This is a genomic window from Bradyrhizobium sp. AUGA SZCCT0158 (genome assembly GCF_018130065.1).
Classification (GTDB): Bacteria; Pseudomonadota; Alphaproteobacteria; order Rhizobiales; family Xanthobacteraceae; genus Bradyrhizobium.
The window spans coordinates 1-55,323 of the sequence record NZ_JAFCME010000017.1; the positions used below are offsets into that span (position 1 = coordinate 1).

Below are 55,323 nucleotides of genomic sequence, written 5' to 3' on the forward strand. Positions count from 1 at the left end.
TGTTTGCCCATCCCGTCCTACTCAGAAGGGCGTCGGCCGTCGTCACGGACGTTGGGCGGGTTGCGGTGGACGCTGGTTTGCGCTGAGACGACGGCGCGGATTAAGCGTACGGCAAAACCGTGTGGTCCTGGCACCCGTTGCAGGTGTCAAGCTGTCGGGTAGGCGTGAGCTGAACCGGCAGCGACGGAGTCAACCCAGAACTCGTCTCCGGGGAGATCACGGCATAAGCCGTAAAGCCATTGCGCAGGGAAGGCCGGGTGTTCACCGCTGCCCTGTATGCTCGTGTGCAGCCTTTTTAGTGCAAACCGCACGCGGGACCGCGGGTGCAGCGCGCACCCGGTCTTCCCTGCGCCCTCTATTTGCAGAGGGCGGGAAGTTTCTGGCAAAGCTCGGGCGCAATCGTCGCGAGAAGGCGGCCACATATTCAACTGTCATCGCCCGGCTTGACCGGGCGACCCAGTATTCCAGAGAAGCCGATGATAGAACCGACCGAGAAGCCGCGGCGTACTGGGTCCCCCGCTTTCGCGGAGGACGACGGTCACGGCATGGGGCGCATGACGAGTTCACGTCCCGCAGAACGTCTGCAACACGCGCTGCTCCGGCAATGGCGGATTGGCGTAGTCAGCAAACTCCGGCTGATCCTCGAACGGCTTTGTCAGCACGCTCAGCAATTCCTCGAACGGCGCGTAGTCGTCATTATTCATCGCGGCCTGGATCACGGCTTCGACGCGATGGTTGCGCGGGATGAAGGCCGGGTTGACCTTGCGCATCGCGGCGTGTCGCTCGGCTGCCGATTGCGGTTCGTCAGCAATCCGCTGCCGCCAGCGCGCCGCCCACTCATCGAACGCCGCGGGGTCGAGGAACTGGGCCCTGACGCTGTCGTCGTTCGCGTCGAGCGCGACATCGGCGAGGCGGCGGAAGGTGAGGGTGAAGTCGGCCTGGTTCTTGGCCATGGCGTCGAGCAGGTCCTGCACCAGCGCCTCGTCGCCGTCACGCTGACTGAACAAACCGATCTTGGCACGCAGCCCGGCCTGGTAGGCGGTGGTGAATTGTTCGGCGAATTCGCCGAGGATGAATTGCGCCTGTTCGATCGCCTTGTCCTTGTCGTCGGAAAAAAGCGGCAGCAGGCATTCGGCCAGCCGGGTCAAATTCCACAGCGCGATCTGCGGCTGGTTGGCGTAGGCGTAGCGCCCCATCTCGTCGATCGAGGAGAACACCTGCGCGGGGTCGTAATGGTCCATGAACGCGCACGGGCCGTAGTCGATAGTCTCGCCCGAGATCGAGGAATTGTCGGTGTTCATGACGCCATGGATGAATCCGACCAGCAGCCAGCGCGCGACCAGATCAGCCTGCCGGGCGACCACGCCTTCGAGCAGCGCGTGATAGGGGCGCTCGGCCTTGGTGGCTTCCGGATAGTGTCTGGCAATCGCGTGGTCGGCGAGCTGGCGCACGCCGTCGGTGTCGCCGCGCGCGGCGAAGAACTGGAAGGTGCCGACGCGGATATGGCTCGCGGCCACGCGGGTCAGCACCGCGCCGGGCAGCATGGTCTCGCGCTGGACGCGTTCGCCGGTGATCACGGCTGCGAGCGACCGCGTCGTGGGAATGCCGAGTGCGAACATCGCCTCGCTGACGATGTATTCCCGCAGCACCGGGCCCAGCGCCGCGCGGCCGTCGCCGCGGCGGGAAAACGGCGTCGGGCCGCTTCCCTTGAGCTGGATGTCACGCCTGGTGCCGTCGGCGTCGATGACTTCGCCGAGCAAAATGGCCCTTCCGTCGCCGAGCTGCGGCACGAAATGCCCGAACTGGTGGCCGGCATAGGCCATCGCGATCGGGTCGGCGCCGTCGGGGACGCGTTTTCCGGCCAGGATCTCGGCACCCTCAGGGCTAGAGAGCACCTCCGGATCGAGGCCGAGATGGACGGCGAGCGCCCGGTTCAGCTTGATCAGCCGGGGGGCCGCCACGGGGGTCGGGGCTACCCGGGCGAAAAAGTTCGCCGGCAGCGCCGCATAGGTGTTCTGGAACGGGAAATGGACGGTCATGACCACAAAGATAGGCGCGCCCGGGGGATAGGCAAAGGGGTGGGGGCCCGTGGGTTCAAAACGCCGCTTTTTGGGCCAAAACAGGGGCCGCCACTGGTTGCCGCGCCTGACCTCGTCGGCTAAACCCTGCCGCAGCTCGGGCAGGCCTTGTTCCGCGATTCTTTGGCCCTCGATTCGACCTCCATTATCAGTTTTTGGGATTTCCATGCATCGCTACCGGTCACATACATGCGGCGCGCTCCGCGACAGCCACATCGGCGAAACCGTTCGCCTCTCGGGCTGGTGCCACGTCATCCGCGACCATGGCGGCGTGCTGTTCATCGACCTGCGCGACCATTACGGCATCACCCAATGCGTGGCCGACAAGGACTCGCCGGCGTTTGCGGAAGTCGAGAAGTTCCGCTCCGAGTGGGTGGTGCGGATCGACGGCAAGGTGCGCCATCGTCCCGAAGGCACCGTCAATGCCGAACTGCCGACCGGCAAGATCGAGATCTATGTCAGCGCGGTCGAAGTGCTGGGGCCTGCCGGCGAGCTGCCGCTGCCGGTGGCGGGTGAGCAGGAATATCCTGAAGACATAAGGCTTAAGTACCGTTTCCTCGACCTCCGTCGCGAGAAACTGCACCAGAACATCATGACCCGCGGCGCGATCGTCGATTCCATGCGCAAGCGGATGAAGGAGCAGGGCTTCTTCGAGTTCCAGACCCCGATCCTGACGGCGTCCTCGCCGGAAGGGGCGCGCGACTTCCTGGTGCCGTCGCGGATTCATCCGGGCAAATTCTACGCGCTGCCGCAGGCGCCGCAGCAGTACAAGCAGCTGCTGATGATGTCCGGCTTCGACCGCTACTTCCAGATCGCGCCGTGTTTCCGCGACGAGGATCCGCGCGCCGACCGCCTGCCGGGCGAGTTCTACCAGCTCGACGTCGAGATGAGCTTTGTCGAGCAGGAAGACGTGTTCGCGGCGATGGAGCCGGTCGTCACCGGCGTGTTCGAGGAATTCGCAAAAGGCAAGCCGGTGACAAAAGGCTGGCGGAAGATTCCGTTCGCCGAAGCCTTGAAGAAATATGGCAGCGACAAGCCGGACCTGCGCAATTCGATCGAGATGCAGGACGTGTCAGAACATTTCCGCGGCTCCGGCTTCAAGGTGTTCGCGCGGATGCTGGAAGACCCGAAGAACCAGGTCTGGGCGATCCCCGGACCCGGCGGTGGCTCACGCGCGTTCTGCGACCGGATGAACTCCTGGGCGCAAGGCGAGGGCCAGCCCGGTCTCGGCTACATCATGTGGCGCGAGGGCGGCGAGGGTGCAGGTCCGCTCGCCAACAACATCGGACCGGAACGTACGGCGGCGATCCGGGGCCAGCTCGGGCTCAAGGAAGGCGATGCCGCGTTCTTCGTCGCCGGTGACCCCGACAAGTTCTGGAAGTTCTCTGGCCTCGCGCGCACGAAGGTCGGCGAGGAGTTGAACCTGATCGACAAGGACCGGTTCGAGCTCGCCTGGATCGTCGACTTCCCGATGTATGAGTATGACGAGACTGAGAAAAAGGTCGACTTCTCGCACAACCCGTTCTCGATGCCGCAGGGCGGCCTCGATGCGCTCAATGGGCAGGACCCGCTGACCATCAAGGCGTTCCAGTACGACATCGTCTGCAACGGCTACGAGATCGCTTCCGGCGGCATCCGCAACCACAAGCCCGAAGCGATGGTGAAGGCGTTCGAGATCGCGGGCTATGGCGAGAAGGACGTGGTCGAGCGGTTCGGCGGCATGTACCGCGCGTTCCAGTACGGCGCCCCGCCGCATGGCGGCATGGCGGCCGGCGTCGATCGCATTGTGATGCTGCTCTGCGGCACCACGAACCTGCGCGAAATCTCGCTGTTCCCGATGAACCAGCAGGCCGTCGACCTGCTGATGGGTGCGCCGTCTGACGTCGCGATCAAGCAGCTGCGCGAACTGCACATCCGGCTCAACCTGCCGGACAAGAGCTAGTGCAGGGTTAGAGTCCCGTCGAGGCCTCGATCCGGAATTGCGACAGCGCCAGCAACGGGTCGGTGTTCATGAACTGGTTGAGCTGCTGGAGCGGCAGCTTGCCGCGCGGCGTGAGTTTGACATTCAACGTCTGCCGCGGCGTCTCGATAAAGCGGGCGACGGCGTCCAGCGCCGCGAGCACGTCGGGATAGGCCGCGGCCGGTTCGCGTGCCGACCGGATCATGTCGACGATGGCGCTCCGCGCCGCCTCGCGGCTCACGTCCTGAAGGCGAGCATATTGGGCAACCGCGATGTCGATCGCGCCGGTGTCGCGCAGCACGAGCTCGATCGGGCCGGCCTCGATCTGCTCGGCCATCGCCGCCGCCTGCACCGGGTTGAGCGTGAACACGCCGCGAGGCACGTTGGTGAGCGACAGTTGCGCATTTGCCTTGAGGAGCCCGCCCAGTTCGAGCGACACCGGCTCAAGCGCGAACGTCTTCGTCGCCTCCGTCCAAACAGCGCCGACGTCATTATCGATGACTGCCTTGTCGAGGCCAGCCGCGATCAGCGCCATCAGTATAGGATCGGAGGCGTCGAGAGGCGTCGTCATCCTGGTGGTCATGCGGACCTTGGTCGGGATCGGGCCGACAAACTGCCCCCAGTCCAGGCTGAACTGTTCGATGCTGACCTGCTTGCCGGTGTTCTTGAAGGGGGCCACCAGTCCCCTGAGTTCAGCGCCCCCGATCAGCGGAATCATGTCCAGCGCCTTGTCGGGCGGCGGCGGCGAACCGGCGAATTGCGCCGACAGCCGCAGCAGATTGGCGACGTCGAGGGATTTGAGGGCAAAGCGGCCAAGCTTGACCGGCCCTTCGGGAGCGCGGCCATCGACGCCTTCGATCGCGAATTCGTTGACCTTGCCATTGTCCAGATCGAGCCGCATCGCCGACAGCTTGACGGGGCCTTGCGGGGTCTCCACGGAGAATCCGCGCATCTCGGCATTGCCGATCCGCATGCCCTCGTACAGCTTGGCCACCTTCTCGATCATCGCGCGCGCCTGCGCCGGCGTCGGCGGCGCGGCGCCGGGCGCAGGTATCATCGCCAGCAGATCCGGCACTTGCATGCGCGAGGGCCGCAAGCCCAGATCATCAATCGTGATGCCATCGATCCGCATGTTCAGGCCTTGCCCGGAGCTGACAACATAGGGCCCCGTCGTGATTTGGCGGTAGGCGCGGTAATATTGGTCGTCGCTGGCCTTCTGCGGATCGAACATCGCGGCCACCGCGCGGCTGTCGATGTCGTAGCCCGCGATATTGGCGAGGTTGCCGGTGAGCTTGTCCGGCTTGCCCCCCGCGCCTTGAGCGTTGACCGTGAACACCGCACCGTCGATCTTGGCGCTGGCGACCTTGCCGTCCTTGATGTCCTGCATCGCAAGGCCCGTATACGCGACCTCGCCACCGCCCGGCGTCGCAACGCCGGAGTTGATGGTTCCGGTCAGGCTAGGGGCCGTGATCGACGTCGCCGCAACGCCTGCGAACTGCTCGAGTACGGACCGGTAGATGTCGGCAAGGGCCGACGAGGCCGGCGGCCGCTGCAGGCTGGCGGGACCGGAATATTCCTTCACTGTGATCCGCGGCAGCTTGTAGGAGAGGTTCGATGGCGGCTGTGGGCCGATTGCAGCGCCGATATCGAGGTCGGCGATTTCGATGGTCTCGGCCGAGAACCGCGCCGCGTCCGGCTGGCTGACGCCGGATGCTGTGAGGTTGCCGATCTTGACGCTGACCGGCGGTTGCGCCGCCGACTGAGCCGCGATTTCGGCGATCGTGACCGTGCGGTTCAGGAGGTCGAACGACACCTTGCCGCGGCTCGCCTTGCCGCCCGCCGCGCGAACCTGCTCAAGTGCGGCGTCGACCTCGCTGGCTATTCGATGCTGGGTATAGAACTGAAAGCCGAAGAAACCGCCCACCGCGATCACGATTGCGGCAACCAGGCCGCTCAGAACCTTTACCATTCGGGCAGCTCCGGTTGCCGGTTGGGCGGAGGGCAATTTGCCGTTGTCGGTCGAATGACCGGGGATGGGGAGGGGCCATGCTACCGGGTTCGATCGTTTGCGTCGATCCGCCGGGCTCCGCGCCCTGTTGATGGGGGCGCCGTCAGCTGTTGCATCCAAGCGGTTGCGCGTGCTTCACATCCGGCTCAATCTGCCGGCAAACTGACCTCGTCCGGACGTGGCGAAGAAATAAAAGATCGGGACCGGGAACGCGGGAGTATGCATGTCGTCTTATTCTGAAGATCTCCATTCCGCAGCACTGGCGTACCATCGGCTGCCGCGGCCCGGTAAACTGGAAATTCAGGCCACCAAGCCGCTCGCCAACCAGCGCGACCTGGCACTGGCCTATTCGCCGGGCGTTGCAGCCGCCTGTACCGAAATCGCCAACAATCCAGCTGAAGCGGCGACCCTGACCGCCCGCGCCAACCTCGTAGCCGTGGTCTCCAACGGGACGGCCGTGCTCGGCCTCGGCAATATCGGCCCGCTGGCGTCCAAGCCGGTCATGGAGGGCAAGGCGGTCCTGTTCAAGAAATTCGCCGGGATCGACGTCTTCGACATCGAGATCGCCGCCGATACGATCGAGCGCGTGGTCGAGACGGTGGCGGCGCTGGAGCCGACCTTCGGCGGCATCAATCTGGAGGACATCAGGGGGCCGGAGTGTTTCGAGATCGAGGCGCAGCTCAAGGCGCGCATGAAGATCCCGGTGTTTCACGACGACCAGCACGGTACCGCCATCATCGTCGCCGCCGCGATCACCAACGCGCTGCTGCTGAACGGCAAGAAGCTTGCCGACGTCAAGATCGTCTGCTCCGGTGCAGGTGCCGCCGCGATCGCCTGTCTCAATCTCCTGGTGTCGCTCGGCGCGCAACACAAGAACATCTGGGTCTGCGATATCGACGGCGTCGTGCATGAGGGCCGCAACACGCTGATGGATCGCTGGAAGGCGGTCTATGCGCAGAAGACCAGCGCGAGGGTGCTCGCCGACGTGATCGGCGGTGCCGATATCTTCTTAGGGCTATCCGCACCCAACGTGCTGAAGCCGGAAATGGTCAAGGCGATGGCGGATCAGCCGCTGGTGATGGCGCTGGCCAATCCGAATCCGGAAATCATGCCGGACGAAGCGCGAAAAGCGCGCCCCGATGCGATGATCTGCACTGGACGAAGCGACTTCCCGAACCAGGTCAACAACGTCCTGTGTTTCCCGTTCATCTTCCGCGGCGCGCTCGACGTCGGCGCCACCGGGATCAACGAGGAAATGAAGCACGCCGCGGTCGACGCAATCGCCCAGCTGGCGCGCGATCCGCCGTCGGACGCGGTGGCGCAGGGCTTCGACAGCGGCGAAACCCAGGGCTTTGGACCCGGCTCGCTGATTCCGAGCCCGTTCGATCCCCGCCTGATCCTGCGCATCGCGCCGGCTGTCGCCAAGGCAGCGATGGATTCCGGCGTGGCGACACGGCCGATCAAGAATTTCGACGAATACACTGCGCTGCTGGAGCGCTTTGCATTCCGTTCCGGCCTCGTCATGAAGCCGGTATTCGCCAAGGCGAAATCCCAGCCGGTGCGCGTGATCTATGCCGAGGGCGAAGACGCGCGCGTGCTTCGCGCCACCCAGGTCGTGCTCGAAGAGAAACTGGCGCGGCCGATCCTGGTCGGGCGGCCCTCGGTGGTCGAAGCCCGGATCAAGCGGTTCGGGCTGTCGATCAAGGCCGGGCAGGATTTCGACCTCGTCAATCCCGAGGACGATCCGCGCTACCGCTCCTACGTCCAGACCTATATCGACGTCGCCGGAAGGCGCGGTGTCACGCCCGAGGCCGCGCGAACCGTGGTTCGCACCAACGCCACCGTGATCGCAGCGCTTGCGGTGGTTCGCGGCGAGGCCGACGCGATGATCTGCGGCGTCGAGGGCCGCTACATGAGCCATCTGCGTCACGTCCGGGAAATTGTCGGCTTCCTGCCGGGCGTCAGCGATTTTGCGGCGCTGGCGATGATGATCACCAGCAAGGGCTCCTATTTCATCGCCGACACGCAGGTCAGGCCCAATCCGAGCGCCGAGGAATTGGCCGAGATGGCATCGCTGGCGGCGATCCACGTCCAGCGCTTCAACATGAAGCCCCGCGTTGCCTTCGTGTCACATTCCGACTTCGGCAGCTATGATACCGATAGCTCGCGCAAGATGCGTCTCGCCACCGCGCTATTGAAGGAAAAGCATCCGGAGATCGAGGCCGACGGCGAAATGCAGGGCGATACCGCGCTATCGGCGGCCGCGCGCAAGCTCGTGCTGCCGCATTCGAAGCTGGAAGGCGATGCCAATATCCTGATCATGCCGAACCTCGATACCGCCAACGTCGCTTACCAGATGATCAAGACGCTGGCGGATGCGCTGCCGGTAGGCCCGATCCTGATCGGCCCGGCGCGTCCGGCGCATATCCTTACCCCGGGGGTGACCGCGCGCGGCATTCTCAACATGACGGCGGTTGCCGCCGTCGAGGCCCAGGAGCGTGCCGGCCGTGCGCAACCGACCCTGTTCGGCTAGCTGATGTCGACGGGTTCTAACGCGGATGGTTTCGATTTGATCGTTTGAAAAGCAGGGGCGAAACGCTCATAATCGCTTGCGCGACCGCTTGTGACATTGCATTTGCCATCCAGTGAGGCCGACCCATGCCAGCGTTCTTTACTTTCGGGCGAGTTTTGTTTGCCGTGCTCTTCATCTACACCGGAGCAACCAAGCTCTTCGGCATCCAGCAGACGGCGGATTTTATCGCGTCCAAGGTGACCATTCCCACGCTGCTCGCGCCCTATACTTCGCAGCTCGAAACCTTGACGGGCATGTCGACGCCGCAATTGCTGGCAATTTCGATTGGCGGGTTCGAGATCATCGCCGGGCTGATGATCGCGGTTAATTTCGGCGCGCGGTTCTTTGCGATCCTTCTGATCTTCTTCGTGCTGACAGCCACCTTCTATTTCCACGATTTCTGGAATCAGGCCTCGCCCGAGAACGCCAAGACGTTGATCGAGGCGTTGAAGAATCTCTCGATCATCGGCGCTCTGTTCATGATCGCGGGCTACGGCCGCGGGCCGCGATCGTCGGAACCTGCCTACGACGTCTAGAGCGGACGTGCTCAGGTCCGCCGCCACGGCGTGACGGTGACGTCAGCCGCCGGGTCGAGCTTTTGCGGTTGTCCGGCGCGTAATCCGTGCGACGCCAACACCTGTTGCGGCGAGCGCGCGGGCACCCCGGGGAAGCAGGGCTCGCCGTCCGGCAGCCGCACGTGCGGGGCCTGTGACAGCCAGAACTCGTCGTAGCGGTCCATGAACATGCCGAACACATAAGGGCCGCCGATCACGGCGACTGTGCCGGCGCGAACCCCGACTTGCGTGCAGGCGGCCTCAAAGGAGGCGCCGGCCGGATTCCATAGCGTGGCGTTGGGATTGGAGGGATCGGGCGCAATCGCGCGAACCTTTCGCGTCAGGATCAGGCGCTTGCGCCGCGGCGAGTTCGGCTGGTCTTCGAAGGAATTGCGGCCGTGCAGGATAAGGTCGGCGCGGTCGAGCGCGGCTGTGAAGAACTGCTTGTCGCCTTCGAATTTCAAGTCATCAGGCATGACATTGCTGGCGTTCGCCAGCATGCCGTCCGCCGAAACGATAACGTAGCCTTCGATGCGCAGCGCCGGCATGGACTTGTCGCCGAGTCGAAGCCGATTATTCCGAGATCGTCTGCACGACGCTGGAAACCGGGCGCGAGCTTACGGTCGGCAGCTTGGCTTCCTTCAGCAGTTCTTCGTCGGATTGCGGGAGGGTCTGCACCGGCGTCTTGGCGCGCATCGCAACCACCTTGTAGCCGCCGGCCTTCAGCTTCTTCAAGAGTTCGGGCAGCGCCTCGGCGGTGTGCTTCTGGAAGTCGTGCATCAGGATGATGCCCTTGCCCAGCTTTTCGACCTTGCGCATCACGGTATCGACGATGGTCTGCGACTTGCTCGCCTTGAAGTCGAAGGAGTCGAGGTCACAGGAGAAGATCGCAATGTTGCGGGTGCCGAGATAGGTGACGATCTCAGGCGGATGCTGCAGCGCCGGGAAGCGGAAGAACGGTGCCGGCGAGGTGCCGCCGAGCGCCCACTTGACCGCGCTGAAGCCTTTTTCGATCTCGTCCTTGCGCTGCTGCTCGGTCAGCTTCTTGTTGACCAGGGCTGCGTGTGACCAGGTATGTGAACCGATCGCATGGCCGGCTGCATAGACCTGTTTGAGAATTTCCGGATAATAGGTGGCATGCTTGCCGATCGGGAAGAAGATGCCCGTGGTGCATTCTTCGGCGAGCGTCTTCAACACCGACGGCGTGTTGACCGGCCACGGGCCGTCGTCGAATGTCAGCACGACTTCCTTGTCGCGCAGGAAGTCCAGATCCTTGAAATGTTCGAAGCCGAAGCCGGGACCGCCCGTTGTGTCGATCTCCACAGTGCGGCCGACGCCGAGTGCGTTCGGGTTGGTGCAAGGAGGCCGGGTCGGAGCGGCCGCGGCCTTCGGGGCAGGTGCTGGCTGGGGTGCTGCGGCAGCAGGTGCTGGAGCTGCCGCCGGGGCCGCAGCGCCGCCCTTGGCTGGCGGCGTCTGCGACCAGGCCGCGCTCGAGGTCAACAACGAAACCGCGCCTGCAAAGATCAACCCTGCCGCAATACGCATCTTGTTTTCCTTAAATGATCCCGCGTCCGGTACCGGCTTTGCCGTCGTCCGGCCGCTTTCCCGCCCCAACGCACAATAGCCTAGTTGCAGCGGCCTCGCCAAGGCAACGGCTGCCACACAGGCAGCCGATTTGTCGTCGAACCGGTTAATTCAGGGGATTATTTCCCGCTGCTTCGACGCGTAGCCCGCAGCGACCCGCTAGCCGCTTCGTTCGGAAACACCTGGTGCGAGCGCCCGCGCAATCACGGTCTTCACCCGCGTATCCGAGGGGTCGACGGATTCCGGGAAGACTTCGGCGATATAGCCGTCGCGGCCAATCAGGTATTTGTGGAAGTTCCAGCGCGGAACATCCTTCGGCCGTGCTTCTGCTGCCCATTTGTAGAACGGATGCGCATTCGGCCCTTTCACGATGGCCTTGGCCGATATCGGGAAGGTCACGCCGTAATGGTGCTGCGCGGTTGCTGCAATTTCGGTCGCGCCGCCTGGTTCCTGGCCGCCGAAATCGTTGGAGGGAACGCCGACGATCATCAGGCCGCGGTCGCTGAACTGCGTCCACAATTCCTGCAGCCCCTTATATTGCGGCGTGAAGCCACAAAGCGAGGCGGTGTTGACGATCAGGAGGGGACGGCCGGCATATTCCGAAAGCCTGATATCGCCGCCGGCCAATCCGCCAAACGAAAACGCGTAGGCGGTGATCCGGCTCATGCCGGCCTGGGCGTTCGCGATCCGGGTTGAGCCCATACCCGCAATGGCGGCCAACGTTGCCGTCATCATGGTTCTGCGGTCGATCATGGCCGGCCTCGCGCGAGATTGATTGGCGCAAAGCATAGCTGAACCGGCGAACCGGCGCCGCTCAACAAGCTGTTATGGCGCGCGTTAGCGCAGCGGAACGATGAAGTCGGTGCCTTCGCCGGTTTCGCCGGTATTGATGCCGTGATCGGACACCACGATCGAGCCGCCCGTCGTCAGGGCCTCGGCGATGCGCGCCATCGCTTCCGGCGGCACGTTGATGCGGTCCAGTGCTTCGGCCGGGCTGTTCGGCGCCGGTGCCGGCTTGGCCTCGGCCGGGGCTCCGCCGGCGACCTTGCGCCGGCGCGCGGCGCGCTCGTCTTCTTCCTTGATGGCCGCGTTGCGGGCCGTCACCGGCAGTGACACCACCGACCAGCGCAGGAGATTGGGATCATTCTTGTCGACTTCCGCCGTGAACACATGCGTGCCCAGCATCCGCTCGCTCGGCGCGATCGTCACGGGCACGTCGAACAGCGGGGTGAAGTTCTGCCGCACGTAGAGCTTGCCGTCCTTGCGGCTGACGAACACCGCAATCTGCCCGGTGCGCTTCGGTTCCGGCTTCGCCGCGGCCTTCTCGACGCCTGGCAGGCGCGACGGATCCTTTTTCGCATCGGGCGCAACGGCAGGCGTATCGGCGATTGCCTTGACGGGCTCCGCCGGTTTTTCGGCGATCTTGGCTGCTTCAGCTTTCGGTGTCTCGACCTTGGGCGCGTCCGCCTTGAGCGTCCCGGTTCTCACCTCGTCCGGTTTCACGTCGGCCGATTTGGCCTCGACCGGGGCGTCGCTGGCGGAGATTTCGCTCTTGATCGTGTTGCCGGTCTCAACCGATCTGACCTCGGCCGTTGCAGCATCCGACGAATTGGACTCGGACGATGTCACTTCGGCCGGCTTGCTGTCGGTAGACGCGGCGTCGGTGCTCTTGGCGGGCTCTGGCTCAGCATCCGATTTCACCGGCTCGGACTTCGCGGCTTCGTTGGAGACCGGCATCCTGCTCGCCGAGGACGAAGCATCGGACATCGTCACAGCGGAATTGGTCGCCGGCATGGCTCCGCTGGCATCCGCAGTATGGGTTCGTTCGCGTAACGGCGTCCGATCGGGGGTGCCGTGACCGTGACCGACAGTCGATCGCAACTCGAGGCTCGTGTCTGAACTCGCGGACTTGATTGCGGATCCAGCGTCCGCGCCCTTGTCGGATTTCACCGCCGGCGCGTCCGACATCGGCTCGTCGGCGGCCACAGGTTGCGGCACGACCTTCTGCGCCACCAGCAGCGGGTGCGAGAAACTCGAAGGCGTCATCTCGCCGGGCGTGACGATGACCCGCGCGCCCATCTTGGTCCACTTCCACATCTTCGCGGCAAAGGCCATCGGCAAACGGATGCAGCCGTGCGACGCCGGATAGCCGGGCAGGGCGCCGGCATGCATCGCGACACCCGACCAGGTGATGCGCTGCATAAACGGCATCGGCGCGCCGCTGTAGATGTTGGAGTGGTGCATCTTGTGCTTCTGGATGATGCTGAACACGCCCATCGGGGTCGGATGACTTTTCGTGCCAGTCGACACCGGACTTTCCGCGAAGATTCCGTTGGCGTCGTAGACCCTGACCTTTTGCTGGTTGATCGAGATCGCGATGATCAGGGGGCCCTGCGGCTTGGCGCTGACTTCCTTTTCGGCGGCCATCATGGCCTTCGAGGGCTTGCGGGTCCGCTGCTTGCGCGGCTGGGCTGATGGTGCCGGCCGGTAGAAGCTGGGGTCGGAATCCTGCCAGTAATACAGGGCGGCGTCGGCGTGGGAGGAGGCGGCGATCGTGCCTGCGGCAACCAGAATAGCTATCTGCCAAAATCGCTGGTTCGCGCTGCTTACACTCGTACTATTCAACCCAAAAAGCCGATGCCCGCTCACGCCCAAATTCCCTAAGTCCAGATCGTCGAATCCGATGTTCCGATAATCATTTGTTGTTGCAGACGCGAAAAGCGTTCACCAGCTTAAACCCGCGCTTTTCGCCGCAAGCGTAGCAAAAAAGCCTCACATTCCGTTAAACGCGAGCTCCCCCGCACCGTTCCTCAGCCTTCCTGTGCGGCATTTGCACATTACATAACCGGTGGGTCCTTCAGCGGAGATAGAAATGACATTCAAGGCCATCGGTAAGTGTGACAAGTCATGGAGAAATCTGGCCTTGGGCGTATCGTTGGCGGTGTTGGCCGCGATGGTGTGGCAGGCCGGTCCGGCCTTTGCCGCCGACGAGCCGGACCTGATCTTCCGTCGCTCCACCGTGTTCAAATGGCTGAGCCCAAATGACAAGCTTGCGACCTACGGCGTCGATGACCCCGAGGTCGACGGCGTGGCCTGCCATTTTACGGTGCCGGAGAAGGGCGGTTACAAGGGCTGGCTCGGGCTTGCCGAGGAAGTTTCAGATATTTCGCTGGCCTGCCGCCAGATCGGGCCGATCCGGTTCAAGGGCAAGATGTCCCAGGGCGACGACATGTTTCGCCAGCGCCGTTCGCTGTTCTTCAAGAAAATGCAGATTGTCCGCGGCTGCGATCCCAAGCGGAACGTGCTCGTCTACATGGTGTATTCGGACCGACTGATCGAGGGGTCACCCAAGAACTCGACATCCTCGGTGCCGGTCATGCCCTGGGGAGCCGCCGACGCCGCGGTGCAGAAATGTGCCGAGTTCATCCAATAGTGGTCCGGGCCAGGCGGCCGTCCCGGGACTTACCGTTTCACCGGATTGGGCTGTGGGCGGACCTCTGAGCCGGCGGGCCGGACCTTAGGCTCGTGGCAGCCAACCAGCCGCACGAACTTCTGTGGCGAGCACTGATTGTCGCCCATGACCGGTGCGCCCTGCTGCGACATCGCACCAGCCATCTGTTGCTGGCCGGATTTGCGGGGCGAGGATTGATTGCCAACACTGATGTTGCCATTGCCCACGACGGCTATCCTTTGTTGGATTGTGAACGGGAACAACGCCGAACCAACGGGAAAGGTTGCACGGGGTGTCTGCTTGAGTCGGGCGGACCGAGGCTTCGGTTCACAACTGAGTATGCTGCGCTGCGGCCTATTCAGCAGACAAAGATTAAGAACCTGGATTAAGAACTTGCGACGGCGTCGAACCACCTGACAGCAAGGGGCGTCTCATCGCCAGATGGTGAATGGAGACGTCAGATGCGCGCCCTCAGCTGCATAATTGCCCTCGTTTTCGTCCTGACCGGCCCGTCACTGGCGGGCAGTGCCGATCGCGACATGCCTGGGGTAGGGACGTTCACCTATTGCGGATCGCCTGTCGCGACGCCCGAACCCGATTTGACTGCTGTCGACAGCGAGTGAGCCCGTTTCGCCTCCCTTCGGCGGTACACGGCAGGGCCCAGACTCAAAATCGCGAAAACAACCCCATGCAAAGTAGAATGGCCCCGGTTCGCAGGTGACCTGTAGCTCTATGCAGCCATTGATACTGAAATCATTGGGTTTTTCTCGCTAATGTTTCGTCCCTGGCCGACCGACGAAACAATTCACCCCTGCAATGAAACCATTTTCCGCTTCTGGCGCAGATATCCGGAAACAGCCGTTGGCTATCACTCTGCCAACGAAACGGCGGGGACGCCGGCACCGAAACCGGAGACAGTCAAATGCGGACCATCAGCTTCATCCTCGCCTTCGCCTTCATCCTGGCTGGTCCCTCGGTCGCGGGCTCCTCGGATCAGGGCTTGCCCGGCATCGGCACCTTCTCCTACAACGGCGCGCCGGCGGCGCTCTCGGCTCCGCAGCCGATCGTTGTCGCAGCTGTCAACTAATCGCAGCTAACAGCTCGCAAGAGAATTTGCCGGTAAAGGCTCAGTATGTTTGTACGTTTTGGTGCCGCTGCGATTTTGGTTTCCTGCCTGCTGGGCGCTTCAGCCCAGGCCCAAACCCAGTTAACGGCGCAGATGCGGTTCCAGCAGGGGCCGATCGGCTCCATGTTCAAGCTCCCCGATCCCCGCGGTGAGTTTGTACGGCTGTGCGCGCCCCACATGGTCGGACGTTGGGCGCATCCCGAAACAGTTTGCACTTGCCTGCACGATCATGCGGCCGCGACCGTCGAGGATAACGATCTGCGCGAAGCCTTGCTGCGCGGCATCAGCGAGACCGGCGTGCCCACGATCGAGACCGCCTGGGTGCCAGCGTCGAAGCAGTCCGAAATCGGCCCGACCTTCACCAAGATCGCCAAGCCGACGCTGCAATGCATGTTCGAGCCGTCGAACTAGTTCGCGCGAGATCTCACGCAACCACTGGTTAACGGCGATCTCGATGCCGTCACGGGTTCGGCAAGCCGTCACCGCCATGATGTGCAATGTTGTTCGATGATCTCCGGGGAGCGCGATGGCGTTCGCCCCCGCGCGCGGGAGTCGGCCAATGCAGCAACGACGAATTTTTTCCACTTATCTCCTTGCATGCTTTCTTGGTGCCCTGGCAGTCCCGGCCTTTGCCGCCCCCGACGAGGACCTGCTCGGCAAGGACAAGGGCTATCCAGTCGGCACCCGCGCCAACTGGTTCTTCGATGAAGGTGTGCGGGTTGGATCCTTCAGTCATATTGACGAGATCTTTCCATACAACAGGCTGGGCAAGGCGGAATCTCCATTGCCTTTTGTTGCGGCCGGCGGCGAAACAAAGCTCGGCTACCGGTTCGAAAACCAGAGCTGGACCCTCGACGATTTTCTCGCGCACCAGCGCGTTACCGGGCTTTTGGTGATCAAGGACGGCGCGGTCCTGTTCGAGCGCTACCAGTACGATCGCAAGCCGTCCGACCGCTTCATCTCGCATTCGATGGCGAAATCCATCGTCAGCCTGGCTGTCGGGATGGCGCTCGCCGAGGGCCGCATCACTTCGCTGGATGATCTGATTTCGAAATACGTGCCCAAACTTGCCGGCAGTGCCTATGGCGAGACCACCATACGCAGTGCCCTGCGCATGTCGTCCGGCGTGCAGTTCAGTGAAATCTACGACGGCAAGGACGATCTGACGCGGTTCGTGATTGCCCGCGGCCGCGAAGGATCGATATCAGCGCTGCGCCAGTTCGAGACCCGCGACGCCGAGCAGGGCACGCGGTTTCACTATGCCTCCAGCGAGACCGTTCTGCTGGCCGTGCTGCTCCGCGAGGTCACCGGCACCACGCTCAGCCAATACCTGACCACGCGGCTCTGGCAACCGATGGGCGCCGAAGCCGACGCGACGTGGACCACGACGGCGGACGGCTCGGAAGTAGCGTTGGGAAATTTCAATGCGACGCTGCGCGATTACGGACGTCTGGGAATGCTGCTGGCCAATGATGGCGCGGTCGGCGGCAAGCAGATTGTGCCGAAGGACTATCTGCTGGATGCGACCGACTGGCAGCGGCAACCTCCGGCATTCGCGCCGGGGAAGGCCACGCCGTATTTCGGATACGGCTATCAGTTCTGGCTCTATCCCGGCGAGAAGCGGAGGTTTGCCTTGCTCGGTGTCTACGGCCAGTCGATCTTCGTCGACCCCGAGCTCAAGCTCGTCATGGTGGTCACGGCCGCAGCCAAAAACGCCAATGTCGGAAAGGAATCGTTCGCTTTCGAACGCGGTGCCGTCTGGCGCGGGATCGTCAGCAAATACGGCCGCTGGTAAGGCTCAACGGGCTGGCGAGACGGCGCGAAACGATGGCGGCCTTTACGACCACGCTTTAAGCGGCGAATTGATCTGACGTGACGCCGCCGCATGTCGGTTTCGTGCCAAAAGCGGTCGCATGGCGTGATTGCTGCGCGGTGACCCGTCAGTATGAACCTCTCTAGCCACTGAAGACACAAAGGGCGGGTATGTCGCGGAAGAACCGCGACGGAGGCAAATGTGATGAAGGCCATGAAAGCATCTATCCGCATTGCGGTCACCGCGCTGGCCCTGAGCCTGTTAGTCATCGTGCCATCCTACGCCGAGCAGGATGAGGCAAGCCGTCTCAACCAGGAATCCAAGGAACTCTATCGGGTCGGAAAGTACGCGGCAGCGCTTCCGCTGGCCCAGCGGTTGCTGGCCATGCGCGAGAAGGAGTTTGGTCCCGATGATGCAATGGTCGCGCTGCCGCTGAATGACCTCGGCACGATCCACTACAATCTGGGTCAATACGCCGTCGCCGAGCCGCTGTACAAGCGTTCATTGGCGATCAGGGAGAAGACACTCGGTCCGGATCATGCCGAAGTCGCAAGCGTGCTGAATAATCTCGGCGAACTCTACCGCGCGGTAGAGCGTTTTGCCGAGGCGGAGCCGCTGCTCAAGCGGTCGATCGCCATTCGTGAGAAAACGGACGGTCCCGACGATCCGGACATCGTGCTGGCGCTGAGCAACCTGGCCGCTCTCTACAGCAACCAGCGTCGATACGATCAGGCCGAGCCGCTGTTCAAGCGCGGGCTGGCCATTCTCGAGAAGGCGCACGGTCCGAGCGATCCAGAGGCCACGGTTTTGATGAACAATCTGGCCTATGTCTACATCAACCGGCATCGTTATGCCGATGCCGAGCGGCTGCTCAAGCGGTCGATGGCCGTGACCGAGAAAGCGTTCGGTCGCGACCATCCTGATGTTGCGCAGGCGCTGAACAGTCTGGCCACTGTTTATGGGCGACTGGGCCGTAACGCCGACGCCGAGCGGTTTTACAAGCGGTCGGTGGCCACCTTCGAAAAGACGCTCGGCCCTAACCATCCGGACCTCGCGGACGTTCTGCAAAACCTGGCCGGTCTCTACAAGGATCAGCGCCGCTACGGCGATGCCAACGCGCTTTTCAAGCGGTCGATGGCCATTCGCGCGAAGGCAGGCTCGCCTGCCTGAGATTGCGACTATCGCGGTTTAATGAGCACAGGCCCTACCGCCGCTGCTTCGTCCCCAGGCGCGGAATGCATTTGTGGGTGCGCAGCACGCCGGATGTGGTCATCTGCGAGCCCGAAACTTCCTTGATCTGTCCGGCAGGACATGTTCCGTCGTCGACGAGGATGCGCTGACCGAGCCGCAGATCGACAATATTCCGCTCGTTGGGGACGACCTGCTGCGCGGCGGCAGGTGAGGCGAGCAGACACAAAGCGAGGCCGGCAGAAAGTGCAAGAGCGGCGGCCGTGACGGCCTTCGTGATTGCCAAATTGGCCTCCCTCACTTGCTCTGGATCTTCAGCCCGTCGGGGCCGACATTGATCTGCACGCCCTCGGGCTGTTTCCTGGCCTGATAGAGATTGTAGCTGAGCACGCCGACGGCAACGACCAGCACACCGATAATCAGGTACATGACGTTGCGATTCGCTGGCATCCGGTGTCTCCATCGTGACGACGATTCAATGCATTTAGCGGATGCGGCGGCGATTCTCCTAGGGTGCTAAGCTAGCCCGCCGATCGGGATCGCGCCGACGCCGGCCTTCGCGATTTTCCGGTTCCGCCGCTGTCCGGCTTCCGGCTGGCCCGCATCGCCGCCAGCGATGCCTTGGCCAGTTTCTCGGCCGACGCTTTCAGTTGCGGAAGCGGGTGGCCGGCAAATCCCAGCACAAATCCCGGCAGCGGTCGGGCGCGAGCATAGGTGTCCGCCAGCAGCCAGCCCTCGACGCCGGCCGCGGATTTGGTGTGGGCTGCAACCTGCGCATCGATCGACGGATCAAACCGCGCCACCAGATGCAGGCCTTGCGACGGCACCGGCACGGTGAGGCGGCCCTCCGAGGCCGCCGACAGCGTCGAGGCCAGCACGTCGCGGGCCTCGCGGTAGAGGGTGCGCACCCTGCGCAGATTGGCAGCGAACGCGCCAGAATTCAGCATATCCGCGACAGCGCCTTCCAGCAGCGTGCCGGGAAAGCGGTCGAGCGCGGCGCGGGCCGTCGTCACCGGTCCGATCAATCTCTCGGGCAGCGCGCAATAGCCGATGCGCAATCCCGGAAACAGCGTCTTTGAAAACGTGCCCATGTAGATAACGCGCCGCAAATGATCGATGCCGGCAAGCGACAGCAATGGCGCGCCGTCATACCTGAACTCGCTGTCGTAATCGTCTTCCAGCACGAACGCGTCGGCGTCCCTGGCCCAATCCAGCAGTTCGAGCCGGCGGTTCATCGTCATCTGCACGCCAAGCGGAAACTGGTGCGAGGGCGTCACGTAAGCCGCGCGCGCCGATGGCGCTGACGTGCGGCCTTTGGCGACGATTAGGCCTGATGCGTCGACCGGCACCGGGGCCGGGCGGTAGCCGCAATGCTCGATGGCGCGCCGCGCGGCGGGATAGCCGGGGTCCTCGCACCAGACCTGATCGGCCGGCCTCAGAATGGCGCTGAGCACAATCCGCAGGGCGTGCTGGGTTCCCGATGCCAGCATGATCTGGTCCGGATCGCAGCGCAGCCCGCGTGCCGACAGCAGATGATCGGCGATGGCGGTGCGAAGTTCGTGGCTGCCGCGGGGATCGCCGTAGTGCAGGTGGTCGGTGCCGAAGGCGCGCATCCGTCGCCCGACAAAGGACCGGAAGCGCTGCAGGGCCCGCTCGTCAATATGCGTGCAGCCGAGCGACAGGGTGCCTTGTGGCGGCGCCTCGATGACGATCCTGGCCTTGCCGGCGCCGCTCACCTGCGCCGGGATGCGCGCGGCGACGAAGGTGCCGGAGCCGCCAATGGCCATTGCAAAGCCGTCTGATATCAGCCGCTCATAGGCCGTCGTAACCGCGTTGCGGCGAAAACCGGTCTGGCTTGCCAGCGTTCGCGAAGGCGGCAGCGGTTCGCCGGGCTTGACGATGCCGCTGACGATGGCGTGGCAAAGCGCCTGATAGAGCCGATGCGGCGAGGAGGCCCGCGGCGTCACATGCGGCCCGGAGAGGTCGAGCGGCAGCTCGGTCTTCCGCGGCGGCGCCGGAGAATTGGTCGGAATTTTTCGCATGGAATTGGCACTATCGCAGACCAAATTCGCCGCTACAACTCTCGTCATTGATTGATTTGACAGGAACTGCCGTGACCGAAATCGAAGCCACCAATTCGTATCCGGTGTCGCCGCGCAATCGGGTGAAGCGCCTCCATGAGCGCGGCCGCTACGATCACGCGACGGTCCACGGCCTGCTGGACGCCTCGATGCTGTGTCACGTCTCCTACGCGATCGACGGCCAGCCCTATTGCACACCGACGTTCTTCTGGCGGGAAGGCAGCAGGCTGTACTGGCACGGCAGCAGCGCCAGCCGCATGCTGGAGAACCAGTCGGACGGGCAGAAAGTGTGTTTGACGGTTGCGCATCTCGACAGCCTGGTGCTGGCAAGGTGCGGCTTCAACCATTCGGCCGACTACCGCGCCGTGATGGCGTTCGGCACCGCCTACATCGTCACCGACCCGGACGAGAAAGCGCGCGCGCTGGTGGCCATGGTCGACCGCTTCTTTCCCGATCGTACTGCGAGCCTGAGGCAAAGCACGAAGCAGGAAATCAAGGCCAGCGCTGTCATCGCGATGGAAATCGAAGAGGCGTCGGCCAAGGTCCGTACCAAGGGCGTTGCCGACGACGACGAGGACTACGCGTTGCCGATTTACGCGGAACGGATTCCGGTCCGCACCGTAATCGGCGCGCCGGAGCCCTGTCCTCGGCTGTTGGACGGTGTCAAAAGGCCGCAATCGCTGCGTGTCTATTCGGAAGGCCGTCTGCTCGATGACGCCTTGCGTGAGGCCCATCTTCTGCATTACCCCGACGGCTGAGATCGGGTTAGGGTGCCCGCTCGTTCGAACCTGTGAACTGGAGCCGCCGCATGACCACCGATACGCAACAAAGAATCCTCGACGCCGTCGATGCCGGCTTTGACGACCAGTTGGCGGTCACCAGCGATTTTGTTGCGATCCCCTCGACCCGTGGCGCCGAGGGGCCGTGCCAGGACATGATCGGCGATCTCCTGCGTGCCCGCGGCTACGAGGTCGACGACTGGCATATCGACGTCGAGGATCTGAAGGATCTGCGCGGCTTCGGTCCGATCGAGCATGATTTTTCCAGGGCGCGCACCGTGGTCGGCACCTACCGCCCGCCGAGCAATGGCGGCAAATCGCTGATCTTGCAGGGGCACTGCGACGTGGTGCCGGCCGGTCCGCTCGACATGTGGGAGACGCCGCCGTTCTCGCCCGTGATCAAGGACGGCAAGATGTATGGCCGCGGCGCCTGCGACATGAAGTCGGGCACCATCGGCGCGCTCTATGCACTGGATGCGATCAAGGCCGCCGGCCTGCGGCCGACCGCGCGGATTCACTTTCAATCCGTGATCGAGGAGGAGTCTACCGGCGTCGGCGCGCTTTCGACGCTGCAGCGCGGCTACCGGGCGGACGCCTGCTTCATTCCCGAGCCGACCAACGGCAAGATGGTGCGCTCGCAGGTCGGCGTGATCTGGTTCCGGCTGAAGGTGCGCGGCATTCCCGTGCATGTGGCGCAAGCAGGTTCCGGCTCGAATGCGATCATGGCGGCCTATCACCTGGTTCATGCGATCGGCAAGCTCGAGGCCGAATGGAACGAGCGCGCCAAGGCCGATCCGCATTTCAAGACACTGACGCATCCCATCAACTTCAATCCCGGCATCATCAAGGGCGGCGACTGGGCCTCCAGCGTGCCGGCGTGGTGCGACGTCGATTGCCGCATTGCCGTGCTGCCGGGCTGGTCGATCAAGGATTGCCAGAAGGAGATCCTGGCCTGCGTCTCCGCGGCCTCGCGCGACCACCGCTTCCTCTCCAACAATCCGCCCGAGGTGCAATGGTCGGGCTTCCTGTCCGAAGGCTATGAGCTGAAGGATGCCGCCGCGCCGGAAGCGGCCTTCGGCAAGGCGTTTGGCGTCGTCTATGGCGGCAAGGTCGAAGACCTCGTCTTCACGGCCCTGACCGATACGCGGTTCTACGGCCTGAACTACAACATCCCGAGCCTGTGCTTCGGCGCCAGTGGGGCTGCGATCCACGGTTTCAATGAATATGTCGATCTGGACTCGTTGCGCAAATCGACCAAGGCCACCGCGCTGTTCATCGCGGAATGGTGCGGGGTGGAGAAGGTGTAACTCTAGATTTTTATTTTGACGCGTTTTCTTCACGCGAACCGGTATTCACTTCGCTCGAAAACGCTCTACGGCTTTGCTTTGAAGCTTTCGACCATCGCTCGGAATTCCGGCAAGGCCTCGTCAAATCGCTCCGGCGGCGCCATGCCCAGCAGGACAAAGGGGCGTCCCGACGGATAGAGCGCAACGACGAGGTAGCGGAGCGGGCGGCCACCAGCGCCTTTGCCCTCTCCAAGATATTCGAAGCCGGCCATGTTCGACGTCGTGAGCGGTCTGGTGCTCAGGATTTTCTGGTCGGTGATTGTTCTCGAGCTGAGAAATTGCTGCTCTCCGAAGCGCTGCTGATCAGAGGGCGCAATGGTGGCTTCGGTGGCGAGGCTGACGATGAAGCCGACGTCGTCCAGCTTCCCTTCCGGCGGAGGCGGCGTTTCCTTCAGCAACAGGCCTCTGCCGGCCAGGGGCTTGCGGTAAGCAAAGCGCGCTGCCGGCTCGATCGAGAACGGCAGGGCGGCGATCGGATCGCCCGAGGCCGTCGCATGGATGCGGACGCTGGCAAGCGCGGCGCGGATCACGGCATCCGACAACTGCTTTGGCGCAGGCTTTGCGATCGAGACGGTCAACATTCCGGTCATGTCGGGGCCGTTGATGACCATCAGCCATTTGTCAAAAACCTGATTGCCGGCGCGCTGCTCCGCACGCACGGTGATCTGCTCGTAGGGCAGCCCCTCGATCGTCTCCGTCGACAGCAGGCGCATGCCGCGCTTGGCCATGGCTTCCGCGGTCAGACCGTTGCGGAACTGTGTGAACGCGACCGGAGGGAATTCCGCCATCAGGATCGATGCATGGTGCGCCTGATCCTGAAAGCCGGTGAATGTGGTGGCGACGACAAAGCCCTTCGGCGGCGCGAGACTGATGCGGCTGCCGGGTGGCGTGACCGGATCGGCAGCGTTTGCGAGGCCGGCGAAGAGGCCGCCGGCCAGAGCCAGGCCGAAAGCAAGATGTCGCTTCGCTGTCGATAGTAGCCACATGCTGCACAACCCTCTCTACGTCACATTCAACGCGATGATTCTGAGACCGTTTGTTTCAGAAGTGTCCGTGTCGGTTCAAAGTCGGCTGCGGTGAAATCATCCGCCTCCCTGCGGCCACAACGCCTTCACGATCGCATCGAGCCCGTCCGTCAGCGCGGCCGGACCCGGCTGCAGGATCAGCGGCGATTTGATCTCGAAAATGCGGTTGTTGCGCACCGCCGGGATGTCGCTCCAGCCCGGCCGTTGCCTGATGCGGTCAGGCACGACCTTCTTGCCGCACCAGGAGGCCAGGATCACGTCGGGCGCGGTGTCGCGCACCGTATCCGCCGAAATGATGCGACCCTTGGCGGCCTGCTGAAACCGCAGCTTTGGTAACACGTCTTCACCGCCGGCAATCTCGATCAGTTCGGACACCCAGCCGATGCCGCTGATGATGGGATCGTCCCATTCCTCGAAATAGACTTTTGGTTTGGGTGAGAGGCGAGGCGTCGCGGCGATGCTGGCGAGGCGCTGCTCAAAGCCGCTTGCGAGCTGATCGGCGCGATCGGCGGCGCCGACCAGCGCGCCGAGGGTGCGGATCATCGCCAAAATGCCGGCGACGTCGCGCTGGTTGAAGACATGGATGGCGACGCCGGCACGCACGAGGTCGGCGACGATGTCGGCCTGCAGGTCGGAGAAGGCGAGCACGAGATCCGGCTGCAGCGCCAAAATCTTCGGAATGTCCGCCGAAATGAACGCCGATACCCGCGGCTTCTCGCGGCGTACCTGCGGCGGCCGCACCGCATAGCCGGAGACACCGACGATGCGGTCCTGCTCGCCGAGCAAGTACAGCGTCTCCACGGTCTCTTCGGTGAGGCAGACGATCCGGCGGGGCGGGAACTGGCGCATCGGGACCATATGCAGAATTACCAGCCTCTTGTCACGGCACCATTACCTCAGAGGTCATTGCCTGATTTACCTGGCTCCTTCATGCTTCCTGCGGAATGGCTTGCAAGGAACAAGAAAAACCGGAGGACTCATGACGCTGCTGGAAAAAATCCAATCGATGAAGATGCCGTTTGCGGAATTGAAGGGCGTGACCTTTATCGAGGCCGACAAGGATCGCGTGGTGGCACGGATGCTGGTGCGCCCCGAGCTCTGCACGCTGCGCAGCACGATTCACGGCGGTGCGGTGATGGCGTTTGCGGATTCGGTTGGCGCAGCCGCGACCGTCATCAATCTGCCTGAAGATGCCAAGGGCACCACCACGATAGAGAGCAAGACCAATTTCATCGGCGGCGCCAAGGAAGGCAGCACGGTGATTGCGACCGCGACCCCGGTGCACCGGGGACGGCGCACCCAGGTCTGGCAGACCCGGCTCGAGACCGAGGACGGCAAGCTGGTCGCGATCGTCACCCAGACCCAGATGGTGCTGTAGGCGGGCGCTCTACGCGGCGTCCGCCGGCACGGCGTTCAGCATCCCGGTTCGCGGGTGGCAGTCCAGATATTCAAAGAAGGCTTCGTCGGCCCGCGCCACCGTGACCTCGTGATAGAGCCGCAGCTTCGCGGCAGGACCCAAGGTCGACAGATATTTCATCGCGGCGCCAAAAATCCGGACATGGGTCGGATGCGATTCCGCCCATCGCTCCAAGGCGGCGAGGCTCTTCCACCAGCTCATGCCGTAGGATTTTTCGGTGCGTGCGCCGTCGGGCGCGACCACCGTCATATAGCGGTTGGCGTAACAGCCGATCGAGCGGCCGTCATCGCGCAGGAAGTCCATGCCTTCCCGCAACACCGGCTCGACGTCCTCGAGGTACATCTTGCGTTCGGAGGCTTCGGTATCGCCCCAATCCTGGCCGGAGCGGATCAGGCAGACATTGTCTGAAGATATGACCCTGATGCGGGCGCCATCACGGACAGCGGTGTTCGTTCCTGATGGCGCCATCTCGCTGGTTTGGGATTTGGGAATGCGATCGCGCATGCCGCCCCAATAGGCGTGCTCCTGAATTTCGCCGCTCATGCCGTCGGCGAGAACCGCGACGCCTTCGGGTCTTCCGAGGGAAGAGAACAGCGTCTCATAGCCTTCCACGGATGGACGCAGCACCTCGATGAACGTGCCCACACCGCCGGCGTTTCGCCGCTCCCCGGTCCAGCCATCGCGCGCCGCCGGGAACCAGCCGTCGAACCTCGTGCGATCGTCCCAATAGGCAACCGTCACGATATTGGAGTAACCGGCTTCGTCGACATAGCGCGCCCGGTCCCAATGGGTCGGGCCGCCATTCTGCCCGAAAGCGGCGACGATCCACGCCAGCGCCTGCTGCGCGGCATCCGACGGCTCGCCACGGGTCTGGACGCCGAAATAGGCCATCACCACCCGCGCCACTTCAGGCTTGTGGCGCGCCACGAACGACGGGTAGGGCGGTGCGTAGTCGTCAGGGACGCGGCGGTGGCGTGTGCGCGCGGTTCGCAGATGTTCGGGGATCGCGGATTCCATGGGCTCGCTCCTCGTCGGCTAGCAGCACCTCTTGAAGCTCTCAGGCCTGAAGCCTGATTTCGCTCATGACCTCGGCGTCGACGGGTAAGGTAAAATGCTCGACGCGGTTGGCGCGGGAGGTGTTGAGCAGCAGCCGCGTGACGTCAGGCCGGGAATAGTGTCCGGCGGGATCGGCGGCGTTCTTGGCCACACCGATCATGCCGAGATCGATATCGGCATAGAGAATACCTTCCTGGTCGGGCGGCAGTTTTTCGGCGAGCGAACTGCCGTCCGGCCCATAGATCACCGCATGGCCGCCGCCGGCATGCAGGAACGCGTGCTTCTCGGGCGAGTCGCAGAGCTCGTCGATCATGGCCTGCGAGACCACGGCGCAGGGAGCGAGGACGAAGCATGAGCCCTCGACCGCGTAGATCTTGCTCGCGGCGTTGTTGACCTCATGGCCGAGCGCGTGCGCGAACGGGTCGTACAGCGAGAAGCTCGGCCAGGCGCCGACGTGAACCTGCTCGTTCTGGGCGTACATCGCGTATTTCGACAGCGGCTGCAGATGTTCCCAGCAGCACAAGGCGCCGAGCCGCCCGACATCGGCGCGATCGTGCACGGCAAGGTCGCTGCCGTCGCCTTCGCCGAACACGGTGCGTTCGGCATGGGTCGGCCGCAGCTTGCGGCGCCTTGCGATGGTCTCGCCGTCGGGCCCGATCAGCCATTGCGCGATGTAGAGGCTGCCGCCGGCGCGTTCGGAGAGGCCGAGAACCGCGGTGAGTTTGGCGCGCTTGACGGCGTTGCGGATCTTGTCGGCCTGCGGGCTGTCATAAGCCAGCGAGTTGTCGAAATAGCGCTGCACGAAACCGCGGCCGATCGCCCAGGCGGGCGCGCCGAGCCAGATCTGCCACGGATATCCGGGAATGAAGGTTTCGGGAAACGCGATCAGCTTTGCACCCTGGCTGGCAGCCTGTTCGATCAGCGCGATCGTCTTGTCCACGGTCGCATCGAGATCGAGGAAGACCGGCGCCGCCTGAACCACCGCTACCTTGTACTTCTGGTGCACGAGACCCATCGAAATCATCCTTCTGCGTTGGGAGATAAGGCAATCGCTGGGTCGAAAGCCTACCGCCGCCCCTGGCCGTGGCGCTTGTCCGTGGCAGAACGAAAACTTGTCTTAACTTGCAATTGTCAGCCACAGGGCGGAGAGCCGGGCGCGTCGCCGCAGGCCGGCGTTGTGCCGCCGCGGGAGGCCGGACCGACCGGAGGAGAGTTTATTGAGGCGGGTGCTCGCGCCATTCGCGCGGCGAGGCGCCGTACCTCTGCTTGAAGATCCGGCTGAAATGGGCGAGGTCGTTGAAGCCCCACGCGAATGCGATGTCGCTGATGTGCCGGGCCGCATGCGCCGGGTCCGACAGGTCGCGCCTGCATCGCTCCAGGCGCTGCATCTGGACATAGCTGCGGAACGAGTGCTGCTCGTCGGCCATCAGATCGCTGGCATAGCGCGGCGAGATTCCGGTGGCCGCGGCAACCTGCGAGATCGAGAGGTCGGGATCGCTCAGGTGCGTCAGGATGTAATTCCTGAGCCGATAAAGCAGCGCAGAGCGGTGAAACGACTGATCCGACGAACGCGCATGCATCCGATCGGCGAAGGCCATGGCAATGAGATCCAGGCCCTGATCCAGGAGGCGGGATGCTGTGGCGGGATCGACGTGGTCGACGACCTTGCTGGTGCTGATCAGAAACTCGTAGGCCAGGCCTTCCAGGGGACGACTGCTGCAGAAGGTGGTCGCGGTCAGCGCGTCGAACGCGCCTATGCGTTGCTGCAAAAGTTTTCGCGGCATCTGCAGGATCGTCTGTGAAAAACTGTCGTCGAAGCGCAACTCGTAGGGCCGGGTGGTGTCGTAAATGACGAACTGTCTCGCGGAGACGACGGCATCGCGGCCGTCCTGATACACGCCGTTAACGCCGTGGTTGCCCAGCGCCACCAGCACGTAATCCTCGCTGGCGCGTGCGATCCGGGATGGCGTGCGGAACACCCGCTGGGCGCAGGAATCGACGCGGGTAAACGTCGCGCGGCCGACCGCGGATTGCGAGACCGCGCCCCAAAAACCCTCCCGCATATCGGAATGGCAATCGAGACCGACAAAGGTGTCGCAGACGATGTCCTGCCAGACCGCCAGGCGTCGATCCGGAACTGAGGAACTCGTGTCGAGCACGACAGCCACGATGGGACCTCCGGGAACCGGCATAAGTGTGAGCCAAAGACCGGCTCAAATCCAGTGTCTGCATTTAGCTTGCCTGGCGCCGCGACTGGCGTCGATTTGGTTACCGAATTGTTAAGCTAAGAATGTCTTTTTAATAGGCATTTGAAGGGCTTGAACTTCATATTGCGACGCACAATATAGGAGGTCTAGGGATTCGACGCCTCCTCGAGGGCCACCACGAGGAGTTATGACTATGAACTACCAGACTACCGCTCCGAGCCGCGCCAAGGGTATCGCGGGCACCGTTCGGATTCTAAGCCAGCAAGAGGAATTGCCGCTTCTGCGCGATCACCTTTTGCGGCTCGACCGCACCAGCCGCCATGATCGGTTTCATGGCTTCATGGATGACAGCTTCATCGAACGCTACGCCGAAAAATGCGCCAACGACGGCACGGTCATCATCGCCTATTTCGAGGATGGCGTGGTGCGCGGCGCCGCCGAACTGCATCCGCCGGAGCAATCGCCTGACGCACTGCCGGAGATCGCCTTCAGCGTGGAGAGTTCGGTAAGGCGCAAGGGCGTCGGCAGCATCCTGTTCAGGAAGCTGATCGCAGAGGCGCGGGCCAAGGGATACAAGAGCCTGCGGATCACCACCGGTGCGCAGAATGAAGCGATGCGGGCGCTCGCCAACAAGTTTGGCGCACACCTGACGTTCCGCTACGGCGAATCCACCGGCAGCATCGATCTGGCCAAACAAAACCAGCCAGAGTCGGCGCCGTCCGCAATGGTGACGACGCTCGAAGCAGCCCGTGCGATCACGAACTTCAATCGCGCTTATTGGGCCATGATGCTGAGAATGTCCGGCTGGGGCCGGACGGCCTGACCGGAAGGCCAATCGACAGAGCCCCGTTCCGCTTGCATCGGAACGGGGCTCTGTATTTTTGATTTGACGCGTTTTCTTGACGCGAACCGGTGCCCACTTCGCTTGAAAAACGCTTTAGCGGCAACTCGCGGATCTGCTCGATCGCGCGAATTGCGCGGGGGCCTTTAACATTAGGATCTTCAGGAGTGGATGTCAGGTACCGGTGCGCTTGTCGTTACCGAAGCGCCTGATCACCTTGCGCTCGACCACGACCGAGCGCTGAGCGCCTTGCTCACCCGTGATGACGCGGGTGGCGGTCCGCGCAACGGCGCGGCCGGTCTTCTTCACCTCAGCCAGCACTTCTTCGAACGGCAGCCCCATCAGCGCCGCGGCGATTTCCGCCTGCTGCTGCTGATCGTCGGTAATGCCGACGGCGGCGAAGATCGCTTCCTCCAGCGTCGGCGGATCGCGCCGTACGCGCCGGGTGCCGTATTTCGTGTTCCAGTCTTCGCTCATCGGGGCCTCGCATATGATGCGGAGATACCTATGTGCCCTTATGTTGCATTGCAATATGAAATTCGCATGGCATTACAGCCATGCGTCTATAATTTCTCCAGTCTGGTAGCGTCGTACAGTTCGATGGACGTGGCGGCCGCGGCCAGCGACTGCAGCGACTTGACGAAATCGCGCGAGGCGGGGACCGCGAAATGGTTAAGCAGCGCCGCGCGGTCGGCCCATTGCTCGAAAAACACCAGCCGCAGCGGGTTTTCGCAATCGACATGCACGGCGTGCGAGATGCATCCGGGCTCACCGCGCGAACGATGGACGTGCTCGAGGCTCAGCCGGCGAACCTCGTCGAAACTGTCCTGGCGCGCGGTCACACTGCCGGTAACCACGATCATTTTGATCCTCCTTGTGCCGTCGTTCCAGATACCGGCTTGCGCCGAGCTATTCGGCGGCGGTCAGATCCAGCGCGTGTTGCGGCCAGCGCTTGAGCGCGGCGTGTCCGGCATCGGTCAGGACGTAAATGCCGCGCTCGGCGCGATCGAACCAGCCATAGACATTGTGCAGTAGAATCTTGCCGGCGTCCGGCATCTCGATCCGCAAATCCTTCACGCGCCGCGGACCACCCGAAAGCGCCGCAGCGCAGGCCAGCGCCTGTTGGCGATAGGCCGTCATGATCGGCGCGCGCGTAGAGCCGCCCATCGCCGGATCGCCCTTGCGTCGCTCATGCTCCCTGATCAGCCGCGAGCGCTTCTTCGGGTTGCGGCGAGGGGCCGTCGTGGCGGGTTTGACGATCACCTCGACGTCGCCGGTGTTGGTGACCGCGAGCATACCGAAGCCGAGCCGACGACAGAGGTTGCGATAGCGGGCGTCACTTTCGCGGCCCTTGCCGCGTGCCGACAATTTGGCCGCCAGCCACACCTCGTCGCAGGCGCCGGCGCGATCGACCGCCTGCAGGATCAGTTCGAGGTTGAACGTGAGCTTCAGTTCCCCGATCACCACGACAGGCGGATCGTCGCCGCTGAGCGCCACCAGGTCGCAACCGCCGATCTCGCCCTTGACCGTGAAGCCGAGCTTTTCAAGGAAGCGTTTGACGGGCAGATAAAGCGCGGTTTCCAACGACAGGCTCCGGCGGCAAAAGCGGCCGCGACTCAGTGTCACGAGTTTAGCCCGGATTTGGCCAATTCGCGCGTAAGCGGCTATCTTGCCGGCGGGACAGACAAACGGGCGCGATCCAATGCTGCGCCGGCTTGCAGACTGAGGATCTAAACCCGCCCGCTCACCGGCAGCAGCGCGCCGGTGACGGCGGAGGCGGCGTCGCTGGCGAGGAATAGGATGACGTCGGCCAGTTCCATTGGCCTTACCCATTTACTGAAATCGGCTTTCGGCATGCTGGCGCGATTGGCCGCGGTGTCGATGATCGACGGCAGCACGGCGTTGACCGTGATTTTGCCCTTGTGTTCGGCGGCGAGCGCTTCGGTCAGGCGATGCACGCCGGCCTTGGACGCGGCATAGGCGCCCATGCCGGCGCTCGCCTGCAGCGCGCCAAGCGCGCCGACATTGACGATACGCCCAGTGCCGGACGCGGTCAGATACGGGATCGCCGCGCGCGAGGCGTTGAGCGCGGTCGTTACGTTGAGCGCGTACATGCGCTGCCACGTCTTCGGATCGCCCTCAATGACCGTCTCGAATGCAAAACCGCCGGCGATGTTGATCAGCGCGTCGAGCCTGCCGAAATGCGATGCCGCGGCATCGATGGCCTTTTTCGCTGCCGCCGCATCGGTGAGGTCGACACCGCCGAGTTCGAACTGATTTGATGTCGCCGGTACTTGCGTCGGCGCGTGGTCCACGCTCGCGACTCTGGCGCCGGCCGTCAGCGCCTGGTCAACGACGATGCTGCCGAGTGCACCGAGGGCGCCGGTCACGACAATGACTTTTCCATCCATAATGGGCCTCCGCAATAAGAGCGACAACTATCGTCAGGGTTTTTCATCAGCAATGCGGCGAATTTCACGTCCAAAAAGGCCGAACCGGCGTTGCGGACTACGTAAGAATACGGATCAAGGCCGATCGCTAAAATTTGCGGGAGTTGCGCAAGTCGATTGCAGGTTCCATTCACTACAAGGGGAGTCCAATCCAAGGCAGGGGCATCACGATGGGATCTCTACCCGACCACGGTTTACCGCTTGTTCAGCTTAAGGAGCAGCGGCGGGATCTGGTGGTCGCGCTGCAAAACCGCAACGGTCCGATCAAGGACTGGGAGCTGATGCAGATCGCGGCGATCCAGCAGGCAATCCAGGCATTCGAGGACGTCATCGCCGATCTCGATGCAGAAATGGAAATGGAAGCCGCGGCCTGAACGATCGCAAGACACATTCGCGCAGAAGCACGGCAGGCTCGCCGCACAGATGCGGCGGGGAAGGCCGATTAAATCAGGATTGCAAATAGAGCGCCGCGAGCGCCGCGCGCTCCTTTGCCCCAAGGCCGATGCCGTCGCGCAGGTAAGCTTCGAGGCCGCCATAGTCGGCGTCGATGGCTTCGAACGCAGCGCCCAGGAACGCTGTTTGCACCGAGCCCAGCACCTGCTTGACGTGATCGGGCAGGTCGCTGCTGGCGGCGGGATCCCGGCGGTAGAACTGGTTGGTCAACAGATAATCTTCCGCAATCACCTCGTCGGGGACGCCAAGCGTGTGCAGGATCAGTGCGCAGGCGAAGCCGGTGCGATCCTTGCCGGCGGTGCAATGGATTACCAGGGGCGCGCGATCTTCCAGCAGATGCGCAAACAGCGCGCGGAAGCGCGGCGTGTTCTGCTGCACATAGCTGCGGTAGGAATCGCGCATCACCTCGACGGCGTGGTCGGCCGACAGCTCCGTGCCGCCGGCGGCGATGGCGCGAAGTGCGGCGACCACCGTTGGCTCGACCGGCAGCGAATGCACGGTGATATCGGCGAGGCCACACAGCGCCTCGGCGCGCTCCGTCGTGCCGCGAAAATCGAACGCGCTCTTGACGCCGAGCGAGCGCAAGACCGCAGCGTCATCATCGGTGAGATGGCCGAGATGGTTGGACCGGAATATCTGCCGCCAGCGTACGGTGCGGCCGTCGCGGGTGAGATAGCCGCCGAGGTCGCGGAAATTGCTGGCGCCAGCAAGATTGAGATGACGGGCAGGGGAATCTGACATCGGGCGGCCTTATGGAATTCTTGATGGAATTCTTGGAGAAGCAATTCTTGTGCGGCGCTTGAGCCGGGGTGTGTCGCGTCTTGACGTCTGGTCTATACTCGGGCCGTCTGGAGGAGAATATGAATAATCGCAAGATCGCTGGTTTCGCGGCGGCGCTGTTCCTGGGAACGGTGGTTCTGGGAACGGCGGGCTCGGCCGCGTGGGCACAGGCGACCTTCAAAAACTATCGTTGCGCCGACGGAACGCAATTCATTGCCGGGTTCTTCCGCTACGATTCACGCGCCCACCTGCAGCTCGATGGCAAGGCGGTGACGCTGAAAAAGGGGGTGGCGTTGTCGGGGGCGCGCTATACGGCCCGCGGGATTACCCTGAGAGTCACGAAGGCCGGGCTCACCACGCTCAAGCACGCCAAACGGCCGGTAACGGCGTGCGAGCAGACCTAAAGACAAGGTTTGCATGAAAAAGGGCCGAAACGATTTCGTTCCGACCCTTTTCTACTTCACTGGCCGCGCCTGAACTCTTTGACGCGGATTTGTCGAACGTTGGGCTGGCATCAGTGGTCGCGCCCAGGCTTGGTTTCCTCGATGGCGGCCGCGTGGTACCAGCTGCCGCTGCAATCGGCGATGTCGACCGCCGGCGCGGCCGCGTCGGACTTGGTCTCGCCGTAGCGGCGCCCCGCCAGGGCGGACCGACCCCCGGCTGGGAATTGATAGATCTTGGCAGACCCCTCATTCACACCTGTATTGACCATTTGAGTCTCTCCGTAGGTCGAGCGAACCACCATGGTGCGCCCGACTCGTTCTGTAGTCGTTACTGAAACCGCGATATCGTTTGCGCCTCCGGGAATGCAAGTTGCTCAAAAAAGCGCCGAGAATGTACATTTTGTAGGCACTTGCTGTTTTGCTTCGTGGGAGGCAATGGGCAGATGGCTAACGCTTGGGCCGGCGTGAAGGTTGCCGGTGGCGGCCGCCTTTGGCGTCGCATGGGCAGATCAGCTGCTGCAGCTTTAATCGGGCCGGAAAGCCGGGGGCAAAACTGCTGTAGAATCGGGCTTCAACCGGGGACCAAAGCGACTTTTGGCCGCCTGGCGCGCATGTCGGGCGCGCTCCTATGCCGCAGCAAAAAATGCACGCGCGACGGTGAGCATCTCGACGCCATCTGATGCCGCGCTGCAGCGATTGGCACTTTAATTGCTTGGTAAGAAGCGGCCTGACGTGGCCGGGTACACGTGTGCGGGGACGGCAGGGGCTTCTAACCTCCAAAGTCCGGGGTTTCCGCACTTTGCAGCACTAAACTCAAGAGAGGCTCAATGACCAAGTACAAGCTCGAGTATATTTGGCTCGACGGATATACGCCGACACCCAGTCTGCGCGGCAAAACACAGATCAAGGAATTTGCTTCGTTCCCGACGCTCGAGCAGCTCCCGCTGTGGGGCTTCGATGGCTCCTCCACGCAGCAGGCCGAAGGCCACAGCTCCGATTGCGTGTTGAAGCCGGTCGCGGTCTACCCCGACGCTGCGCGTGAAAACGGCGCACTGGTGATGTGCGAAGTCATGATGCCTGATGGCAAAACCCCGCACGCGTCGAACAAGCGCGCGACCGTCCTCGACGACGAAGGCGCATGGTTCGGCTTCGAGCAGGAATACTTCTTCTACAAGGATGGTCGTCCGCTCGGCTTCCCGACCGACGGTTATCCGGCGCCGCAGGGCCCGTACTACACCGGCGTCGGCTACAAGAACGTCGGCGACGTCGCCCGCAAGATCGTGGAAGAGCATCTCAATCTCTGCCTCGCTGCCGGTATCAACCACGAAGGCATCAACGCTGAAGTGGCGAAGGGGCAGTGGGAATTCCAGATCTTCGGCAAGGGCTCCAAGAAGGCGGCCGACGAAATGTGGATCGCCCGCTACTTGATGCTGCGCCTCACCGAGAGCTACGGCATCGACATCGAATTCCACTGCAAGCCGCTCGGCGACACCGACTGGAACGGCTCCGGCATGCACGCCAACTTCTCGACGACCTTTATGCGCGAGACCGGCGGCAAGGAGTATTTCGAGAAGCTGATGGCGGCCTTTGACAAGAATCTCATGGACCACATCGCCGTCTACGGGCCTGACAACGACAAGCGCCTGACCGGCAAGCACGAGACCGCGCCCTGGAACAAGTTCAGCTATGGCGTGGCCGACCGCGGTGCTTCGATCCGCGTTCCGCATTCCTTCGTGAACAACGGCTACAAGGGCTATCTGGAAGATCGTCGTCCGAACTCGCAAGGCGACCCCTACCAGATCGCTTCCCAGATCCTGAAGACGATCTCCGAGGTTCCGACCTCGGCCAAGTCGGCCGCGGCCTAAGCGACACTGCATACCCGGACGGGGCCGTCCGGCTCGCTACCCTGATCCGCCAAAGCGTGCCCGCTTTGGCGGATCATTGCGTTGCGATGACCTTGCCTCAAATGCATCGATTCAAGCCCTTTGCCCGATTCAAGCCGTTCCCCTGCGTTATGAACCGCGCTAGATACGGATGCGCTTGCCGGGGACACGGCCATTGCTCGAGGGTTTCTACAAGATCCGGTTTCAGCTCAACGACGCGGTCGGCCGCAGCGTGATGTATGTGGGCGCCGGCAAGATGCTCGGCGGCAATTCCGCCTTTGCTCATATCGGCACTTATCAGGAAGAAGCCGATGGCGAGCTTGTCATCGAGATCAAGACCGTTCGCCATAATCCCGACCCGAATTACCGCGCGATGGCCGGCACCGACGACGCCACCCTGCTGGCGCGGGGCAAGCCGGACGGCAAAGTCTACCGGTTTGAAGGCGGCCTCAAGGAATTGCCGGGTGCGAAATTCAGCTCGGTCATGACGCCGATCGGGGAGGAGGAGATCCCGATCGCCGGAGGCGTCGGCCAGGATGGTATCGTCAATGGCCTCTATTCCATTCACATCCGCATGCTCGACGGCGTCGACGGCGGCCTGACCGGCGTGATGTTGCTCAATGATGGCCGCATCCTCGGCGGCGATGCGTCGTTCTACTACATCGGCAGCTACACCTCCGAGAAGGGCCGCTGGAAAGGCCAGATCCTCAATCAGGAGCACACGCCGGCAAGAGGCGAGAACCCGGTGTTCGGCGGGCATGAGGTCGGCATCGGCTTTGCCGGTACCTGCGACGACCAGGGCGCGCTGCTCGAGGCCACCGCGCTTGCGGGCAAGCGTAGCCTGCGGCTGACAGCCGTGCTCAAGCTGATGCATCGGGCGTAACGCCATGGACAATGCCGTGCGCGTGCTCTCGACACTGGCGCTGAAGGGCGCGGTTCACAATCTGGCTGGGCATTATCAGGCAGCCGGCGGTGTGCGCATCGATGCCGATTTTGCGCCGACGCTGGCGCTGCTGGATCGCCTGCGCGGCGGCGAGGGCGCAGACATCGTGATCCTGACCCGCGAGGGGCTCGACGACATGGTCCGCGAGGGTCGCGTGGTGGCGGATAGCTGCGTGGATCTCGCGCGATCCTATGTCGGCCTCGCGGTGAAGGCGGGCTTTTCCCATCCCGACATCGCAACCGAGCCCGCGCTGCGCACGGCGCTGCTTGCCGCCCGTTCGGTGGCCTATTCGCGGATCGGCGCCAGCGGCATTCTGTTCGCCCAGTTGATCGAGCGCCTGGGCATTGCGTCCGAGATCAATGCGAAAGCCTGCATCATCCCGTCGGGCTTTACCGCCGAACGGCTGGTGGCGGGGGAGGCGGATCTGGCCGTGCAGCAGATCAGCGAGTTGAAGCAGGTCGGGGGTATCGAGGTCATCGGCCCCATTCCCCGCGAGTTGCAAACGCCCGCGGTGTTCTCCGCCGGCCGCGTGGCGGCTTCCAGCAAGGCTGCTCAATCGGACCGGCTGTTGCGGTTTCTCGCCTCGCGCGAGGTTGCGCCAGTGCTGCGCGAGAGCGGGCTCGAGCCTTGAATTTGCGAGCTTTGAATTTGCCTGCCGGTCGACGCAACCTGTCGTCCCGTGAGGACGCTGTTTCACGGGGGCGCGGTTGCGATAGGTGTGTGTAGATGTTGCCCGTTCTGGCGCGCGCAAATCGGCCGATCTCGTGCTCTGCGATTGGGTCGCCGCCGAGGAGGGCGGGGACTACTTCATGTAATAGCTGATGTAGTATCGGGCCCGCTGATAGGTCAGTTCGAGATATCCGGGATAATCTCTTGCCGCCAGCTCGACGGCGCGCTTGTAGCGTGCGCCGAACTCGCCCTTGATCTTGTCGAAGTAGCCAAAACAGGCATCGTCGAATCTCACCGCGGCAATGATGGCCTGCTTCACTTCCGCTTCATCCATACCGGGATGGGTGAGTTGCAAGCGGTCGAAGGTCAGACCGTCTTCGGGATGATCGTGCTCGAATTTGACCTCGATCGAATTCTCCGCCGGCCGCGACCGGAACACGTCACGCACGTTCGGCGGCATCGCCCGCCACGCGAGCAAGTCGAGCTTGGAGCACTCCCGCCACAGCAAATACGCCGCGTCCTTCAGCGGCAGCTCACTGGCCTCGGCGATGGTTCGGGCAATGGTCTCTTCATCTTCGGTCATCGGTATCACCGCAATGGAAATCGCCCATTGGTCGGCTGCTGCGGCCAGCCGGTTCACGACGGCGGTGCCGGCTGCGTGAGGTATGACATGGAACGCCCAGAACCTGCGCTAAAACGACCGCTGGTACTCCCCGCCAGTGCTATGCCCCCGCGAGATGATGCAATGAAGCAGGAAATTTGCTTTGCTGGACGGGCTTTACAAGGCTGAGTACGGCGTGAACGATGCGTTCGGTCGCAGCATCATGTGCATGCATGAGGGCAAGCTGCTGGGCGGCAATTCCGCCTTCGCGCACCTGGGGATTTACCAGGAAAACGGCGATGAGATTCTCGGCGAGGTCATCACCCAACGTCATAATGAGGACCCGCATTACAAGCCGCTGATGGACACCGACGTCGCCGCGATCAGTGTGCGGGGAACGACGGACGGCACCAATATCCGCTTCGAAGGCAGCGCCGCGCCCCGGCCGGGAGCACTGTTCTGGGCCAATCTCACCCGGCTCGATGACGAGGCGTTGCCGCCGGTCGGCGAAGTCGGATCGGGCGGCATTGTGAACGGGCTCTATTCGATTCACATCCGCGCGCTCGACGGCGTCGATGCCGGGTTGTCCGGCGTCATGCTGCTGATGAACGGTCGCATCCTCGGCGGCGACGCGTTCTTCTATTACCTCGGTTCCTACAGCTCCGCTGATGGCCGCTGGAAAGGCGAGATCCTCAACCAGGAGCACACACCGGCAAAGGGCGAAAATCTGGTATTTGGCGGCTATGAGGTCGGCATCGGCTTTTCCGGCACGTGCGACGGCGAGGGCGCGGAACTCGAAGGCATCGCGCTCGCTGGAAAGCGCAGCCTGCGGCTGGCCGCCACCTTGAAGTTGATGCGGGCGGCCTAGAAAAACGCGATTGGCCCGCGCCTCGGATTAGGCTTTCCCCTGCGCGCTACATGGAATAAGAGCGGCCAGCAATTTCCATGTTTGGGTAACAATGATCCGTCTCGATAACGTCTCTAAGCAAGTCGGCCACCAGATCCTCTTCATCGAAGCTTCGGCAGCCCTGCAAAAGGGCGAGAAGATCGGCCTTGTCGGCCCGAACGGGGCTGGAAAGACCACGCTTTTCCGGATGATCTCAGGTCAGGAACTGCCCGACGAGGGGCAGGTGTCGCTCGATCGCGGCATTACCATCGGCTATTTCAGCCAGGATGTCGGCGAGATGGCAGGCCGCAGCGCGGTTGCCGAGGTGATGGATGGCGCCGGCCCCGTCAGCGTCGTGGCGGCCGAGCTTCGGGCGCTTGAAGCCGCGATGGCCGATCCGGATCAGGCGGATGAGATGGAAGACATCATCGCGCGCTATGGCGAGGTGCAGCACCGCTTTGAGGAGCTCGACGGCTATGCACTCGACGGCCGGGCCCGCGAGGCGCTTTCGGGCCTCGGGTTCAGCCAGGAAATGATGGATGGCGACGTCGGCGCGCTGTCGGGCGGCTGGAAGATGCGCGTCGCGCTGGCGCGCATTCTATTGATGCGGCCGGATGTGATGCTGCTGGACGAACCGAGCAACCATCTCGATCTGGAAAGCCTGATCTGGTTGGAGCAGTTTTTGCGTGGCTATGAAGGCGCGCTGCTGATGACCTCGCATGATCGCGAGTTCATCAACCGCATCATCAACAAGGTGGTCGAGATCGACGGCGGCACGCTGACGACTTTTTCCGGCAATTACGAATTCTACGAACAGCAGCGTGCGCTCAACGAGAAGCAGCAGCAGGCCCAGTTCGAGCGCCAGCAGGCGATGCTGGCCAAGGAAATCAAATTCATCGAGCGCTTCAAGGCGCGCGCCTCGCATGCCGCGCAGGTGCAGAGCCGGGTGAAGAAGCTCGACAAGATCGAGCGCGTCGAGCCGCCGAAGCGGCGCCAGACGGTCGCGTTCGACTTCCTGCCGGCGCCGCGTTCCGGCGAGGACGTCGTCAGCCTGAAGAACGTCCACAAGGGTTATGGCAGCCGCAGCATCTATGAAGGCCTCGACTTCATGATCCGCCGCCGCGAGCGCTGGTGCGTGATGGGCATCAACGGCGCCGGCAAGTCGACGTTGCTGAAACTGGTGGCGGGCTCGACCGAGCCTGATGACGGCACCGTCGTGGTCGGCGGTAGCGTCAAGATGGGTTATTTCGCCCAGCACGCGATGGATTTGCTCGACGGCGAACGCACCGTGTTCCAGTGGCTGGAAGATTGCTTCCCGCAGGCAGGCCAGGGCTCATTGCGTGCGCTGGCCGGCTGCTTCGGGTTTTCCGGCGACGATGTCGAGAAAAAATGCCGGGTGCTGTCGGGCGGCGAGAAGGCGCGGCTGGTGATGGCGCAGATGCTGTTCGACCCGCCGAACTTTCTGGTGCTGGACGAGCCGACCAACCATCTGGATCTCGCGACCAAGGAAATGCTGATCAACGCGCTCTCCGAATTCGAGGGCACCATGCTGTTTGTCTCGCATGATCGCCACTTCCTGGCGGCGCTTTCCAACCGCGTGCTGGAATTGACGCCCGAGGGCATCCACCAGTTCGGCGGCGGCTATACGGAATACGTCGCGCGCACCGGCCACGAGGCACCGGGCCTGCGCAGCTGATGCGCTATCTCCATCGCACCAGCGGGGCGATTGTTTCGATTTCGTTGGTCCAGATGCCGCCGGAGTATTTTTCGGGCAGCCGTTGCAAGAGTTCCGGCGTGTCGATGCCGGACGAAAACTCGCCGCCGCTGTAGGGGCCGAGCACGAAGACCGCGCTGTTCGCCGCGTCCATGCGGTTGAGGAATCGGTCCGGCCAGCCCCACAGCCACGGCGCGACATTGATCGGCACCAGAACCATCGCATTTGCGCACGCCCGCGGTACCATGCCGGTCCAGCCATACCCGATGTAGCTGACAAGACAGCTCTTGATGGCCGCGCGTGAAATCGTCCTGATGTCCGGCACCAGTCGCCGGACCGCTTCGATCGGCTCGTCGCCGCCATAGACCATGATGAGGCGGCGGCGCTCGGCGGGGAGGGCTCGAAGCACGGCCGCCAGCTTCTCGCCCTCAGACCGATCGCGGCTTTTGACGTTGATCAGCAACCGCTTGTCCGGGAAGGTCGCGAGCGTCTCGCCCAGCGTCGGCATCTGGCCGATGCCCTTGCCGCGGAATGGAAACGTCTTGCCGTTGTCGGCCGTGTATCCGTAACCGATGTCGCGCAATTTCAGTTCGGCCATCGCATGCTCGCGGGTAACCCCGCGTCCATCCGTGCGGCAGTCGAGCGTCCAGTCATGAAATACCGCAAACTCGCCATCGGTTGTCGGATGGACATCAATCTCGACGATATCGGCGCCGGCCGCAAACCCTGATCGCATCGAACGAATGGTATTTTCCAGATAGTCGTGCGTCGGCGGCAACATCCGTGCCGCCGTGCAGGTGTCGTTCTTCAAATCGCGTTCGTCGAAGCGCTGCGCCACGCCTCGATGTGCGAGAAGGACGGGAGGGCCTTCGCGATGCGCGGTCAGCAGATTGGTGTTGTTGATGGTGATGCAAGCGGCGATTGTAGCGATTGCTGCGGCGACGTACTTTATTTTCCTGCCCAATATCACACCTCTTTTGAGATGTGCTGCTAAGCAGTATTTCTGTTCGATTTGCGGCGGCGGCAAGCGACAGGACCAGCCAAACGCATTGGAGGCACGCGTGCACGCTGGCTTGAACCATCAGTGTCTGCCCGATACGCTTCTTGCAAAAATCGGGGGCAACGATGCGGCAGATCAGGATCGGCGACATCACCATCGACGCGGTGATCGAGCGGGAGGGGCCGTGGCGGCGGCCGCAGGATTTCTTCCCGGCCTATAACGAGGCTGTATTCAGGCGGCACCTGCCTGATATGGAGCCGGAATTCTTCGACACGGCGTCCGGCAAGATGTTCATCACCTACCAGACCTTTGTGGTCCGCACCCCGCGCCATACCATCCTGGTCGACACCTGCACCGGCGAGGACAAGGGCCACCCGCCGCCGTTCGATTTCCCGGGCAAGGAGCGCTGGCGCAATGAGCTGTTCGCACTCGGCGTCAGCTTCGAGCAGATCGACTACGTGTTCTGCACGCATCTGCACATCGACCATACCGGTTGGAATACCACGCTGCGCGACGGGCGCTGGGTGCCGACATTCCCGAACGCGAAGTACATATTCCACAAGAGGGAATACGCGGTGTGGGAAGCCGAATACGCCAAAGGCGCCGAGCCGCCCGGCAAGGTGTTTCGCGACAATTGCCTGCCCATTGTCGAGGCCGGTCAGGCGCTATTGGTCAATGACGACTACGCGCTGGACGATACTGTCACGCTGACGCCGACGCCGGGGCATTCGCCCTGCCATTGCTGCGTCAACATCTTCTCGAAAGGCCAGCACGCCGTGGTGGCGGCGATCTGATGCACCATGCGATCCAGTGCCGCGAGCCCGACTGGTCGCCGGGCGTCGACTGGGACCCAAAGCAGTCGGCGGTGTCGCGCCGCACGTTCTTTGCCTCCGTCGTCGGCACCGATACGCTGATCCTGCCGGTTCATTTCCCGAATCCGACGGTCGGCCTGATCACGGCCGATGGCGATCGCTTCGATTATCGATTCAAACGAGATTAGCGCCATCGGCTGCGGCGCAACAGGGATTAAGGTAAACTCGTGGCCATTAGGGCAAGTTCGGCTTTGGCCTCGCCGAGCAGCGCCATGCCGCCTAACCGACCCAATTCGTCCGAACATTTCGCGCTCTTGCCGTAGCAGCCGAATGCAACCACTACGCGCTCCGAAAGCGGTCCGATGCAGGGCAGGCCCGTGTCGCCAAAGCTGGTCATGCACGGCACCACGCGGCGTTCTTCGAAATGGAGGTCGCGAATACGCTCAAGGATCTGCGTTTGCAGCCGATCAGCGACCTCAATCGACCCGCCCGATCGGAACCAGTTCTTGATATCCGCCTCGCTTTCGAGCGGAAGATCGACCGGATCACCGCCGAGCTTCAACCAGATTTGGCCGTCCGGATAGGCGATCGGCGGCAGAATATAGGGATTGTCGCCCTTGGGACCCAAACAAAGCATCGATGGCATTCCGTTCAGGCGTTGAGTCTCCGCCGCACCAAGCCGAAACATCGCCACGGTACGCCCATAGACCGTAACACCCAATGATCGACCGAGCAGCGATTGGGTATGCCCGCCTGCCGCCACGAGAACACGTTCGGCCTCGACACTGCCCGATCTCGTCCGGATCGTCACGCCAGCGCTGCTTTCCGAAATCCCAAGAGCCGGTTCGTCGATGATCCGGGCCCCGGCACGCTCCGCCGCGATCGTCTGCGCGCGGACCAGGCGGCGCGGGCTGATGTATCCGGCATTGCGTGGCTGGAAATATCCCTGCACTCCCGCCGTCGATCTCAGAAACGGAAATCGCTCCGCGAGCCCCGCATCATGATATGCTTCGCACAGGATCCCGTCTTCGGCGCAGATCTTGCCAACCGAAGCGACGTTTGTCGTTTCGCGGTCGCCGACGTAAAGCGCACCGACTTCCCGGTAGAACGCCACACCGCTTTCCGCTGCAATCTCGCCGTAGCGCGAAATCGCAGCGCGGTTCATTTGCCGCCAAAATGGCTGCGGATCGTAACTCCGCGTGATACGGCCCTCATCGTAGTGGCTGCCGAAGACGCCGTCATGGCGTGAAAAATCCGCCGGCTCGTCGGGCCCGATCAGGGCAACATCATGGCCCATCTTGGACAGATGCCGCGCCGCCGCCGACCCGATCATGCCACGCCCGATCACCGCAAGTTTGGTCGCTTTATTCGCGCTCACGATTAGCTCCCGTGCCTTGCCGCTTGCTCTTTGAGACGGGCAATTGGCCCGAACGCAAGTCGATCAAGCACAACCTCTCTCGATCCATCACAATCGACAAGTACCATTTTTAATCATGACAACAGCCAGTATAGTCCGCGTTACCCAACACAGGACAGCGTCATGGATCAGCGCGACCCAAGGACCGGAAAGGAACACCGGGAGTTCTTCAACATCGATCTTTCCTCGGGTTGGGAAACGATCGCGCCGGGTATCGAAGCGAAGACGCTAGCGGGATCGCTCGATGAAGCCGCCGGCAAGGGGCATCTCAATCGCCTCGCTCGCTGGGCGCCGAATGCCGAGATCGATGCCGTGCGCGCTCACGAGTTTTACGAGGAGGTCGTGGTTATCAAGGGAACGCTCCTTGTGGCCTCGCAGGAGCCGCCACATCGTTTCGAGGCGTTCCACGCTCCGGCTTTCGCCTGCCGCCCTCCGCATGCCAAACACGGCCCCTTCAAGGCAGGTCCGGAAGGCTGTTTGCTGCTTGAAACCTCGTTTTTCTACTAGGACGGGGGATTAACTCCAGCGCGCGCAGAACGCCTCGACGTCGCCGGACTGGAATTCCGGCAGGCGCTGAAAGATGGTTTCGGCCGGCCAATTCCACCACGCAATTGCTGCGAGCCGCGCGGCGATATCGCGACTAAAGCGCTCTCTGATCTGTTTTGCCGGAACACCGCCAACTATCGTATAGGGCGCCACGTCACGGGTAACCACGGCGCCGGCGGCCAGCACGGCGCCGTCGCCCACCGTTACGCCCGGCATCACAATGACGGCGTGCCCGATCCAGACATCGTTTCCGATCACGACGCGGTCGGCGCGGCGTTGCCGAAAGAAGGTATGATCCCGCTTTGCGTCGGCAGTGTAGTATTCAGGGCAGTAGGTAAATCGGTGCTGCGACGGCCGGTCGAGGGGATGGTTCGGCGCCCCGATGCGCACCTGCGCCGCGATCGCGCAAAATTTTCCGATCTCTGCGTCGGCGACCATGCAGCCCGGGCCGAGATAGGAGTAATCGCCGAGTTCGGTGTATTCGATGGCGGTATCGCCGAGAACCTCACAACAAACACCAATCGAGACTTCGCGCAATTTGACCGTGGGCTCAATAACGGTTTCGGCAAGCTTTGGGCGCGGGGGAGCCGGTTGGTGCATAGCGACTTGCTCGTCAATCAGGCGGCCCAGTGCCGCTGATGTCATCTACCACAGCTGGCAGCGACCGCGCGTGAAGGTTAGGACGGGCAAGCATGCGCTGGCTGCAGCGGTCCCGCCTGACTTAGGCGGCGCGAACCTCGCTGAGGAAGCGGTTGACCTGGCCGGCGAGGTCCTTGGATTGCGACGACAATTGCTCGGCTGCGCCCAGCACCTGGGTGGCGGCGGAACCGGTCTCGTCGGCCGCCCGCTGCACGCCGGAGATGTTGGCGTTGACCTCCTGGGTGCCGCGCGCGGCTTCCTGGACGCTGCGGGAAATCTCCTGCGTGGCCGAACCCTGTTGCTCGATTGCGGATGCAATCGCAATGCCGATCTGGTCGATTTCGGCGATGACATTGGCGACGTTCTGTATGGCCGTCACCGTTTCGTCGCTCGCCGCCTGAATGGCGGCGATCTGTTCGGAGATTTCGGTGGTCGCTTTCGCGGTCTGCCCGGCCAGCGATTTGACTTCCGAGGCGACGACCGCAAAGCCGCGGCCGGCATCGCCGGCGCGCGCGGCCTCGATGGTGGCGTTGAGGGCGAGCAGGTTGGTCTGGGCCGCGATGCTCTGAATCAGCGTTACGACATCGCCGATCTTCTGCGCGCCTTCGGCCAGCGAACGGGCGGTGTCGCCGGTGCGGCGCGCGTTGTCGACGGCGCGGGCCGCGATCTCGGTGGACTGCGCGACCTGGCGGCCGATCTCCGAAATCGAGGAGGTGAGTTCCTCAGTGGCGCTCGCAACGGTCTGGACGTTGGTTGATGTCTGTTCGGAGGCAGCGGCCACGACACCGGCCTGACGGTTGGTGGCGGCGGCGGTCGAGGACATCGAGCGGGCGGTATCTTCCATCACGGATGAAGCTGACGACAATCCGCCGACGAGTTCGCTGACTTTGGCTTCGAACGAGCGGGTGAGTTCGTCGAGCACCTGGACGCGCCGCATCTTGACGTCGTTCTCGGCGGCCTTTTCCGTCGACAGGTGTTCGGCCTCGATCATGTTGTCCTTGAAGACGCGCACGGCAGCCGCCATCGCGCCGATCTCGTCGCCGCGCTCGGCGCCCGAGATTTCGTCTGAAACGTTGCCGCTGGCGAGCCGTGTCATGGTGGCGGTAAGGTCTACGATCGGTTTGCAGACGCGGCGGTAGACCATCAGGATCAGGCCCGCGCTGGCGCCGATAACGGCGATCAGACCTGCGAGCGCGATGATGAAGCTGAGGCGTGCCGAGGAGTAGGCGGCGCCCAGGACCTCTTCGGCATTGTCGTAGAACGCGTCGCGCAGCGTGATGACCGCGCCGAGTCCCTTTTGCGATTCAACGAAGAACACATCGACGTTGTGCTCGTATTTGCCGCTGATCGCGCCTTCCTTGACGAGCTTCAGCTCTTTGCCGAACCGATCGACATAGGCCTCGTTCATTTTCCCAAGCGCAGCGGCCACATTGGCGGGCGTTGCCGGATTGCCGCGCAAATCCTGCAGCGACATCAGGATCTGGTCGGCGCGGCCCTGCGCGCGGCTCAGCTCCATCTTCTCCGCGTCGGTTGCGACGCGGTTGGCTCCGACCAGGTTCTTGTGCAGGCTGGCGTTGTAGCCGCCGACATCGCGCAGTGCCCAGGTGATGTTGGCGTAAGTCGCCTGGCGGTAAGCGTCGCCGTCGAGCAGCGCCATGCGGCGGACCTGTTCTTCGAGCAACGCGGTGATGGCGGCGTTGAAGACCGCGTTATCGGCGACAATCTTCCTGGCGGCGTCCTTGCGGGCATCGGCGGGGCCGGCGATGGCCTTGTCGATGGCCTCGCGCAGGGCATTGAACTTCGCGTTCAGCCCATCGATGCCGCTGGCGACGGACGCGCCATCGTCGAGCGAGCCGGGCAGCGTCTTGCGGATCGCGTTCATCTTCGTCAGCGCGCCGTTGGTATCCTTGCGGTATTTGTCGAGGTCGGTGAGCATCTTCGGCTCCACCACCGCCGGCCCATACAGGATGTTGGTGGAGAAGCCGCGTTCGGGGTTCATGTAACGCGGGATGTCGCCGACGGCCCGCACCACTTCGAGCCGGCTCTGGGCGACGGACACCTTGTCCATGGTCTGGTATTTCGTGACGGCCACATAGACGGCGAGACCACCGCCCACGGCGGAAAGCGAGACGATGGCGTCGGTCAGGAGGGTACCGATTTTCATGGGATTTGGGCCATTCACGATGGTATGGGAGTGCTGGCCTCCATCCTAAGTGGTGCGCATTAATCTTGGGTTACGGTGCGAAATCAGTGTGGCGGAAAGTACGGGACAAGGTAGCCGGTCTGCTGGAGCAGCAGCGCGAACAGCCCGGCGCCTGCAACCAGCCCGATCCAGAACAGCGGTGCCGGTATCTCGCGGCGAAAGCTACAGAGGCTCAGAACCATTCCGAAATAGAACACCATGGTCATGACCTGCCCGGTGTGCGGCGTCGGCGACAACAGTTTCCAGATGAAATACCCGATCAGAAAGCAAGGCAGCAGGATCGAAACCACGCGGATGCCGGTGGTCGTGGATGGCTGGACTGGCGGATTGCTCATAATGGCCTCTTGGTTCGCGACGTCGCCTCTCAGGCAGTCGCGTCCAAGTGGCAATGCGTTCAAAGGCGGAGGTCGGTTTTCTGGCTGCGTTGCGGGGGCGCGAAGTGCCGCCTCGACTGCCACCCGCACTCGCGCAGAGATAACGTGAACTTGCTATCTCACGCTTCAGCGGTTCTCTTCATCCGTCTTTCGCGGCGGGGATTTGCGCGACGGGGCGGGAGCGCCGAGTTCCTGGCAGGGCAGTTCGGTCCACGATCCATCTGATGTCTGCTGGTAGGAATGGCAGGACGATGACGCCGGCTGCTCGCTGGTCTTCGGCGTCTCGGCGTTTTTGGCAAGCCCGGGTACCGCCGCCGCGAGCAGGGCGGCTATCGTCGCCACAAAGATCGCGTGTCCTAACCGCATGGAAATTCTCCTTTTTGAAAATGGAGTTCCTTTCGTAGCGGACATTGTGGATTTTTTTTGAACAGGAGCGTGCGTGCGCGCCGGTTTGATTAATGATCTCCAAATCGTGCGCGCTCGTTCACAGCCGCGTGACGCGCAACCGCAGGGCATTGCCGACGACGCTGACCGACGACAGCGCCATGGCCGCGGCGGCAATGATCGGCGACAGCAGGATGCCGAAGCCGGGATAGAGGATACCCGCAGCAATCGGGACGCCGGCGGCGTTGTAGATGAAGGCGAAAAACAGGTTCTGCCGGATGTTGCGCATGGTGGCCTGCGACAGTTTTCGTGCGCGGACGATCCCGCCAAGGTCGCCCTTCAAGAGCGTGATGCCTGCGCTTTCCATCGCCACATCGGTGCCGGTTCCCATGGCGATACCGACTTCGGCTGCCGCCAGCGCCGGAGCGTCGTTGAGGCCGTCGCCGGCCATGGCGACGATCCGCCCCGCCTTCTGCAGCCTGGCGACCACCGCGCTCTTCTGATCCGGAAGCACTTCGGCCTCGACGTCGGCGATACCGAGCTGCCGCGCGACCGCTTGCGCGGTGGTCCTGTTATCGCCGGTCAGCATGATGACCTTGATGCCTTCTTCCGCCAGCGCCTTCAACGCCGCTTGTGTTGAAGCCTTGACGGGATCGGCGATGGCGAACAATCCGGCAAGTTTGCCGTCCACTGCGATATTGATGACGGTGGCGCCATCGGCGCGCATGCGCTCGGCATCGGAATCCAGCGTATGGGTATCGACGCCAAGCGAATTGAGGAACTTCGAATTGCCGAGCAGAACAGATTTGCCGTCGACCTTGCCGGTCGCACCTTTGCCTGTCGGCGAGTCGAACGCCTCGACCTTGCCGAGTTCCAGTTGACGTTCCCTTGCGGATCGCACGATGGCGTCGGCGAGCGGATGCTCGCTGGCAAGCTCGATGCTGGCGGCGAGCCGCAGCATTTCGTTCTCGTCGTATCCCGCGGTCGCCACGATTGCTATGACCTTCGGCTTGCCTTCGGTCAGCGTGCCCGTCTTGTCGACCACCAGCGTGTCGACCTTTTCCATGCGCTCCAGGGCTTCGGCGTTCTTGATCAGCACGCCGGCATGCGCGCCGCGCCCGACGCCGACCATGATCGACATCGGCGTCGCAAGGCCGAGCGCGCAGGGGCAGGCGATGATGAGCACGCTCACGGCGGCGACGAGGCCGAACACCATGCGTGGCTCCGGCCCGAAATAGGACCAGACGCCAAAGGCGATCAGCGCCACGGCAATGACCGCGGGCACAAACCATCCGGCAACCTGATCGGCGAGCCGCTGGATCGGCGCGCGCGAGCGCTGCGCATCCGCCACCATCTTGACGATCTGGGACAGCAGCGTGTCGCGGCCGACTTTCTCCGCGCGCATCACGAACCCGCCCGATTGGTTCAGCGTGCCGGCAATCACCTTTGCCCCGGTCTCCTTGGTGACGGGCATGGATTCGCCTGTTACCAGCGATTCATCGAGCGAGGAGCGGCCTTCGAGGATGACGCCGTCGACCGGCACTTTTTCTCCGGGCCGGACGCGCAACATTTCCCCGACCGCGAGGCTGTCGATTTCGACTTCATGGTCGGCGCCGTCTTCGCTGATGCGGCGCGCGGTCTTCGGCGCCAACTGGAGCAAGGCCTTGATGGCGCCCGACGTCGCCTCGCGGGCGCGCAGCTCCAGCACCTGGCCGAGCAGGACGAGCACGGTGATGACGGCCGCAGACTCGAAATAGACCGCGACTGCGCCGCCATGACCGCGGAAGGCGGCCGGGAAAATTTGCGGCGCGATGGTGCCGACCAGGCTGTAGAGATAGGCGACCCCGGTGCCGACAGCGATCAGCGTGAACATGTTGAGATTGCGCGTCAGCAGCGACTGCCAGCCGCGCACAAAGAAGGGCCAGCCGGCCCAAATCACGACAGGCGTGGCGAACGCGAGTTGAATCCAGTTTGACAGCGCCGGGTCGACGAGGCTGTGACCGCCGGCGAGATGCCCACCCATCTCCAGCACCACCGGCGGAACGGATAGCACGAGGCCGATCCAGAAGCGCCGCGTCATGTCGGCGACTTCTGGGTTGGGCGGCGCATCGAGGCTCGCAACCTCCGGCTCCAGCGCCATGCCGCAGATCGGGCAACTTCCGGGCCCGACCTTCCGGATCTCGGGATGCATCGGGCAGGTGTAGATCGTGCCGTCGTCGGCGCCTTGAGGGGCGGGCTTCGCCGATGATTTCTCGAGATACTTCCTTGGATCGGCGGCGAATTTGGTTTTGCAGCTCGCCGAGCAGAAGTGAAAGGTTTTCTCCTGGTGGTCGAAGCGATGCTTGCTGGTCGCGGGATCGACCGTCATTCCGCAGACGGGGTCGAGCACCTTGGCAACGGCGTGGTGATCCTGATGGCTGTGGTGCCCGTGATCGGTGTGGGCGTGATGATCGTGGCCATTGCAACACGATTTGGAGGTTGCGCCGTCCGGATTGGCCTTTGTGTCCGGGGTTTTGCTTTCCGGATTCTTGTCGTGGTGGTTCATCGCGAATGCAGTCCCTTGCAACCTATACCCTGTAGGGGTATATAGGCCGCATGAGAAAAGACATCAAGGCATCCTGTCAAAAACGTCTGAGCCGCATCGAGGGCCAGGTCCGCGGCCTGTCCAGGATGGTGGACGAGGACCGCTACTGCATCGATATCGTGACGCAGATATCGGCGGTGCGCGCCGCGCTCCGGCGCGTCGAGGAAGAGGTGTTGAAGGATCATGTCTCGCATTGCGTCGAACACGCGATTGCGAGCGGCGACAAATCGGATCAGCGCCAGAAGATATCGGAGCTGATGGCGGTCATCGGCCGGTCTGACCGATAAAACGCGATCTGTCACCGCCGGCGGCGTGCAATCGCACCGGCAACGGTCTGCATGGTAATTCCCAAGACCCAGCCGAGCATGATCATCCAGGTCCAGGCGAGGTGCGGATCGTGACGGAGCACGATCACGCAGACGGAGGCAAAGGCTGCGCCCGCGGCGAGGAACGTGCCGACCGCGCTGAGCAATTCCGGCGCGTCGATCTTACCATCCCAATGCCCGTCCGTCGGCTTGCCATCGGTGTCGAAGGGACGTTGCGGGGTGTCGATGCCCAGATAGAATCCGACGGCGCCGCCGAGCATCATCAAAAGCAGGAAAGCCTGCGACGTGAACTGCGGGATGCTGGTACCGACGAGTGCGGCCACAAACAATCCGCTTGCAGCGCCGGCCATCGCAAGGCCAAGGCGCTCCAGGACGTGCGCGGTCTTTCTGACGCGGGTTTGCATGGGGGCTCCCGCAGACTGTGAGCAGGGAAGGTTAGGACGTTTTGGCGCCGGTTGAAAGACGTCTACAAGTTGAAAGACGTCTACAAGGCGACGTGATACGCGCCGACGGATTCGTGTAAGCGGTGGCTACGGATAAGCGTGATGCAGCCAGCCCCGGTGAGGCCGCGCCACCGTCCTGAGAAACGCTTGCTAGTTCTTGGCGCGGATAAAGCCTGCAAGCCTGCCCTTCTGGGTCTCGCACCAGGTTGTCATGCCGATGCGCCGCTGGTCGAGGTCCGTCGTCCTCGTCGCGATGGCGACCTCCTGCAAGAGCAGGTCATCCGGGCGCTCACCCATTTTTCCGCCGGTATGCACGTACGCAATGGCCTTTCGGACTTGCTCGGTGGTGCCCTCCGGCTGCTGCATCTCCTGAGCCTTCTGCACCAGATCCTGATAGACGACATCCGTGCCGGGACATTCCACCTTGGCCGCAAACGCCTGCAGCATCATCGTCACATATTCGGAGCGAGGGCCGGCATGCGCCGCCGTCGCAACGAGAACCAAACCAACAAGCAACGCAGCACCGCGCATCATGACCTCTCCCTGACACTTTTCCTTAGGCTTTTACGGTTTTGGGTTTTCCGGTTTCGGGAAGGCTAGCGCCGACGGCAGCCCGGCACAACCTTCGAAAAGCGTCGGGCGCATCAAAGCGCCGTCAGTTCGCCCTTTGCCCAGATCTCGCGCAACTTGAACTTCTGGATCTTGCCGGAGCCCGTCAGCGGAAACGCTTCGACCACGAACCAGTGTTTTGGCGTCTTGTGCGGGGCCAGCGAGGCCCGCATGTAGGCTGACAGCTCCTCCTTGTCGATCACGGCACCTTGCGCCGGGCGGATGAAGGCGGCGACTTCCTCGCCCCATTTTTCGTGTGGCAGTCCGACCACGGCGACCTCTCTGATCTTGGGATGGCGGAACAACAGTTCCTCGAGTTCGCGCGGATAGATGTTCTCGCCGCCGCGGATGATCATGTCCTTGAGCCGGCCCTCGACGGTACAGTAGCCGCGGGCGTCCATCGCGCAGAGGTCGCCGGTATGCAGCCAGCCATCGGAGTCGATGGAAGCGGCCGTGGCGTCCGGCATCTCGAAATAGCCGAGCATGACGTGGTAGCCGCGCGTGCAGAACTCGCCGATCTCGCCGATCGGCACGGTCTTGCCGGTGTCGGGATTGACGATCTTGTTCTCCATGTTCGGCAGCGGCAGGCCGATGGTGCCGGCCTTGTCCTCGATGGTGTCCGACGTCTTGGTCATCGCCGCCACCGGCGAACATTCGGTCTGGCCGAACACGATGGTGAAGGGCGCGCCGAGTTCCTTTTCGAACCGCGTCACCAGTGCGGCCGGCACGGTCGAACCGCCCGAGCAGATCGCCTTGACCGACGACAGGTCTGTCGTGGCGAAGGAGGGATGCTCCAGCATCGCCACCAGCATGGTGGGAACGCCGACCATGGCGTTGCCGCGATAGGTCGCAAACATTTCTAGCACGAGGCCCGGCTCGAACGCTTCGATCAGCACCTGGGTTGCCGCGCGCGACACCGCGCCGAGCACGCAGCAAACGCATCCGCCGGTGTGGAACAGCGGCATCGTGGTGATGAAGACGTCGCCGGGCTCGACCCCCATCTGTACGGCGGTATCGGCGCCGTTATTGGCAAGCCCGCGGTGATGCAGCAGCGCGCCTTTCGGAAACCCTGTTGTGCCCGACGTGTACTGGATCATGACCGGATCGCTCGGCTTGACGTCCGGCAGCGCGATACCATGGTCGTCGCCGGTGGCGATGAAGGAAGCCCAGTCGTCGAACGAGATGATCTCGCGCAACTCCGGGCAGCGGGCTGAGACTTCCCGCACGGTGTCCAGCATCGGATTGCCGCGGAACGCCGGCACCACGAAGACGCCGGCCGCGCGGGACTGCTTCAGTACATATTCGACCTCGTTGGCTCGAAAACCCGGGTTGACGGTGACCAGCACCATCCCGGCCATCGCGGCGCCGAACTCCATCATCACCCATTCCGGCAAATTATACGCCCAGACGGCGACCCGCTCGCCCGGCTTGAAGCGGCGGAGCAGGGCGCGCGCGGTGCGCTGGGCTTCGGTATGAAGCTCCGCATACGTCCACTGGCGGCGCGCCGCGGGGTCGGGGACACCCGCAATCAGCGCGAGCCGGTCCGGCGCCGACCGCGCGGCCTGCTCCAGCAACTGGCCGAGCGTGACGTCGCGGACGGTGGTGGAAACTCCCGCGACGTGAGATTCCTTCAAGGCCATTGTCTCTCCCATGGGGTCTTTGCCGGTATGATGCCGATTTGCGGCAATTGACCCGACTATGGCATCCGCCGCTTGTGTTTTGCAGCCGGGTTCCGAAAGAAATTGTGGTTCTTGCCGGTCGATGCGGTTCGTTGCGCTGGGCGTATTGGCGCAGACCGGTGCGCCGACTTATGCTTGATCGCGATACCGTCTGGGAGAACGCCATGAGCCTGCTCGGCAATCCATTCGACCCCGCACGCGAGGCGGCGCTGGTGACCGGCGCCGGCAACGGCATTGGCCGGGCCATCGCGCAGGCGCTGGCCGGCGAGGGCGTGCGGACCGTATTCGCCGATATCAGCGCGGAGCGGGTCGCGGCCGCGATCAAGGCTTCGCGGCGGCCCGAACTGGCCGTGCCGTGGGTCGGCGATATCGCCAGCGCCGCCGCGCGAGAAACGCTGCTAACGGACGCGCAATCCGCCGTCGGGCGGGTGACCCATTTCGTGCACAGCGCCTCGCCGCCGCGGCGGGAGGCCGATCATGCCATGGCCGTCAGCACTGAGACCTGGGCGCAGATGCATGCGGTCAATCTCGAGGCCGGCTTTCATCTTTCGCGCGAACTGGCGCGAAAGCTGATCGCGGCGAAACAGCCTGGCTCGTTCCTGCTGCTGACCTCGCTGCATTCAGGCACGCCGCGCAATCTGCCGCATTATTCGACCGCCAAGGCCGGGATGGCGATGCTGGTGAAGGAGCTCGCAAAAACGTTCGGCCGCCACGGCATCCGCGTCAACGCGCTGGTGCCCGGCGCGATTGCTGCCGGCGGTTTCGTTGCCGATCCGTCGCTGGCAAAACACATTCCGCTCGGCCGTCTCGGGCAAGCCAGCGACCTCGCGCCGCTGGCGCTAGCGGTGCTTTCGAACCGGGTATCGGCCTATGTCACGGGGGCGGCGATCACGATCGATGGCGGCTTGTCGCTGACCAACTGGTTCGAACCGCCGGAGCTCGGAGAAATGTGAGGCGGAACCTCGATGGGGGCGCCCGGCGTGGAACGAGCGGGCCGGTTCGGCGGTTCTCACAACAGGCCGCAGCCTGCAGGGGAACCGGTTCCTGCGGCGAACCTCAGGGAGCGCGACATGACATCCGAGATGCAAATCCACACCATCGCGCGGCAAATGCTTGAAAAGCACGGCCCGGCGGCGATTGCCCAGGCAGCGCAGAACGCGGTCGCCTGCGAGCGCAAGGGCGAGAAAGAGGAAGCCAGTGAATGGCGCCATATCGAAGACGCCATGAAGATGATGCGGGGACCGCATCAGAGCTGAAGGTCGCCCCGGCGTCCGGTCCGGAGGACGACGGCAGTGAACCCTTTTCCATCCGCCGCGACCAAAGGGCATGGAAAATATACCTCAATACATCGGCGTGACGCTGATACTCGGCGTCTTTGTCTGGGGCATGATCGGCTTCTATCGCGGCCTGTCGATGCCCAGGAACGAGCTGGATCGCTCGGGCGATACCTGGACCTGGTTGAGCTGACCCGGCCCGATAGCGAACCCCCGGCGGCCGTGTTAGCCTGCCGCCGCCATGCCCCATCGCATTCTCGTATTCTACGGCTCCTATCGCTCCGACCGCATGGGCATCCGCCTGGCGCAGTTCGTCGTTGAGGGCCTGTGCGGCCGCGGCGACGATGTCGAACTGATCGACGCCAAGGCGGTAGGCCTGCCGATGCTGGACCGGATGTACAAGGAGCATCCGAAAGGCCAGGCACCGGCAGTGCTCGAAGAACTCGCGGGAAAAATCCGCGGTGCCGATGGCTTTGTCTTCATCACCGGCGAATACAATTGGGGCATGCAGCCCGGCCTGAAAAACCTCACCGACCATTTTCTCGAAGAGTGGTTCTGGCGCCCGGCCGCCATCGCCAGCTATTCGGCCGGCCGTCTCTCCGGTGCGCGCGCCGCGACCGCCTGGCACGGCACGCTCTCGGAGATGGGCATGGTTGTGATCTCTTCCACGATCGGGGTCGGGCCGATCGCGCAAACCCTCTCAGACGACGGCAAGCCGACCGGCGAGGCCGGCAAGGCGCTGGAGCGGGCGTTCCCCCGCTTTGCGGATGATCTGGCGTGGTGGGTGGAAGCGGCCAAGGCGCAGCGGGCGAAGAAGGCGCCTCCGTACTGAGCGGCTAAATCAGATTGCAGCAGCGGCTGCCGCGCCATGCTTGGCGTACCATTTCGGCCCCGGGCCGCGCATGTAATGCCGCTCGGGCCGGTAACCGTCGAATGCGCGGTCGATCAGCCGATGCCAGCCCGTGACGATCCGGTCGAGGCGGCGGAACAGCGGCAGGGCGATTTGCGCGGTGCTCATGACACCCTCAATTCGGCTTGCCGAGAACCGACGAGAAGGAGACTTCGAAGATCTCATCGTCGAAATCGTCGCTGACATGCACGACCCAGTCGCGCCAGTCTTCCGCG

59 protein-coding genes and 1 pseudogene (1 of these 60 only partly in view) are annotated in these 55,323 nt (G+C 63.1%); 26 read left to right on the forward strand and 34 right to left on the reverse strand.

What is annotated here, in order from left to right; all coding sequences use genetic code 11:
• Positions 1-563: 563 nt before the first annotated feature.
• Entirely contained in the window at positions 564-2,039 is a 1,476-nt protein-coding gene (locus JQ574_RS23125; protein ID WP_212212675.1) for a YdiU family protein, read from the reverse strand.
• Positions 2,040-2,244: 205 nt separating this feature from the next.
• Between JQ574_RS23125 and aspS the strand changes: the two genes are divergently transcribed.
• Complete coding sequence (gene aspS, locus JQ574_RS23130) at positions 2,245-4,020, forward strand: aspartate--tRNA ligase (protein WP_212212678.1); 1,776 nt, start codon at positions 2,245-2,247, stop codon at positions 4,018-4,020.
• Positions 4,021-4,027: 7 nt separating this feature from the next.
• Here the strand turns inward: aspS and JQ574_RS23135 are convergent, their stop codons facing one another.
• Positions 4,028-6,007, reverse strand: coding sequence for a hypothetical protein (locus JQ574_RS23135; protein ID WP_212212680.1), 1,980 nt, complete (start codon positions 6,005-6,007; stop codon positions 4,028-4,030).
• A 262-nt stretch (positions 6,008-6,269) separates the two neighbouring features.
• On the opposite strand from JQ574_RS23135, the gene JQ574_RS23140 reads away from it, so the two are divergent.
• Positions 6,270-8,579: an NADP-dependent malic enzyme gene (locus JQ574_RS23140; protein ID WP_212212682.1), complete on the forward strand. Its 2,310-nt coding sequence runs from the start codon at positions 6,270-6,272 to the stop codon at positions 8,577-8,579.
• Between the two features lie 125 nt (positions 8,580-8,704).
• The gene (locus JQ574_RS23145) at positions 8,705-9,154 is read left to right on the forward strand and encodes a DoxX family protein (RefSeq protein WP_212212684.1); all 450 of its coding nucleotides are present in this window, start codon (positions 8,705-8,707) and stop codon (positions 9,152-9,154) included.
• A gap of 11 nt (positions 9,155-9,165) precedes the next feature.
• On the opposite strand, the gene JQ574_RS23150 is transcribed toward JQ574_RS23145, so the two are convergent.
• From JQ574_RS23150 to JQ574_RS23165, 4 genes are all read right to left on the reverse strand, one after another.
• A complete protein-coding gene (locus JQ574_RS23150; RefSeq protein ID WP_212212685.1) occupies positions 9,166-9,720 on the reverse strand; it encodes a dihydrofolate reductase family protein in 555 nt (184 codons plus the stop codon).
• A gap of 25 nt (positions 9,721-9,745) precedes the next feature.
• On the reverse strand, positions 9,746-10,717 hold the full coding sequence (locus JQ574_RS23155; protein ID WP_212212687.1) for a polysaccharide deacetylase family protein: 972 nt from the start codon (positions 10,715-10,717) through the stop codon (positions 9,746-9,748).
• 198 nt (positions 10,718-10,915) lie between these two features.
• Complete coding sequence (locus tag JQ574_RS23160; protein WP_212212689.1) at positions 10,916-11,509, reverse strand: glutathione peroxidase; 594 nt, start codon at positions 11,507-11,509, stop codon at positions 10,916-10,918.
• Between the two features lie 84 nt (positions 11,510-11,593).
• Positions 11,594-13,381, reverse strand: a complete 1,788-nt coding sequence (locus JQ574_RS23165) for a L,D-transpeptidase family protein (RefSeq protein WP_212212691.1) — start codon at positions 13,379-13,381, stop codon at positions 11,594-11,596.
• 328 nt (positions 13,382-13,709) lie between these two features.
• On the opposite strand from JQ574_RS23165, the gene JQ574_RS23170 reads away from it, so the two are divergent.
• Complete coding sequence (locus tag JQ574_RS23170; RefSeq protein WP_212273175.1) at positions 13,710-14,189, forward strand: CreA family protein; 480 nt, start codon at positions 13,710-13,712, stop codon at positions 14,187-14,189.
• A 29-nt stretch (positions 14,190-14,218) separates the two neighbouring features.
• Here JQ574_RS23170 and JQ574_RS23175 read toward each other — a convergent pair whose 3' ends face one another.
• Entirely contained in the window at positions 14,219-14,434 is a 216-nt protein-coding gene (locus JQ574_RS23175; protein WP_312014613.1) for a hypothetical protein, read from the reverse strand.
• A gap of 695 nt (positions 14,435-15,129) precedes the next feature.
• Here JQ574_RS23175 and JQ574_RS23180 point away from each other — a divergent pair.
• The 4 genes from JQ574_RS23180 to JQ574_RS23195 all read left to right on the forward strand — a co-directional run bounded on the left by JQ574_RS23180 (position 15,130) and on the right by JQ574_RS23195 (position 18,316).
• A complete protein-coding gene (locus JQ574_RS23180; RefSeq protein WP_212212696.1) occupies positions 15,130-15,294 on the forward strand; it encodes a hypothetical protein in 165 nt (54 codons plus the stop codon).
• 45 nt (positions 15,295-15,339) lie between these two features.
• On the forward strand, positions 15,340-15,744 hold the full coding sequence (locus tag JQ574_RS23185) for a hypothetical protein (RefSeq protein ID WP_212212698.1): 405 nt from the start codon (positions 15,340-15,342) through the stop codon (positions 15,742-15,744).
• A gap of 148 nt (positions 15,745-15,892) precedes the next feature.
• Complete coding sequence (locus JQ574_RS23190) at positions 15,893-17,128, forward strand: serine hydrolase (protein ID WP_212212701.1); 1,236 nt, start codon at positions 15,893-15,895, stop codon at positions 17,126-17,128.
• Between the two features lie 222 nt (positions 17,129-17,350).
• A complete protein-coding gene (locus tag JQ574_RS23195) occupies positions 17,351-18,316 on the forward strand; it encodes a tetratricopeptide repeat protein (protein WP_212212703.1) in 966 nt (321 codons plus the stop codon).
• Between the two features lie 34 nt (positions 18,317-18,350).
• Here the strand turns inward: JQ574_RS23195 and JQ574_RS23200 are convergent, their stop codons facing one another.
• The 3 genes from JQ574_RS23200 to JQ574_RS23210 form a co-directional block, all read right to left on the reverse strand.
• A complete protein-coding gene (locus JQ574_RS23200; protein ID WP_212212706.1) occupies positions 18,351-18,620 on the reverse strand; it encodes a DUF6719 family protein in 270 nt (89 codons plus the stop codon).
• Positions 18,621-18,631: 11 nt separating this feature from the next.
• Positions 18,632-18,784: a hypothetical protein gene (locus JQ574_RS23205; RefSeq protein ID WP_212212708.1), complete on the reverse strand. Its 153-nt coding sequence runs from the start codon at positions 18,782-18,784 to the stop codon at positions 18,632-18,634.
• Between the two features lie 71 nt (positions 18,785-18,855).
• Positions 18,856-20,376, reverse strand: a complete 1,521-nt coding sequence (locus JQ574_RS23210; RefSeq protein ID WP_212383951.1) for a PLP-dependent aminotransferase family protein — start codon at positions 20,374-20,376, stop codon at positions 18,856-18,858.
• A gap of 71 nt (positions 20,377-20,447) precedes the next feature.
• Here JQ574_RS23210 and JQ574_RS23215 point away from each other — a divergent pair, with 71 nt between their 5' ends.
• On the forward strand, positions 20,448-21,173 hold the full coding sequence (locus JQ574_RS23215) for a pyridoxamine 5'-phosphate oxidase family protein (protein ID WP_212212714.1): 726 nt from the start codon (positions 20,448-20,450) through the stop codon (positions 21,171-21,173).
• 50 nt (positions 21,174-21,223) lie between these two features.
• Positions 21,224-22,501, forward strand: a complete 1,278-nt coding sequence (locus JQ574_RS23220) for an ArgE/DapE family deacylase (protein WP_212212717.1) — start codon at positions 21,224-21,226, stop codon at positions 22,499-22,501.
• A gap of 65 nt (positions 22,502-22,566) precedes the next feature.
• Here the strand turns inward: JQ574_RS23220 and JQ574_RS23225 are convergent, their stop codons facing one another.
• Together JQ574_RS23225 and JQ574_RS23230 are read right to left on the reverse strand one after the other, a co-directional pair.
• Positions 22,567-23,526 carry a hypothetical protein gene (locus tag JQ574_RS23225; protein WP_212212720.1) on the reverse strand — a complete coding sequence of 320 codons (960 nt, stop codon included), beginning with the start codon at positions 23,524-23,526 and terminating at the stop codon, positions 22,567-22,569.
• Between the two features lie 96 nt (positions 23,527-23,622).
• Positions 23,623-24,414, reverse strand: coding sequence for a cobalamin-binding protein (locus JQ574_RS23230; RefSeq protein WP_212212891.1), 792 nt, complete (start codon positions 24,412-24,414; stop codon positions 23,623-23,625).
• Positions 24,415-24,544: 130 nt separating this feature from the next.
• Here JQ574_RS23230 and JQ574_RS23235 point away from each other — a divergent pair, with 130 nt between their 5' ends.
• On the forward strand, positions 24,545-24,943 hold the full coding sequence (locus tag JQ574_RS23235; protein WP_212212725.1) for a PaaI family thioesterase: 399 nt from the start codon (positions 24,545-24,547) through the stop codon (positions 24,941-24,943).
• A gap of 9 nt (positions 24,944-24,952) precedes the next feature.
• Here JQ574_RS23235 and JQ574_RS23240 read toward each other — a convergent pair whose 3' ends face one another.
• The 3 genes from JQ574_RS23240 to JQ574_RS23250 all read right to left on the reverse strand — a co-directional run bounded on the left by JQ574_RS23240 (position 24,953) and on the right by JQ574_RS23250 (position 28,206).
• A complete protein-coding gene (locus JQ574_RS23240; RefSeq protein WP_212212728.1) occupies positions 24,953-25,999 on the reverse strand; it encodes a phenylacetaldoxime dehydratase family protein in 1,047 nt (348 codons plus the stop codon).
• A gap of 40 nt (positions 26,000-26,039) precedes the next feature.
• Complete coding sequence (locus tag JQ574_RS23245; protein ID WP_212212730.1) at positions 26,040-27,053, reverse strand: carbon-nitrogen hydrolase family protein; 1,014 nt, start codon at positions 27,051-27,053, stop codon at positions 26,040-26,042.
• Between the two features lie 199 nt (positions 27,054-27,252).
• Positions 27,253-28,206, reverse strand: coding sequence for a helix-turn-helix domain-containing protein (locus JQ574_RS23250; RefSeq protein ID WP_312018272.1), 954 nt, complete (start codon positions 28,204-28,206; stop codon positions 27,253-27,255).
• A 232-nt stretch (positions 28,207-28,438) separates the two neighbouring features.
• Between JQ574_RS23250 and JQ574_RS23255 the strand changes: the two genes are divergently transcribed.
• A complete protein-coding gene (locus tag JQ574_RS23255) occupies positions 28,439-29,068 on the forward strand; it encodes a GNAT family N-acetyltransferase (RefSeq protein ID WP_212212736.1) in 630 nt (209 codons plus the stop codon).
• A gap of 192 nt (positions 29,069-29,260) precedes the next feature.
• On the opposite strand, the gene JQ574_RS23260 is transcribed toward JQ574_RS23255, so the two are convergent.
• The 4 genes from JQ574_RS23260 to fabG all read right to left on the reverse strand — a co-directional run bounded on the left by JQ574_RS23260 (position 29,261) and on the right by fabG (position 31,497).
• Complete coding sequence (locus JQ574_RS23260) at positions 29,261-29,563, reverse strand: hypothetical protein (RefSeq protein ID WP_212212739.1); 303 nt, start codon at positions 29,561-29,563, stop codon at positions 29,261-29,263.
• 86 nt (positions 29,564-29,649) lie between these two features.
• Entirely contained in the window at positions 29,650-29,949 is a 300-nt protein-coding gene (locus JQ574_RS23265; RefSeq protein ID WP_212038120.1) for a putative quinol monooxygenase, read from the reverse strand.
• Between the two features lie 46 nt (positions 29,950-29,995).
• Entirely contained in the window at positions 29,996-30,670 is a 675-nt protein-coding gene (locus JQ574_RS23270; RefSeq protein ID WP_212212742.1) for a DUF2161 domain-containing phosphodiesterase, read from the reverse strand.
• Between the two features lie 146 nt (positions 30,671-30,816).
• The gene (gene fabG / locus JQ574_RS23275) at positions 30,817-31,497 is read right to left on the reverse strand and encodes a 3-oxoacyl-ACP reductase FabG (protein ID WP_212273058.1); all 681 of its coding nucleotides are present in this window, start codon (positions 31,495-31,497) and stop codon (positions 30,817-30,819) included.
• A gap of 143 nt (positions 31,498-31,640) precedes the next feature.
• Here fabG and JQ574_RS23280 point away from each other — a divergent pair, with 143 nt between their 5' ends.
• Positions 31,641-31,910 (forward strand): hypothetical protein, encoded by a 270-nt coding sequence (locus JQ574_RS23280; protein ID WP_249119535.1) that lies wholly within the window; start codon positions 31,641-31,643, stop codon positions 31,908-31,910.
• A 73-nt stretch (positions 31,911-31,983) separates the two neighbouring features.
• Here JQ574_RS23280 and JQ574_RS23285 read toward each other — a convergent pair whose 3' ends face one another.
• Complete coding sequence (locus tag JQ574_RS23285) at positions 31,984-32,730, reverse strand: tyrosine-protein phosphatase (protein ID WP_212212758.1); 747 nt, start codon at positions 32,728-32,730, stop codon at positions 31,984-31,986.
• Between the two features lie 119 nt (positions 32,731-32,849).
• On the opposite strand from JQ574_RS23285, the gene JQ574_RS23290 reads away from it, so the two are divergent.
• A complete protein-coding gene (locus JQ574_RS23290) occupies positions 32,850-33,173 on the forward strand; it encodes an MliC family protein (protein ID WP_212212773.1) in 324 nt (107 codons plus the stop codon).
• Positions 33,174-33,283: 110 nt separating this feature from the next.
• Here the strand turns inward: JQ574_RS23290 and JQ574_RS23295 are convergent, their stop codons facing one another.
• Positions 33,284-33,481 (reverse strand): DUF2735 domain-containing protein, encoded by a 198-nt coding sequence (locus JQ574_RS23295; protein WP_212212775.1) that lies wholly within the window; start codon positions 33,479-33,481, stop codon positions 33,284-33,286.
• A gap of 558 nt (positions 33,482-34,039) precedes the next feature.
• On the opposite strand from JQ574_RS23295, the gene JQ574_RS23300 reads away from it, so the two are divergent.
• The 3 genes from JQ574_RS23300 to JQ574_RS23310 all read left to right on the forward strand — a co-directional run bounded on the left by JQ574_RS23300 (position 34,040) and on the right by JQ574_RS23310 (position 36,669).
• The gene (locus JQ574_RS23300; protein ID WP_192733340.1) at positions 34,040-35,077 is read left to right on the forward strand and encodes a glutamine synthetase beta-grasp domain-containing protein; all 1,038 of its coding nucleotides are present in this window, start codon (positions 34,040-34,042) and stop codon (positions 35,075-35,077) included.
• Positions 35,078-35,270: 193 nt separating this feature from the next.
• Positions 35,271-35,978, forward strand: coding sequence for a GrlR family regulatory protein (locus JQ574_RS23305; protein ID WP_212212777.1), 708 nt, complete (start codon positions 35,271-35,273; stop codon positions 35,976-35,978).
• Between the two features lie 4 nt (positions 35,979-35,982).
• Positions 35,983-36,669, forward strand: coding sequence for a substrate-binding domain-containing protein (locus JQ574_RS23310; RefSeq protein ID WP_212212779.1), 687 nt, complete (start codon positions 35,983-35,985; stop codon positions 36,667-36,669).
• Positions 36,670-36,840: 171 nt separating this feature from the next.
• Here JQ574_RS23310 and JQ574_RS23315 read toward each other — a convergent pair whose 3' ends face one another.
• Positions 36,841-37,290, reverse strand: coding sequence for a hypothetical protein (locus JQ574_RS23315; RefSeq protein ID WP_212212781.1), 450 nt, complete (start codon positions 37,288-37,290; stop codon positions 36,841-36,843).
• Between the two features lie 181 nt (positions 37,291-37,471).
• Between JQ574_RS23315 and JQ574_RS23320 the strand changes: the two genes are divergently transcribed.
• Complete coding sequence (locus JQ574_RS23320; RefSeq protein ID WP_212212783.1) at positions 37,472-38,176, forward strand: GrlR family regulatory protein; 705 nt, start codon at positions 37,472-37,474, stop codon at positions 38,174-38,176.
• 91 nt (positions 38,177-38,267) lie between these two features.
• Positions 38,268-39,890 carry an ABC-F family ATP-binding cassette domain-containing protein gene (locus tag JQ574_RS23325; protein ID WP_192733335.1) on the forward strand — a complete coding sequence of 541 codons (1,623 nt, stop codon included), beginning with the start codon at positions 38,268-38,270 and terminating at the stop codon, positions 39,888-39,890.
• A gap of 4 nt (positions 39,891-39,894) precedes the next feature.
• On the opposite strand, the gene JQ574_RS23330 is transcribed toward JQ574_RS23325, so the two are convergent.
• Positions 39,895-40,872 (reverse strand): glycerophosphodiester phosphodiesterase family protein, encoded by a 978-nt coding sequence (locus tag JQ574_RS23330; RefSeq protein ID WP_212212785.1) that lies wholly within the window; start codon positions 40,870-40,872, stop codon positions 39,895-39,897.
• 161 nt (positions 40,873-41,033) lie between these two features.
• On the opposite strand from JQ574_RS23330, the pseudogene JQ574_RS23335 reads away from it, so the two are divergent.
• Positions 41,034-41,908, forward strand: a pseudogene (locus tag JQ574_RS23335) (MBL fold metallo-hydrolase).
• Between the two features lie 26 nt (positions 41,909-41,934).
• Here the strand turns inward: JQ574_RS23335 and JQ574_RS23340 are convergent.
• The gene (locus JQ574_RS23340; protein WP_212212787.1) at positions 41,935-43,098 is read right to left on the reverse strand and encodes an FAD-dependent oxidoreductase; all 1,164 of its coding nucleotides are present in this window, start codon (positions 43,096-43,098) and stop codon (positions 41,935-41,937) included.
• A gap of 162 nt (positions 43,099-43,260) precedes the next feature.
• Here JQ574_RS23340 and JQ574_RS23345 point away from each other — a divergent pair, with 162 nt between their 5' ends.
• Positions 43,261-43,644, forward strand: a complete 384-nt coding sequence (locus tag JQ574_RS23345; protein WP_212212789.1) for a cupin — start codon at positions 43,261-43,263, stop codon at positions 43,642-43,644.
• A 9-nt stretch (positions 43,645-43,653) separates the two neighbouring features.
• On the opposite strand, the gene JQ574_RS23350 is transcribed toward JQ574_RS23345, so the two are convergent.
• The 5 genes from JQ574_RS23350 to JQ574_RS23370 all read right to left on the reverse strand — a co-directional run bounded on the left by JQ574_RS23350 (position 43,654) and on the right by JQ574_RS23370 (position 49,828).
• Complete coding sequence (locus JQ574_RS23350; protein WP_212212792.1) at positions 43,654-44,283, reverse strand: DapH/DapD/GlmU-related protein; 630 nt, start codon at positions 44,281-44,283, stop codon at positions 43,654-43,656.
• A gap of 121 nt (positions 44,284-44,404) precedes the next feature.
• Entirely contained in the window at positions 44,405-46,486 is a 2,082-nt protein-coding gene (locus JQ574_RS23355; protein ID WP_212212793.1) for a methyl-accepting chemotaxis protein, read from the reverse strand.
• Positions 46,487-46,569: 83 nt separating this feature from the next.
• Complete coding sequence (locus JQ574_RS23360) at positions 46,570-46,860, reverse strand: hypothetical protein (RefSeq protein WP_212212795.1); 291 nt, start codon at positions 46,858-46,860, stop codon at positions 46,570-46,572.
• Between the two features lie 165 nt (positions 46,861-47,025).
• Positions 47,026-47,265, reverse strand: a complete 240-nt coding sequence (locus JQ574_RS23365; RefSeq protein ID WP_212212797.1) for a hypothetical protein — start codon at positions 47,263-47,265, stop codon at positions 47,026-47,028.
• Between the two features lie 118 nt (positions 47,266-47,383).
• A complete protein-coding gene (locus tag JQ574_RS23370; protein ID WP_212212800.1) occupies positions 47,384-49,828 on the reverse strand; it encodes a heavy metal translocating P-type ATPase in 2,445 nt (814 codons plus the stop codon).
• A 50-nt stretch (positions 49,829-49,878) separates the two neighbouring features.
• On the opposite strand from JQ574_RS23370, the gene JQ574_RS23375 reads away from it, so the two are divergent.
• Positions 49,879-50,154: a metal-sensitive transcriptional regulator gene (locus JQ574_RS23375; protein WP_212038387.1), complete on the forward strand. Its 276-nt coding sequence runs from the start codon at positions 49,879-49,881 to the stop codon at positions 50,152-50,154.
• Between the two features lie 11 nt (positions 50,155-50,165).
• Here JQ574_RS23375 and JQ574_RS23380 read toward each other — a convergent pair whose 3' ends face one another.
• The 3 genes from JQ574_RS23380 to JQ574_RS23390 all read right to left on the reverse strand — a co-directional run bounded on the left by JQ574_RS23380 (position 50,166) and on the right by JQ574_RS23390 (position 52,885).
• Entirely contained in the window at positions 50,166-50,597 is a 432-nt protein-coding gene (locus tag JQ574_RS23380) for a hypothetical protein (protein WP_212212803.1), read from the reverse strand.
• 189 nt (positions 50,598-50,786) lie between these two features.
• A complete protein-coding gene (locus JQ574_RS23385; protein ID WP_212273177.1) occupies positions 50,787-51,167 on the reverse strand; it encodes a hypothetical protein in 381 nt (126 codons plus the stop codon).
• Positions 51,168-51,280: 113 nt separating this feature from the next.
• Positions 51,281-52,885, reverse strand: a complete 1,605-nt coding sequence (locus JQ574_RS23390) for an AMP-binding protein (protein WP_212212805.1) — start codon at positions 52,883-52,885, stop codon at positions 51,281-51,283.
• 203 nt (positions 52,886-53,088) lie between these two features.
• Between JQ574_RS23390 and JQ574_RS23395 the strand changes: the two genes are divergently transcribed.
• From JQ574_RS23395 to JQ574_RS23410, 4 genes are all read left to right on the forward strand, one after another.
• Positions 53,089-53,877, forward strand: a complete 789-nt coding sequence (locus tag JQ574_RS23395; protein ID WP_212212897.1) for an SDR family NAD(P)-dependent oxidoreductase — start codon at positions 53,089-53,091, stop codon at positions 53,875-53,877.
• A 117-nt stretch (positions 53,878-53,994) separates the two neighbouring features.
• Positions 53,995-54,180 (forward strand): hypothetical protein, encoded by a 186-nt coding sequence (locus JQ574_RS23400; protein WP_212038383.1) that lies wholly within the window; start codon positions 53,995-53,997, stop codon positions 54,178-54,180.
• 70 nt (positions 54,181-54,250) lie between these two features.
• Positions 54,251-54,391, forward strand: coding sequence for a hypothetical protein (locus JQ574_RS23405; protein WP_212212808.1), 141 nt, complete (start codon positions 54,251-54,253; stop codon positions 54,389-54,391).
• Positions 54,392-54,439: 48 nt separating this feature from the next.
• Positions 54,440-55,030 carry an NADPH-dependent FMN reductase gene (locus JQ574_RS23410; RefSeq protein ID WP_212212811.1) on the forward strand — a complete coding sequence of 197 codons (591 nt, stop codon included), beginning with the start codon at positions 54,440-54,442 and terminating at the stop codon, positions 55,028-55,030.
• Between the two features lie 9 nt (positions 55,031-55,039).
• Here JQ574_RS23410 and JQ574_RS23415 read toward each other — a convergent pair whose 3' ends face one another.
• Positions 55,040-55,216, reverse strand: coding sequence for a hypothetical protein (locus JQ574_RS23415; RefSeq protein WP_212212814.1), 177 nt, complete (start codon positions 55,214-55,216; stop codon positions 55,040-55,042).
• 7 nt (positions 55,217-55,223) lie between these two features.
• Positions 55,224-55,323: the end of a DUF6894 family protein gene (locus JQ574_RS23420; RefSeq protein WP_212212817.1), read on the reverse strand. It continues 134 nt past the right edge of the window; only the last 100 of its 234 coding nucleotides appear in the window; its start codon lies off the right edge, out of view — the gene reads right to left on this strand; its stop codon occupies positions 55,224-55,226.

Bases quoted from the DNA above. Each gene is read 5' to 3' on its own strand.
- JQ574_RS23210 (WP_212383951.1), bottom strand. From the start codon at position 20,376: ATGCGAAAAATTCCGACCAATTCTCCGGCGCCGCCGCGGAAGACCGAG.
- JQ574_RS23140 (WP_212212682.1), top strand. From the start codon at position 6,270: ATGTCGTCTTATTCTGAAGATCTCCATTCCGCAGCACTGGCGTACCAT.
- JQ574_RS23125 (WP_212212675.1), bottom strand. From the start codon at position 2,039: ATGACCGTCCATTTCCCGTTCCAGAACACCTATGCGGCGCTGCCGGCG.
- JQ574_RS23240 (WP_212212728.1), bottom strand. From the start codon at position 25,999: ATGGAATCCGCGATCCCCGAACATCTGCGAACCGCGCGCACACGCCAC.
- JQ574_RS23160 (WP_212212689.1), bottom strand. From the start codon at position 11,509: ATGATCGACCGCAGAACCATGATGACGGCAACGTTGGCCGCCATTGCG.
- JQ574_RS23235 (WP_212212725.1), top strand. From the start codon at position 24,545: ATGACGCTGCTGGAAAAAATCCAATCGATGAAGATGCCGTTTGCGGAA.
- JQ574_RS23355 (WP_212212793.1), bottom strand. From the start codon at position 46,486: ATGAAAATCGGTACCCTCCTGACCGACGCCATCGTCTCGCTTTCCGCC.
- JQ574_RS23345 (WP_212212789.1), top strand. From the start codon at position 43,261: ATGGATCAGCGCGACCCAAGGACCGGAAAGGAACACCGGGAGTTCTTC.
- JQ574_RS23135 (WP_212212680.1), bottom strand. From the start codon at position 6,007: ATGGTAAAGGTTCTGAGCGGCCTGGTTGCCGCAATCGTGATCGCGGTG.
- JQ574_RS23415 (WP_212212814.1), bottom strand. From the start codon at position 55,216: ATGAGCACCGCGCAAATCGCCCTGCCGCTGTTCCGCCGCCTCGACCGG.
- JQ574_RS23150 (WP_212212685.1), bottom strand. From the start codon at position 9,720: ATGCCGGCGCTGCGCATCGAAGGCTACGTTATCGTTTCGGCGGACGGC.
- JQ574_RS23290 (WP_212212773.1), top strand. From the start codon at position 32,850: ATGAATAATCGCAAGATCGCTGGTTTCGCGGCGGCGCTGTTCCTGGGA.
- JQ574_RS23255 (WP_212212736.1), top strand. From the start codon at position 28,439: ATGAACTACCAGACTACCGCTCCGAGCCGCGCCAAGGGTATCGCGGGC.
- JQ574_RS23395 (WP_212212897.1), top strand. From the start codon at position 53,089: ATGAGCCTGCTCGGCAATCCATTCGACCCCGCACGCGAGGCGGCGCTG.
- JQ574_RS23390 (WP_212212805.1), bottom strand. From the start codon at position 52,885: ATGGCCTTGAAGGAATCTCACGTCGCGGGAGTTTCCACCACCGTCCGC.
- JQ574_RS23195 (WP_212212703.1), top strand. From the start codon at position 17,351: ATGAAGGCCATGAAAGCATCTATCCGCATTGCGGTCACCGCGCTGGCC.
- JQ574_RS23295 (WP_212212775.1), bottom strand. From the start codon at position 33,481: ATGGTCAATACAGGTGTGAATGAGGGGTCTGCCAAGATCTATCAATTC.
- JQ574_RS23225 (WP_212212720.1), bottom strand. From the start codon at position 23,526: ATGTGGCTACTATCGACAGCGAAGCGACATCTTGCTTTCGGCCTGGCT.
- JQ574_RS23360 (WP_212212795.1), bottom strand. From the start codon at position 46,860: ATGAGCAATCCGCCAGTCCAGCCATCCACGACCACCGGCATCCGCGTG.
- JQ574_RS23300 (WP_192733340.1), top strand. From the start codon at position 34,040: ATGACCAAGTACAAGCTCGAGTATATTTGGCTCGACGGATATACGCCG.
- JQ574_RS23385 (WP_212273177.1), bottom strand. From the start codon at position 51,167: ATGCGCGGTGCTGCGTTGCTTGTTGGTTTGGTTCTCGTTGCGACGGCG.
- JQ574_RS23400 (WP_212038383.1), top strand. From the start codon at position 53,995: ATGACATCCGAGATGCAAATCCACACCATCGCGCGGCAAATGCTTGAA.
- JQ574_RS23325 (WP_192733335.1), top strand. From the start codon at position 38,268: ATGATCCGTCTCGATAACGTCTCTAAGCAAGTCGGCCACCAGATCCTC.
- JQ574_RS23350 (WP_212212792.1), bottom strand. From the start codon at position 44,283: ATGCACCAACCGGCTCCCCCGCGCCCAAAGCTTGCCGAAACCGTTATT.
- JQ574_RS23265 (WP_212038120.1), bottom strand. From the start codon at position 29,949: ATGATCGTGGTTACCGGCAGTGTGACCGCGCGCCAGGACAGTTTCGAC.
- JQ574_RS23190 (WP_212212701.1), top strand. From the start codon at position 15,893: ATGCAGCAACGACGAATTTTTTCCACTTATCTCCTTGCATGCTTTCTT.
- JQ574_RS23410 (WP_212212811.1), top strand. From the start codon at position 54,440: ATGCCCCATCGCATTCTCGTATTCTACGGCTCCTATCGCTCCGACCGC.
- JQ574_RS23260 (WP_212212739.1), bottom strand. From the start codon at position 29,563: ATGAGCGAAGACTGGAACACGAAATACGGCACCCGGCGCGTACGGCGC.
- JQ574_RS23370 (WP_212212800.1), bottom strand. From the start codon at position 49,828: ATGAACCACCACGACAAGAATCCGGAAAGCAAAACCCCGGACACAAAG.
- JQ574_RS23220 (WP_212212717.1), top strand. From the start codon at position 21,224: ATGACCACCGATACGCAACAAAGAATCCTCGACGCCGTCGATGCCGGC.
- JQ574_RS23230 (WP_212212891.1), bottom strand. From the start codon at position 24,414: ATGCGCCAGTTCCCGCCCCGCCGGATCGTCTGCCTCACCGAAGAGACC.
- JQ574_RS23155 (WP_212212687.1), bottom strand. From the start codon at position 10,717: ATGCGTATTGCGGCAGGGTTGATCTTTGCAGGCGCGGTTTCGTTGTTG.
- JQ574_RS23380 (WP_212212803.1), bottom strand. From the start codon at position 50,597: ATGCAAACCCGCGTCAGAAAGACCGCGCACGTCCTGGAGCGCCTTGGC.
- JQ574_RS23285 (WP_212212758.1), bottom strand. From the start codon at position 32,730: ATGTCAGATTCCCCTGCCCGTCATCTCAATCTTGCTGGCGCCAGCAAT.
- JQ574_RS23310 (WP_212212779.1), top strand. From the start codon at position 35,983: ATGGACAATGCCGTGCGCGTGCTCTCGACACTGGCGCTGAAGGGCGCG.
- JQ574_RS23170 (WP_212273175.1), top strand. From the start codon at position 13,710: ATGGTGTGGCAGGCCGGTCCGGCCTTTGCCGCCGACGAGCCGGACCTG.
- JQ574_RS23405 (WP_212212808.1), top strand. From the start codon at position 54,251: ATGGAAAATATACCTCAATACATCGGCGTGACGCTGATACTCGGCGTC.
- JQ574_RS23365 (WP_212212797.1), bottom strand. From the start codon at position 47,265: ATGCGGTTAGGACACGCGATCTTTGTGGCGACGATAGCCGCCCTGCTC.
- JQ574_RS23315 (WP_212212781.1), bottom strand. From the start codon at position 37,290: ATGACCGAAGATGAAGAGACCATTGCCCGAACCATCGCCGAGGCCAGT.
- aspS (WP_212212678.1), top strand. From the start codon at position 2,245: ATGCATCGCTACCGGTCACATACATGCGGCGCGCTCCGCGACAGCCAC.
- JQ574_RS23245 (WP_212212730.1), bottom strand. From the start codon at position 27,053: ATGGGTCTCGTGCACCAGAAGTACAAGGTAGCGGTGGTTCAGGCGGCG.
- JQ574_RS23185 (WP_212212698.1), top strand. From the start codon at position 15,340: ATGTTTGTACGTTTTGGTGCCGCTGCGATTTTGGTTTCCTGCCTGCTG.
- JQ574_RS23375 (WP_212038387.1), top strand. From the start codon at position 49,879: ATGAGAAAAGACATCAAGGCATCCTGTCAAAAACGTCTGAGCCGCATC.
- JQ574_RS23180 (WP_212212696.1), top strand. From the start codon at position 15,130: ATGCGGACCATCAGCTTCATCCTCGCCTTCGCCTTCATCCTGGCTGGT.
- JQ574_RS23145 (WP_212212684.1), top strand. From the start codon at position 8,705: ATGCCAGCGTTCTTTACTTTCGGGCGAGTTTTGTTTGCCGTGCTCTTC.
- JQ574_RS23205 (WP_212212708.1), bottom strand. From the start codon at position 18,784: ATGCCAGCGAATCGCAACGTCATGTACCTGATTATCGGTGTGCTGGTC.
- fabG (WP_212273058.1), bottom strand. From the start codon at position 31,497: ATGGATGGAAAAGTCATTGTCGTGACCGGCGCCCTCGGTGCACTCGGC.